Genomic DNA, 47,880 nt, shown 5'->3' with positions numbered 1-47,880 from the left:
TGGGCGCCGCCTCCTCCGGTGCTGGGCAAACGCGCCCAGCGCAAGGCCGACAGGGAGGACGAGAAGGCACGGGCGCGTGCCGCCGCCACCCCCGCACGGACGCTCCGGGAAGGGAATCCCCGGCGCCGCGGCGTCCTGTGGGTGATAATCCTCGTGGTGGCTGCCCTCCTGGCGACAGGCGCCGGCTGGTTTTTCGGGATGGGCCCCGGCGCAGCCGCGTCCATCCCTCCCGTCGCCAACAAGACCGTAGCGCAGGCGCAGCAGCTGCTCAGCGACGCCGGCTTCCGGTCCACCACCAGGGACGTGTTCGACGACGACGTGCCTTCCGGCCTGGTGGTGGGCAGCGAGCCCGCCGAGGGCGCGGAGATCCGCAAGTTCCAGCCCGTGGCCCTCTATGTTTCCAAGGGGCCCCAGCTTTTTCCGCTGCCCGTTCTGGCCGGCGGCACCCTTGAGGAAGCCAAGAACCGCCTCAACGCGGCGGACATGGCACTGGGGCCCGTGACGGAGCAGTTCGACGAGCAGGCACCCGCGGGCACGGTCTTGTCGCAGGACCCTGCTGCAGGGACGGATGTCCGCCGCGGTACGCCTGTCAGCCTGGTGGTTTCCAAGGGGCCCGAGCCTATCCCGGTGCCGCTGGTGGTGGGCCAGGACCAGGACGACGCCGTTGATGCCATCACGGCAGCCGGTCTCCGGGCAGATGTGGCCGGCGAGGAAGTCTTCAGCCGGGACATTCCCAAGGGCGCTGTGGTCAGCCAGGCGCCGGCGGAGGGAACGCTTACCCGCGGCGGAACCGTGACCCTGACCATCTCCAAGGGCCCCCGGATGGTGGAAGTCCCCAGTTACATCGGCAAGCAGGCCAAAGAAGCCGAACAGGCACTGCGCCAGCTCGGCTTCGACGTGAAGGTGAACAATATCCTCGGCGGCTTCTTCGGAACCGTCAGGGATCAGGACCCGGTCAACAAAGAGGTTCCGGAGGGATCGGTCATCACCCTGACGGTGGTGTAGCCGGACCTGCCGGCCACACCACTATCGGGTCATGAGTGTGCGGCGCCTAGTGCTTTGCCAGGGCGCCGGCTACCAGGAAGGCCATCTCGAGGGACTGCATGTGGTTCAGGCGCGGGTCGCAGACCGACTCGTAACGGTCCAGGAATGCGTCCTGGTCCACGGGATCGGCGCCGCCGAGGCACTCTGCGACGTCGTCGCCGGTCATTTCCACGTGCAGGCCGCCGGGAACGGTCCCCAGCGCGTGGTGCACCTCGAAGAAGCCGCGCACTTCGTCAATGACGTCGTCGAAATTGCGGGTCTTGTAGCCGTTGGGGGACGTGACGGTGTTCCCGTGCATGGGGTCCGTGACCCACAGCACCTGCGCGCCGGACGCGGTGACCTTTTCGACGACGGCGGGCAGCTTCTCGCGGATGTTGCCGGCACCCATGCGGGTGATGAACGTCAGCCGGCCGGGCTCGCGCTCCGGATCCAGCTTGTCGATCAGGCGAAGGGCGTCATCGCCGGTGGTGGACGGGCCCAGCTTCACGCCGATGGGGTTCCGCACCCGTGAGAGGAAGTCAACGTGCGCGTGGTCCAGTTCGCGGGTCCGCTCGCCGATCCAGAGGAAGTGGGCGGAGGTGTCGTACGGGTATCCGGTGCGTGAATCGATCCGGGTCAGCGCCCGCTCATAGTCCAGCAGCAACGCTTCGTGGCTGGCAAAGAATTCGACGCGCTTCAGTGCTTCGAAGTCGGCGCCGCAGGAGGCCATGAACTGGATGGCGCGGTCGATGTCGCGGGCCAGGGACTCGTAGCGTGCGTGGGCCGGGTTCTCGGTGAAGCCCTTGTTCCACTGGTGCACCGAACGCAGGTCCGCAAACCCTCCCTGCGTGAAGGCGCGGATCAGGTTCAGCGTGGAAGCGGACGTGTGGTAGGCGCGGAGCATCCGGGAGGCATCATGGCCCCGGGACTGTGGAGTGAACTCGTAACCGTTCACGATGTCGCCCCGGTAGGCGGGCAGGGTGATGCCGGCGCGGGTTTCGTCATTGGACGAACGGGGCTTGGCGAACTGCCCGGCCATGCGGCCCATCTTGATGACGGGCATGGCGGCACCGTACGTCAGCACCACGGCCATCTGGAGGATGGTCTTGACCCGGGCGCTGATCTTGTCTGCCGTGGCAGCCTCGAAGGTCTCGGCGCAGTCACCGCCCTGCAGCAGGAAGGCCTTGCCCTGGGCAGCAGCGGCCAGCCGCTCGCGCAGGACATCCACTTCGCCCGCGAAAACCAGCGGGGGAAGGACGGAGAGTTCCTTCACCGAGGCGTCGAACACGTCACGGTCCTGCCAGCTGGGCTGCTGGGAAATGGGGAGGTCCCGCCAGTTATCAAGTCCGGGATAGTCGGCTGCTCCGCTCTGGGCGGTGCTGGACAGCGAAAAGGCGGGTTTTGCAGATAGCTCAGTCACCATCTAAGACTAGCGGTCGCGCAGCTCCCCGGGACACCGCACTGTCACGCTTAGGGCCCGCCGCGTCACAACCCGCTCAGCCCGCGGCAGCACCGCCGTCGTCCGCTTTTCGCGTGTCATCCGAAGGACCGCCCTTGCCGGCGCCTGGAGAGGCCTCACTTACACTGCCGGATTCAGGTGCGGGCGAGGCCAGGGGCTCGGCGGCAGCTGCCGGCTCGACCACCTTGCCGGCCAGCCGCAGCTTGACAACCGCGGCGTACTCGTCCACGTATTCCTGCCCGGAGAGACGCATCAGTTCGAACATGATCTGATCGGTGACTTTCCGCTGGATGTCGCGGTCCTCGGCTTGGTCCCGGTAGTGCCTGAAGTCCAGCGGCTCCCCGAAGATCATGCCGATCCTGCGGATGTTCGGCAGCCGCTTTCCAATGGGCTGGACCTTGTCCGTACCGATCATGGCGACAGGGATCACCGGGACCCCGGCCTGCAGCGCAAGCCTGGCTACGCCAACCTTGCCCCTGTAGAGCCTGGAATCCGGGCTCCGCGTGCCCTCAGGGTAGATGCCCAGCAGTCCGCCATGCGTGAGGACCTCCATGCCGGCAGTCAGTGACGCCGCGGAGGCAGCTCCCCCGGACCGGTCCATGGGCAGCTGGTTGGTCAGGCGGAAAAACAGGGCAGTCAGCCTGCCCTTGATTCCAGTGCCGGTGAAGTACTCCGATTTGGCCAGGAAAACCACCGGACGGCGGACCATCAGCGGCATAAAGATTGAATCGGAAAAGGAGAGGTGGTTGGACGCAATAATCGCCGGGCCTTCAGCCGGAATATTGTCCAGTCCCTTGACCCAGGGGCGGAAAAGGAGCTTCAACACAGGACCGAGGAAGATCCGCTTCATGACCCAATAGAACACGTGAGAAACCTCTCCGGAAGGCGGCCTGCAGGCCCCGCGTCGGGCCTGGCCAGCAGTTCAATGCAACCCTACTCTAGTGAGATTTGTCCGGAACAGTGACACGATGGAGGCATGAGCGAAAGCAGCATCCCGTCCCCTCCTGCCGCTTTCAGCTATCCCGGGCACGGGCCCAATGCGCGGATCGGCATCGCCATCTGCCATGGCTTTACGGGAAGCCCCCTCAGTGTCCTGCCGTGGGCCGAGCACCTCGCTTCACAGGGTTACGCCGTGACCGTCCCCCTGTTACCGGGCCATGGGACGGACTGGCGCCACCTGGCCAGGACGCGGTGGACCGACTGGTACCGCAGCTTCGAGGCCGCCTACCTGGAGCTCGCGCGGAACACCGAAACGTGCTTTGTGGCCGGGCTCTCCATGGGCGGGGCCATTGCGCTGCTGACGGCCTCCCGGCACACCGTTGCCGGGGTGTCCGTGGTCAACCCGGGCCTGAGCTTCTACGACCGGCGGGTCCGGGTGATCGGAGTGCTGAAGTACTTCCAGCGGACAACCCTCCCCATAGAGGAGGAACAGGCGACGGCGGCAGCCACGAATGACGGGGATTACTCACGTACTCCCCTGGCAGCGGTGCACGAGCTGAAGAAGCTCTTTGGTGCAGCGGCCCGCGGCCTGCCCAAGGTCACGGCGCCGGTCCAGGTCTTCAAGTCCCGCACCGATGCCGTGGTACCGCCGACGTCCCTGGCGCTGCTCCGGAAAGGCCTCGGCAGCCACCTCACTGAGGTGGTGGACCTCCACAGCAGCGGGCATGTGGCTACGCTGGACGTGGACGCACCGGAGATCTTTGCGAAATCCAGTGCTTTCTTCCACGCCCTCGCCCGCCAGAACACCGCATTGGAGACTCCATGACCTCCAGCCTGGACCACAGCCCCTTCAGCGCCGGCTGCACCGGCGAGGGTCCCCGCATCGGCGTGGTCCTCTCCCACGGGTTTACCGGCAGCCCGCACGGGCTGCGTGCCTGGGCCCAGGCCCTGGCCGGCGCCGGCTTCGCCGTGCGCATGCCCCTGCTGCCCGGTCACGGCACCAGGTGGCAGGAACTCGCCCGCACGCGGTGGCAGCAGTGGCACGGCGCGCTGGACGACGCGTACCTGGAGCTGGACGCCAGCTGCGATTACGTCTTTTCGGCAGGATTGAGCATGGGTGGAGCGCTTGCCCTGCGGATCGCTGCCACCCGCCCTGTGGCCGGGGTGGTCCTTGTCAACCCGGGGCTGGTCATTGACGATCCGCGCGCGCCCCTCGCCGGCATCCTGAAGCTGGTCATGAAAAGTACGCCGGCCATCGGAAACGACATCCTTAAAGAGGGCATGGACGAGGGCGCCTATTCGCGAACCCCGGTAGCTGCCGCGCATGAGCTCAACAAGCTGTTCAAGGACACCATCAGGATCCTGCCCAGGGTCACCGCTCCGGTCCGGGTCTACCGGTCCACCGTTGACCACGTGGTATCTGACTCCAGCATCCATGCCCTCCGCCGCGGACTGACCCACGCTCCCCTGGATCTGGTTCGTCTTGAAAACAGCTACCACGTGGCCACCCTGGACAACGACGCCGACCAGATTTTCCAGGGCTCCGTGGACTTCATCCGGGCAGTGGTTTCCGGCGGAAACCCGGAACGGCCAGCCGCAAATGCAGCATCGAACCTGGAGGCCACGCCCCATGAACAGGCCTGACCCCGGACCCCAGGACCAGGGCGCGAACCCGGACGACGCCGTCTGGCTGGACCTCGTGGCCCGCCTTGAATCCGGCGCCCCACATGCAGGCCCGGGCAGCGCCACCGGCACCGGAACCGACATGGATCCCGCTGCGGATGCGGCGCCGCGCCAGGATGCTGCAGCACCGGGCGGAAGGCCGCCTGCGTTCCGCGACTTCGACCCGCTGGGCCTTGCGGGCGCAGTCCCCGCGGAGTTGTCCGCAGCGGAACGTCAGGCCTCAGCGGAAACCCCTGGCCCCGGCGTCGAGGCAGGCTTCCCTTCCGGCCCGCGCGACTACGATGTGGACCCGGATGACGGTGAATTCGTCCCGGAGGAACCGCCCAGCCTGGCCGGGACAGATCCGTTGACCATGCTTGCGTGGCTCGCCGCCGTGGGGGGTCCGGTGGCGCTGCTGCTGTCCGTGATGTTCTGGCGCTCCGCCCCGCTCCTGGCCATCGTGGCTATTGTGGCTGCGTTCGTCCTGGGAACCGTCTACCTGATCATGAAGCTTCCACAGGAAAAAGACGAGAACGACGACGGCGCACGGGTTTAGCGCGGCCGGCTTCCCCGGCTGCGCTCCCCCTAATCAACCGCCGGAGGAGCGCGCCGCGTGCCGTCAGCGGCGCGCCCGGCTGCTGACGCGGGACAGGTCCGCGGCCCCGATGAGTCCGGCATTCGGCCCGAGGGCAGCCAGCTGGATGCCGGCGGCCGGCCGGAAACCCCGCCCCGTCAGGTTGCGGGCGAAGGCCTTCCGGGCAGGCTCCACCAGCAGGTCGCCTGCTGAACACAGGCCGCCGCCGATGACGAAAAGCCCCGGATCCAGGGCCGCTGCCAGATTGGCCAGCCCCAGACCCAGCCACTCCCCTACTTCCTCAAGCAGCTCGCGGCACGCCGGGTCACCGGCAAGTGCCAGCTCCGTGACGATCGCACCCGTGATTGCTTCGGTCCGTCCGCCGACGGCCGCGAGCAGGTCCTGCGCCACCGGAGAGTTTGCGCGCGCAAGGATCCGGGCTTCGCGCCCCAATGCGTTTCCAGAGGCATACTGTTCCCAGCAGCCGCGGTTTCCGCATTCGCACCGGTGACCGCCCGGCATGATGATCTGGTGGCCGAACTCGCCTGCCACGCCGAACCGTCCGCGTTCCACCCTGCCGTCCATCACCATGGCACCGCCAATGCCGGTACCCAAGGTGATGCAGACCAGCCGGTCTTCCCCCTGCCCCGCCCCAAAGCGCCATTCCGCCCACGCAGCGGCATCGGCGTCGTTGGTCAGGAGCACGGGCCTGCGGAGGAGCTGCTGCAGGTTTGCCCGGAGCGGTTCATTGCGCCAGGCCAGGTGGGGGCTGAAAAGCACCGTGCCGCCGTCGAGGTCCATCCACCCGGCGGCGCCGATGCCCACGGACCAGATCCGGTGCCCCCTGCCCAGTTCTTCCACCAACTCCACGATGACCTGCTCCACGGCCCGGGGGTCGCTGCCGGGGGTCGCGCGGCGCGCTTCGCGGAGGATGCGTCCGTCGGCATCCACGACGCCGGCCGCCACCTTTGTCCCGCCGATGTCGATTCCAATGGCGAGGCCCTTGCGGCCGAGGCGAAGATGCTCACGGAAGCCCCCGCCGTCGTGCCGTGTCCCGGCCCGGCGCGAGGTGGGCCGCGCCCTCCAGGGGGCAGTTCTGCTCAAGGGCCCGGGCTGTTTGCCGGGGGGCGGTGCGTACATAGTTCCCCATTCTAGGTGGGCATATTCCACGGCCGTGCGCGGACAGGCGGAGCAGCTGCCGACATGTCCGCAGGGCAGCGTTGACGGCAAAGTTACCGGCCAGTAACTTTAGATACTGCATGGTCACGCATGGGCGTACTAGTCTTTAGGCATACCCCTGCGCGGGACCTCGGATATCAAAGGAGCTATAGTGCGCGAATTCAGTGTTCCGCCTCTTGTTGTTGTCCCACCGGAGACCAACATCACCGACCTAGTGCTGCGGCAGGCAGCTAAGGCCAGCAACCCGGCACTCTTTTCGCGGCTTGATGCCTCCGGAGCCTGGCAGGACATTTCCGCCACTGATTTCCTGGCAGACGTCCGGGCGCTTGCAAAAGGACTGATAGCCAGCGGCGTGGGAGCGGGCGACCGCGTGGGCATCATGTCCCGCACCCGGTACGAATGGTCCCTGGTGGACTTTGCCATCTGGTTCGCCGGAGCCGTCTCCGTCCCCATCTACGAAACGTCCTCGCCTTCCCAGGTTGCGTGGAACCTCGGTGACTCCGGCGCTGTGGCCGCCTTCGGCGAGGCAGCCCACCATGAGGACACCATCCGCCAGGCCGTGACGGCGGAAGCACTCACCGCACTCCAGCATGTCTGGCAGCTGGAAGGAAACGGTCTCGATGCCCTCCGCGAAGCCGGCCGCGGCGTCAGCGACGACGACCTTGAGGCCCGCAGGAAGACCGCCGGACTGCGCGACACCGCCACCATCATCTACACGTCCGGCACCACAGGCAGGCCCAAGGGCTGCGAACTCACGCATGGCAACTTCGTCGAGCTGTCGGACAACGCGCTGGCCATCATTGGCGAAATCGTCCATGAAAACGCGAAGACCATCATGTTCCTCCCCCTGGCACACGTCTTCGCCCGCTTCATCTCCGTCCTTGCGATGGCTGCCGGCACCACGGTGGCCCATACCCCGGACATCAAGAACCTCCTGGCAGACCTCCAGAGCTACGAGCCCACGTTCATCCTCGCGGTGCCGCGCGTCTTCGAGAAGGTCTACAACTCCGCCCTGACCAAGGCGGAGGACGGCGGAAAGGGAGCGATCTTCCACAAGGCGGCCGACACTGCAATCGCGTACTCCAAGGCTCGGCAGGACGGCCGTATCGGCCTGGGCCTGAAGCTCCGCCACGCCTTGTTCGACAAGCTCGTCTACGGGAAGCTGCGGGCGGCCATGGGCGGGCACGTGGCCCACGCCGTCTCCGGCGGCGGTCCCCTGGGCGAACGCCTGGGCCACTTCTTCCAGGGCATCGGGCTGCAGGTGCTCGAGGGATACGGCCTGACCGAAACCACCGCCCCCATTTCCGTGAACACGCCATCACTGATCAAGATCGGCTCCGTCGGGAAGCCCCTGCCCGGCAACTCGGTCAAGATCGCCGAGGACGGGGAAATCCTTGCCAAGGGTGTCTGTGTTATGCGGGGCTACTACCAGCGGCCGGACCTCACCGACGAAACGTTCGACGACGGGTGGCTGCGCACCGGAGACATCGGCCGCCTGGATGAGGACGGCTTTGTCTGGATCACAGGGCGCAAGAAGGAAATCATTGTCACCGCCGGCGGGAAGAACGTCATTCCCGCCCTGCTGGAAGACCAGATCCGGGCGGATGCGCTCGTCTCGCAGGTGCTGGTGGTGGGTGACAACCGGCCGTTCATCGGTGCGCTGGTCACCTTGGACCAGGAAGCCCTCCCCGGCTGGCTGCAGCGCCACAACCTCCCCGCGGACACCTCCCTTGCGGAGGCCGCCAACAACCCCGTGGTCAAGGCCGCCGTCCAGGACCTGATCACGGCGGCCAACACTTCTGTCTCGCAGGCCGAAGCGATCAAGTCGTTCCGCATCGTGCCCGCCGACTTCACCGAGGCATCCGGCCACCTGACACCTTCCATGAAGGTCAAGCGGGCCCAGGTGATGAAGGACTTCGAAACGGTCATCGAGGAAATGTACGCCGCACCGCGTTCGTAGCAGGCACCGCTAAGAGGCAGGGCCCGGTCCGGCAGCGTGCGTAAAAGGGGCCCCGCGCCCCCGCTCGCCGCGAAGCGGCCTCAGCGGGGCGGGGGGAATAGCACGCAGAGGATCAGGCCCTGCCTCAACCGCAGGCCCCGCCAGCAACACGTAAGGGTCCTCCCATCTGGGAGGACCCTTACGTGTCTAAGCTGCCTGCTACTGCTCGACCACCAGCAGGAGGTCTCCGCCTTCCACCTGCTCGACGGCGGAGACGGCGAGGCGGGAAACCTTGCCGGCCACCGGCGTCGTGATGGATGCCTCCATCTTCATGGCCTCGATGGTGGCCACCGTGTCGCCTGCCTTGACCTCATCGCCCTGCTTGACCGTCAGGGTGACGGCCCCGGCGAAGGGTGCCGCAACGTGGCCGGGCTGGCCCGGGTCCGCCTTCTCGGCGGCCTTCACGTTGCTCACGACGGACCGGTCCCGCACCACGACGGGCCGGGACTGGCCGTTGAGGGTGCACATGACGGTGCGCATGCCCTTCTCGTCCGGCTCCGACACGGCTTCCAGTGAGGCGATCAGCCGTACGCCCTTCTCCAGCTGGATTTCGTGCTCCGCGCCGCGCTGCAGGCCGTAAAGGTAGTCGCGCGTGTCCAGCACGGACAGGTTGCCGTAGGTCTCCACGCTCTTGAGGTAGTCCTTGGTGGGACCGTCGAAGAGCAGCCGGTTGAGCGTGTGCTGCCGGGTCTTCGAGTCGGACTTCAAGGCAGCACTGTCATCGGCGCTGAGTTCAACGTCCCGGACCTTCACGCTGCGGCCCTGCAGGGCCTTGGTGCGGAACGGCTCCGGCCATCCGCCCGGAGGATCGCCGAGCTCGCCGGACAGGAAACCGATGACCGAATCGGGAATGTCATAGTTCTGCGGGTTCTCGTTGAAGTCGGCCGGATCCGCGTTCAGGCCCACCAGGTGCAGGGCAAGGTCACCGACAACCTTCGACGACGGCGTGACCTTGACCAGGCGGCCAAGGATACGGTCGGCGGCGGTGTACATGTCCTCAATGGCCTCGAACCGTTCGCCCAGGCCCAGAGCCATGGCCTGCTGGCGGAGGTTGGACAGCTGACCACCCGGAATCTCGTGCTGGTACACGCGGCCGGTGGGGCCCGGCAGGCCGGATTCGAAGGGCGCGTAGACCCGGCGGACCGCTTCCCAGTACGGCTCGAGGGAGCTCACCGCGGCCAGGCTCAGGCCGGTGTCGCGGGGTGTGTGGGCCAGTGCCGCAACCAGTGCCGAGGCCGACGGCTGGCTGGTGGTTCCGGCCAGCGATGCCGAGGCGACGTCCACGGCGTCCACACCGGCGTCCACGGCAGCAAGGAGGGTGGCCAGCTGGCCGCCCGCGGTGTCGTGGGTGTGCAGGTGGACCGGCAGGTCGAACCGTTCCCGGAGGGCCGCGACGAGCTTAGCGGCCGCGGCGGGACGGAGCAGGCCTGCCATGTCCTTGATCGCCAGGATGTGGGCTCCTGCATCCACAATCTTCTGTGCCAGCTCCAGGTAGTAGTCCAGCGTGTAGAGCTTTTCTTCCGGGTCCAGCATGTCCGCCGTGTAGCACAGGGCCACTTCGGCGACGGCGGTGCCGGTTGCCCGGACTGCCCGGATGGCAGGAGCCATCTGGCTGACATCATTCAGGGCGTCGAAGATCCGGAAGATGTCGATGCCGGTTGCCGCGGCCTCGTTGACGAAGGCCTCGGTGACCTCCTCGGGGTAGGGCGTGTAGCCCACGGTGTTGCGGCCGCGGAGGAGCATCTGCAGGCACACTTTCGGGAGCGCCTGGCGAAGGGCGGCGAGCCGGTCCCAGGGATCTTCGCCCAGGAACCTGAGCGCCACGTCGTAGGTGGCGCCGCCCCAGGCCTCAACGGACAGCAGCTCCGGCAGCAGTGCCGTGACCGCGGGGCCGGCCGCCACCAGGTCGCGGGTGCGCACCCGGGTGGCCAGCAGCGACTGGTGTGCGTCACGGAAGGTGGTGTCCGTGACGGCGACCGGGTTCTGTTCGCGCAGCGCCTTGGCAAAACCCTCGGGTCCCAGTTCAAGCAGCTTCTGGCGGGAGCCGGGTGCAGCCTGCTTGTCCTTGACCGACGGCAGTTTGCTGGCCGGGTTGGAGTGGACAGTCAGTTCGCCGTTGGGCTTGTTGACGGTTACTTCGGCCAGCCAGGTGAGGAGCTTGGTGCCGCGGTCGGCGGAGACGCGGGCCTTGAGCAGCTGCGGGCGCTCGTCAATGAAGGAGGTGGCGACGTCGCCTGCGATGAAATCGGCGTCGTCAAGCACTGCTTGCAGGAACGAGATGTTCGTAGAGACGCCGCGGATGCGGAACTCCGCCAGCGCACGGCGGGCACGGGCGACGGCGGACGGGTAGTCCCTGCCCCGGCAGGTCAGCTTCACCAGCATGGAATCGAAGTGCGGGCTGATCTCGGCACCCGAGTACACCGTGCCGCCGTCGAGCCGTACTCCTGCACCGCCTGCGGAGCGGTAACCGGTGATCTTTCCGACGTCGGGACGGAAGCCGTTTGCGGGGTCCTCCGTGGTGATGCGGCTCTGCAGCGCCGCGCCCTTGAGGTGCACCGTCTCCTGCGAGAGGCCCAGGTCCGCCAGCGTCTCGCCGGAGGCGATGCGCATCTGTGCCTGGACCAGGTCGACGTCGGTCACTTCCTCCGTGACCGTGTGCTCCACCTGGATGCGGGGGTTCATTTCGATGAAGACGTGCTGGCCGGCGCGCTCACCGACGGTGTCCACCAGGAACTCCACGGTGCCGGCGTTGACGTAGTTCAGTGCCTTGGCGAACTTGACGGCATCCCGGTAGAGCGCCTGGCGGATGCCTTCGTCCAGGTTGGGGGCCGGCGCGATTTCGATGACCTTCTGGTGGCGGCGCTGGATGGAGCAGTCGCGCTCGAAGAGGTGCATAACGTTCCCCTCGGCATCGGCCAGGATCTGCACCTCGATGTGGCGCGGGCGGAGGACGGCCTGCTCCAGGAACATGGTGGGATCGCCGAACGCCGCATCGGCCTCGCGCATTGCGGACTGCAGGGCCTCCGGGAGGGCTTCCCGGGTATCCACCCTGCGCATGCCGCGGCCACCGCCGCCGGCGACGGCCTTGGCGAAGATGGGGAATCCGATGTCGTCGGCAGCCGCAATGAGTTCGTCCAGGTCCTTGGACGGCGCGCTGGACTTCAGGACCGGCACGCCGGCGTCGCGGGCAGCCTTCAGCGCTGCCACCTTGTTGCCCGCCAGTTCCAGGACCTCTGCGGGCGGCCCAACGAACGTGATGCCGGCAGCCTTGGCTGCCCTGGCGAGGTCCGGGTTCTCGGAAAGGAAGCCGTAGCCCGGGTAGATTGCGTCCGCTCCGGATTCCTTGGCTACGCGCACTACTTCGTCAACATCCAGGTATGCCCGGACGGGGTGGCCCTCTTCGCCAATCAGGTAGGCCTCGTCCGCTTTTTGGCGGTGGATCGAGTTCCTGTCCTCATGGGGGAATACGGCAACGGTCTTGGCGCCCAGCTCGTAGCCGGCGCGGAAGGCCCTGATCGCGATTTCGCCGCGGTTGGCCACCAGAACTTTGGAAAACATACTTCTCCTGCATCATTGCGGGTGGATCGGTGAGTGGTCACAGTGTCTAGGACCTACAAGGACAAACACAAATCTTTGTGGCCACCATCACAGATTTCCCCGTCATGTCCCGAACCCTTTTGCCGCCGCGGGCGGAAACCGCCCCCGCAGCACAGTCGGTGCCATGCCGACGCCCAATAAAGCAGGATTCGCCGACGCATCAACATATGATGAGTAGGGCGGCAGGACCGTCCGGCTTCGGCACTGCCGGAGCAAACATTACCCCCAACACGGCATCCGGCGTTAGGTTTTGGTCTCTCAAGTGCAAGTAGTCAGCATCAGCAGCCTCAAGGGTGGAGTCGGCAAGACTTCCGTCACCACAGGATTGGCGTCTGCGGCGCTGGCCGCAGGCATCAACACGCTGGTGGTGGACCTTGATCCCCATGCAGATGCCACTACTGCGTTGGGCGTACAGCCCGGCGACCAGCTGGATATCGGCCGCATGCTCAAGAGCCCCCGCCGTGCCAACCTGGCCGAAAACGTGGTCCGCAGCAGCTGGACGGCGCGCGCCCAGGCCAACGGCTCCGGCCCGGCAGTACTCGACGTCGCCGTCGGATCCGCCTACACGGGCATCTACGACCGTCCGGACCTGCGCCGCCGGGACCTCCGCAGGCTGTCCTCGGTGCTGGCCACCGGCGGCGATTACCAGCTTGTCCTGGTGGACTGCCCGCCGTCCCTCAACGGCCTGACCCGGATGGCGTGGACTGCCAGCGACAAGGTGGCGCTGGTAGCCGAGCCCGGCCTGTTCTCGGTGGCGGGTACCGAGCGGACCATGCGGGCCATCCAGCTTTTCCGGCAGGAGTTCGCCCCCAACCTCTCCCCCGCAGGCATCGTGGCAAACCGGGTGCGGTCAGGGTCCTCCGAACACACCTACCGGCTCGCTGAAATGGAATCCATGTTCGGCGACCTCCTCCTGACCCCCCGGATCCCCGAGCAGGCCAACTGGCAGCAGATCCAGGGCGCCGCCCACCCCGTGCACCATTGGCCCGGCGACTCCGCAAAGTCTGCCGCGGCACTCTTCGATGACCTGCTGGCAAACGTGATGGCGGTGGGAAGCGGCCTGCGAAGCCGCGCCCGGTAGGGCACCGAGCCGCCAAATCCTGTTAAACGGATAAGGGGCCGTCCTCCAAACGGAGGACGGCCCCTTATCTGTTAAGCCTCAGCTGATTTTGCGTGCTGCGCGGCGCTTGCTCAGTTCGTCGTCCGGAAAGGACTGCTCGGCGGCGTGCTCACTGGGAAGTGATGCCAGGCTGCCTTCCACTTCACGCCACACCCGGCCCACGGCGATCCCGAAGACGCCCTGCCCGCCCTGCACAAGATCGATGACTTCATCGGCGGAGGTGCACTCGTAGACGCTCGCGCCGTCGCTCATCAGCGTGATCTGGGCAAGGTCCTCGACGCCGCGTTCCCGCAGGTGCTCCACGGCGCTGCGGATCTGCTGCAGGGAAACCCCCGTGTCCAGGAGGCGCTTGACCACTTTGAGGACAAGGATGTCGCGGAAGCCGTAGAGGCGCTGGGATCCTGACCCGGCAGCACCGCGGACCGCAGGCTCCACCAGGCCGGTGCGGGCCCAATAGTCGAGCTGGCGGTAGGTGATCCCGGCAGCCTTGCACGCCGTGGGGCCCCGGTAACCGGCGTCCTCGTCCAGTACAGGAAGGTCCTCGGTAAACAGGAGGCCCTGGGCACCGCTCGCGGGCACAGCAACACCAGCCGTGGGCTGCTTCAGCCCGCCTGCTTCGCCTTTGGGACTCACCTGGATCCTCCTTGTCATGCGCTCCCGGGTAACTACTGCAGCAGCGGTGCATGAAGACCATGCATGTAATTTTCGCGGGGCGCACTTTCCAGTGTGACTTGCGAGGCTGCCGTAAGCAATGGGAACTTGATACTTCGACGTTAGGCCCGGCGGCCTGCAAGGTCAAAGACCCTGAGGGGTTTCACGAGGCGTGTCGAAAGATTCATCCTCAACTTTAACCTTAACGTGACCTTAGCCGTCGAAATCCTCGGGTTCCACATCGTCCAGGAACTCGCGGAACCGGCGCAGTTCACGCTCTTCGTCAACGGTGGGGCCGGGCTCGGTGTCCTCGCCCTCGTCGTGCTCTGTGATGCGCACGCCGGCCTCATCCATGACCGAGTCGGCGCACCAGATCCGGCACTTCGCGCGCAGGGCCACTGCAAGCGCGTCCGAGGCCCGCGAGCTCACCGTGGTGCCATTCTCGAACTGGAGCTGGCCGTAGAAGATGTTGTCCTCCACTGCCACGATGTTGACGCTGACCACCGAATGCCCCAGCGCTTCCACCACGTCCACCAGGAGATCATGGGTCATGGGACGGGGCGGAACGACGCCCTGCTGGGCCAGGGCGATGGCGCTGGCTTCGGGAGTACCGATCCAGATGGGAACGTGCCGCTCACCGTGCATCTCCCGAAGCAGGACCAGCGGCTGGTTGGAAGGCAGTTCGATGCGAACGCCTACAATCTCGACTTCAATCATCAGATGTCCATGCGTGAGATATGGTCCTGCACCAGAGCCCGGTGCAGGGTGAGGCAGAGGTCGCTGATTTCGCGGGCGGCCTCGGCCGCGCGCGCCTGGGACGCGGCGTCCTTGCGTGACGCCAGCGGCGCCACGGCGCGTTCCACCAGGCCGAACTCCCGCTCGGCAGCCGCCTGGAAGGGGCGCAGGTGGCGGGGTTCAAGGCCGTGGCTTTCCAGCTGGACACAGGCCCGGGCCACCTGGAGGGCGTGCTCGTCGAATTGCCCGTTGGTGTGGCTGATCAGGCCGAAGCTCAGGAGGGACTGCAGCAGCGGCACGCTGGCGCCGGACTCAGTGCGGAGCTGTTCCTCGGTGAGCTTGCGCCCCCGGCTCTGCAGTTCCGCCGCCAGTTCGTCGGAGACGATACGGGGGGAAACAACGACGCCGGGCGGCAGGTTCTCCGGGCGTTCGCCCCTGTCGATCGCGTCAAGGTAGTCCTTGATGACTTTCAGGGGAAGGTACTGGTCCCGCTGCAGGGCCAGCACGAAGCGCAGCCGCTCGACGTCGCCATCGGAGTACTGCCGGTACCCGGCAGGCGTCCTGCGGGGGTTGATCAGCCCCTTTTCCTCCAGGAACCTGATTTTGGAAGCAGTCATGCCGGGGAAGTCCTCGCTGAGCTGCGCGAGGACTTCCCCGATGTTGAGGACCTGGGGTCCCCGGCGTTCCGGTTGTGCCATTGCCACAGGCAGAGGTCCCCGGTTCAGCCGCGGCCTGCAGCGGTGGCAGGGCTCAGGTAGAAGGTGAGGCGGAACTTGCCGATCTGGACTTCGCTGCCGGACTTGAGCTCCACGCTGTCCACGCGGTCGTGGTTGACGTAGGTGCCGTTCAGGCTGTTCTTGTCCACCACTTCGAAGCTGCGTGCCGTGCGGCGGAACTCGACGTGGCGGCGGGAGACTGTGACATCGTCCAGGAAGATATCGGCGTCGGGGTGCCGGCCTGCCGTGGTGACATCGGAGTCGAGCAGGAACCGTGCACCGGCATTGGGGCCGCTGTGGGCGACCAGCAGCGCCGATCCAGCCGGCAGCGCCTCCACGGAGCTGCGCTCCTCGGACGAGAGCTTGGGTGCGATCGTGGGCTCATCCCTCACCGGAGTGAGGTGGATGGAGGTGGTCTCCGACTCCCTGGCCGCACCCGAGCCGTATTCCCCGTCGGCAGGGTTCTGTGTGTGGCCAGCCATGGACTCCTCCTCTTTCCGCTGCGGCCGTCAGGCCTGCAACCAACATATGTCCTCCGGGCCTGCCGCGCAGGTCCGGAACCGGCAGCCGATCCGGCCGCTGACGTGCGAAGACATTCTGGCTTCGCCCCGGGCCGGACCGGAAATTCCGGTTAGCTTTAGCCTACCTGCTGTTCGTACTCCGATGCACTGAGCAACGAGTCGACGGCGTCAGCTTCAGCAAGCTTGATCTCGATCAGCCAGCCGTCCCCGTAGGGATCGGTGTTGATCAGGGCGGAATCGGTGTCCAGGGACTCGTTCCGGCCCACAACTTCGCCGCTGACGGGAGCGTAGATGTCGCTGACGCTCTTGGTGGACTCCACCTCGCCTACAACTTCGTTTGCCGTAATCTTGGTGCCGACTTCCGGCATCTGGGCATAGACAACATCCCCGAGTGCGTCCTGGGCAAAGTCGGTGATGCCTACCCGGACCACGCCGTCGGCATTGGGGGCGGTGACCCACTCGTGCTCGGCGGTGTAGGACAGATCTTCGGGAATGTTGCTCATCAGGGGCCTTTCATCGGGTCGAACACCACTGTCAACGCGGCCCGGGAAACGGGCTGCGTTGAAAGTATAGGCACAACTGCCGGGGCGTTCGCCGGGGTTTCTGACAAGATGGGACGCATGAGCGCACGCACGGTCAGCGGCCACGCCAGGAACGGCGGGTGACGGATGCCTGAGCTCCCCGAGGTTTCCGGCCTGGCAGGCTACCTGGACGACCATCTGCAGGGAACCGTTGTTTCCAAAGTGCAGATCGTGTCCTTCGCCGTACTCAAGACAGCCGATCCTCCCTTCAGTGCCCTCGAAGGCAGGACCGTTACCGGTGTACGGCGCTTCGGAAAGTTCATCAGCATTGACACCGGCGGTATTTCCTTCGTCTTCCACTTGGCCAGGGCGGGCTGGGTCCGTTTCACGGACTCCCCCACCGACGCCCAGCTGAAAATGGGGAAGGGGCACATCGCCGCCCGCCTTGCCTTCACCGGCCCCGGGGGCCCGCGCGGGTTCGACCTCACCGAGGCAGGCACCAAGAAGAGCCTGGCGGTTTATGTGGTCCGGGATCCCCAGGAGGTGCCGGGCATCGCCACCCTGGGCCCGGACCCGTTCAATGAGGCGTTCGACGCCGACATGCTGGCTGGGATCCTTGGCTCCAGTTCCCAGCAGATCAAGGGGCTCCTGCGCAGCCAGGGCGTGATAGCCGGCATCGGCAACGCCTACAGCGACGAAATCCTGCATGCCGCCCGTATCTCGCCGTTCGCCACCGCCAAATCCCTGGACCGGGCAACAGTCCAGGTGCTGTACGACGCCATCCATGACGTCCTGGGCACTGCGCTGGCGGAGGCCAGCGGCAAGCCGCCAAAGGATCTCAAGGACGTGAAACGGAGCCACATGCGCGTCCATGCCAGGGCGGGCCAGCCCTGCCCCGTGTGCGGAGACACGGTCCGCGAGGTTTCCTTTGCCGACACCTCCCTGCAGTACTGCCCCACCTGCCAGACAAAGGGAAAGATCCTGGCTGACCGCAGGACCTCGAAGTTCCTCAAGTAGGAAGACTCAAGGTCTCGGCACGGACTCTGTGCGGGGCGGTTCAGCGCCGGTTAAACAGCAGGGGCCGCTTCCGGATTCCTCCGGAGGCGGCCCCTGCTGTTTCTTTGGTCGGGCTGACAGGATTTGAACCTGCGACCCCTTGACCCCCAGTCAAGTGCGCTACCAAGCTGCGCTACAGCCCGCTGGTTCTGCCGTTCTCCGCTGTGCTTGATCCCTGAATCTCTCCAAGAATTTCCACCAGCAGTCCGGCCGAACCACCTAGAAGAGCTTACACGATCCCGGAGCGTGCCAGTGACACTTTCCCGGATTCAGCCCTATGGTGTGTCGGAGACAACACCGGAGCTAGCGCTTCTTGCCGCGCTTTTCCCGCACGCGCATGCTGACCTCGATTGGCGTGCCCTCGAAGCCAAACGTTTCCCGCAGCCGGCGGGTGATGAAGCGCCGGTATCCGGGGTCCAGGAAACCGGTGGTGAACAGGACGAACTTCGGCGGACGGCTGGATGCCTGCGTGCCGAAGAGGATGCGCGGCTGCTTTCCGCCGCGGACGGGGTGCGGGTGGGCGGCAACAAGCTCGCCAAGGAACGCGTTGAGGCGGCCGGTGGCAATGCGCTTGTCCCAGTTCTCCAACGCCAGGTCCAGGGCAGGAACCAGGCGGTCCTTGTGCCACCCGGTTTTGGCCGAGATGTTAACGCGGGGTGCCCATTCCACGTGGGCCAGGTCCTGCTCAATTTCACGCTCGAGGTAGCGCCGGCGTTCGTCGTCGAGCAGGTCCCACTTGTTGAAGGCCAGCACCAGGGCGCGGCCCGACTCAATGGCAAGCTGCAGGATCCGGACGTCCTGCTCGCTGAGGACCTCGTCCACGGCAAGGAGCACGACGGCGACCTCCGCCTTTTCGAGCGCGGCCTGCGTACGGAGGGAGGCATAGTAGTCCGCACCTTGCGCCATGTGCTGGCGGCGGCGGATGCCTGCCGTGTCCACGAAGCGCCAGGTGCGGCCGCCGAGTTCGATGAACTCATCCACCGGATCGCGGGTGGTGCCGGCGGTGTTGTCCACCACCACCCGTTCAGTCCCGGCCAGTTTGTTCAGCAGGGAGGACTTGCCCACGTTGGGGCGGCCGATCAGGGCGATGCGGCGGGGCCCGCCGGAGCGTTCCAGGCCCTCGATGGTGGAGAATTCCGGAAGCACGTCCATCACGTGGTCCAGCAGGTCCGCCACGCCGCGGCCGTGCAGCGCCGAGACCGGGTAGGGCTCGCCAAAGCCCAGGCCCCACAGTGTGGCGGAGTCCGCCTCCTGGGCAAAGTCGTCCACCTTGTTGGCCACCATGATGACCGGCTTCTTGCTACGGCGCAGCATCTTCATGACGCCCTCGTCGGTGGCGGTTGCGCCTACTGCGGAGTCCACCACGAAGAGCACTGCGTCCGCGAGCTCAACGGCCATCTCGGCCTGCTCGGCCACGCGGGCATGGATGCCGCGGGCGTCGTGTTCCCAGCCGCCGGTGTCCACCAGGGTGAAGTTGCGACCGTTCCAGTTGGCGGAATACATGACACGGTCGCGGGTGACTCCAGGGGTGTCCTCCACCACGGCTTCGCGGCGCCCAAGGATACGGTTCACCAGCGTGGACTTACCCACGTTGGGCCGGCCGATGATTGCCAGGACGGGATCGAGTTTGACGGGGCCGTCGAAGTCCTCGTCGCCGTATTCGCCGCTCAGCAGTGCCGCGTCTTCCTCGTCGAGGTCGTAGTCCTCCAGGCCCGCCCGGAGGGACGCCGCGCGGAGCTCTGCCTCGTCGTCGTCAATGGCAGCCAGCCGTTCGGCCACCTGGTCCGTGCCCGTGGGCGTGTATTCGTCTTCGCCGGCGCCGAAGTGGCCGGGAGTTTGAGTCGTATCGCTCATTGCACTGTCCTTAGTGGTCATCTGCCGGCGTCCCGGCTACTGCTGTTAAGTCTTGGCGGGCATCTGCGAAAGGCAGTGGCTGCCCGCTGAGTTGAATGGAGTCCTGGACGTGCCCTGCCAGCGCGGCGCGGATTTCCAGCGCCGCCCTGTCCATTGAAACACGCCCGCTTTCCCCTGCCCGGCGGGCAAGGGTGAGGGCATTTCCGAAGCTGACGTGGAAGCGCCTGCCCGGCCGGGGTACGGAATCGAGGTGCTCCGCTCCCCTGCGGGTGCCCAGGATGGCCACGGGGACCACCGGGGCACCGGAGTTCAGCGCCAGCCAGGCGACGCCGCCGTTGATGTCCGCCGCCGCCCCGCTCCCCCTGGTTCCTTCGGGGAGGATGCCAACACACCGGCCGGCGTCGAGCACTTCCTTGCACCGCTGCAGCGCGGTCCGGTCGCCGCGCCTGTCCACCGGCAGCTGGCCCGAAGCTGTCAGGACCTGGCCGAGGAAGCCCTTGAACATCTCCTGCTTGACCAGGATGTGCATGGGGCGTGGTGAGGCGCCGAACATGACCGGCCCGTCCAGGAAGCTGATGTGGTTGCCCGCAAAGATCACGGGTCCGCCGGTAGGCACATTTTCCTTGCCGGTGACGGTTGTCCGGTACACCACGTGGTCGAGGATCCAGCCCACCGGCCTGCTCCACGCCATGGTCAGGCCCGAGGGAACACCCGGCCGGGAGGTGGTGGCGGCGCGTTCAGTCACGGTTGAGGACCTTTGTGACGATCACCAGGGCAGCGGCCACGGTCTGGTCGAAGTCGAGGTCCGACGAATCCAGCGTCACTACACCGGAGGCGGCTTTGGTGAAGTTCACCACGGAGGAGTCCTTTGCATCACGGTGGGTCACCTGGGCCGCCAACTGCTCGGCGTTCTGGGTGCCGCCCAGCTGGATTCCACGCCGGCGCAGCCGCGCTTCCTCGCTGGCAGTCAGCAGCATCCGGACTTCCGCCCCGGGCGCGACGACGGTAGTGATGTCCCTGCCCTCCACCACCATGCGGCGGTGGTGCTTTTCGATCAGTTCCCGCTGCCGGCGGATCAGCTCAGTCCGGGCCCCCAGGGTGGTGGCTACGGCGCTGACGGCGGAGGAAATGGCCGGCTCGCGGATGGCGTCGGTCACGTCAACACCGTCCACCCGAACGTACTCCTCCAGCGGGCTGGTGCTCAGTTCCAGGACCAGGTCGCGTGCGGCCTGTTCCACTGCTGCGGCGTCGTCAAGGTCGATGCCCTCGTTGACGCAGAACCATGTGAGGGCTCGGTACATCGCGCCGGTGTCCAGGTACGCCAGCCTGAGCCTGCGGGCCACTTCCTTGCTGACGCTGGACTTGCCGGAGCCGGACGGGCCGTCAATGGCCACCACCAGCGGCCGGCCGATGCGCAGCGCAGGCATGGTATCGAGAAGTTCCTGTGTCATTACTGGAGTACCCGCCATCCGCGGTCGTTGAGTGCTTCGATCAGGTGGTCATGCTTGTTCGGCAACACGGAGATTTCCACCATACCTACGTTTTGCCCGGACGAGTGGTCCAGGCGGAGGTCCTCGAGGTTGACGCCGATCTCGCCGATTTCCGTGAGGAGCCGGGCGATCTGTCCGGGCTTGTCGTCCACCAGGACGGTCAGCCAGGAATACGCCTGCGGCGGCCCGCCGTGCTTGCCCGGAATACGTGCCTGGCCGGCGTTGCCTTCACTCATGAGCTGCGCGAGGTCCAGGCGTGCGCCCGGAGCCGTGGGATCCTCGAGCGTTCCGATCAGGCGGTTGAGGTCATCCCGGACGCCGTAGAGGATTTCCACGACTTTCGCAGCGTTGCCGCCGAGGATCTGGACCCACAGGGACGGGTCACTCGCCGCTATCCGCGTGACGTCCCGCAGCCCGTTGCCGGCCAGGGACAGAGCATGCAGCGGCGTACCCTGGAGCCGGCTCGCCAGCAGCGAGGACATTACCTGGGGCAAGTGGGACACCAGGGCAACAGCTTCATCGTGCTCCTCGGCCGTGAACTGGGATACAACTGCGCCCAGGTCCGAGGCCAGGGAACGGGCCGTCTGGAGGGCGGCGCCAGAGGTTTCCCCTGAGGGGCACACCACCCACGGCATCGAAGTGAACAGCTCGCCCCGGGCAGCCACCGGGCCTGACTTTTCCCGCCCGGCCATGGGGTGGGTGCCGACGTACCGGGACAGGTCGACGCCGCGGCGCCGCAGGCTGTCCAGGATGCCCGCCTTGACGCTGGCAATATCCACCACAACAGAGCCGGGAAAATCCGAAAGGGCTTTTTCCACGACGTCGGCCGTCACGTCCGGCGGCGCAGCAATCACCACCAGCTGCGGAACATCGCTGCCCAGTTCCGGCAGCGGCCGGCCCGCACCGATGTCCACGGCCACCGCCTGGTTCGTGGGCGAGGGGTCGGACAGGAACACCGGAACGCCCCGTCCGCGCAGGCCCAGTCCAATGCTGGCGCCAAGCAGTCCGGTCCCGAGGACCACCACCGGACCATCCAGGTGCCCGCGGCCCTGGCTATGGAAGGCGGACATGCCTCAGAGCCCTACGGATGCCAGCAGATGCCCGACTTCCTGCTTGCCGAGGTTGCGGATGCTGCCCTGGCGCTGGTCACCCAGGCCGATGGGGCCCACCTTGACGCGGACCAGCCGCAGGACCGGGAAGCCGACGGCGTCGAACAGGCGGCGGACAATACGGTTCTTTCCCGAGTGCAGCACCACTTCGATCAACACGTGACCGGGGGTTGAGTCAACGAGCCGGAAGGAATCCACTGACGCAAAACCGTCCTCCAGTTCCACGCCTTCCTTGAGCTGCGCGCCGATACCCTGGGGGAAGGGACCGCGGACCTGCACCAGGTACGTCTTGGGCACTTCATAGGAGGGATGCGTCAGGCGGTTGGCCAGCTCGCCGTCGTTTGTCAGCAGGAGCAGCCCCTCGGTGGCGACGTCGAGGCGCCCCACATGGAACATCCGTTCGCCGGTGTTCTTGTTGCTCTTGAGGAAGTCGCTGATGCACGGACGGCCTTCGGGGTCCTCCATGGTGGAGACAACGCCCTTCGGCTTGTTGAAGACCATGTAGACGAGGTTCTCATCCAGCTGGATGCGCAGGCCATCCACGTGGATGACGGAGGTCTTGGGATCAACCCGGACACCGAGCTCGGTGACGACCTGTCCGTCCACTTCCACCCGGCCCTCGGCAATCATCTCCTCGCAGACGCGGCGGGAGGCTACGCCGGCCGAGGCCATGACCTTCTGCAGGCGGACGCCGTCGGCGTCGTGCAGTTCCGACTGGGGAACGTCGCCGCGCGGGCCCTTCTTCCGTGACGGCCTGCGCACTGGCCCCAGGTTCTGGCCGAAGCGTTCGCTTCCGAACGCACGGGAGGCTGCGGCACCGGGTGCGCCGGTGCGCGGCTTCGGCTTGAGGGCGCCTGGGGTGCCCGGCGCCTTCTTGGCTCCGGGCTTACGCGCTGCAGGCTTCCGCGAGGAAGGCCTGGCGGCCTTCGGATCTGCGGCGCCGCGGCCCTGCTGGGGGCCGTCCGACGCCAGATCCGGATCGATGAAGCGTTCCTCGCGCGGCTTGGGTGCGCGCTGCGGGCGGTCGCTGCCGAACCCGCCGCCCCGCTTCGGGGCTCCGCCGCGGAACCCGCCCGCTGACTTGCCACCCTGGGAGGTGTTGTGCTGTGTTGTCTTTCGTTCCGAACCGTTGCGTCCCGAACCGTTACGTGGTGAACCCTGGCGTCCCGCCTGTGTCATGACCCGTCCTTCAATTGTTTGGCCGGAAAGGTGTCCAGAGACAACCCTAACCAGCCGTGCAGAAATAATCTGCCCTGATAAATGTCCTTGCCCAGGCAGCTCGAAACTGCCTAGATCCCTTCAGCGTCGTAGTACTCCGCGATGCCGTCCAGGCCCGGAAGATGGGGAGACAACTGCGGCAGCTCGGCCACAGAACCGATGCCCATCCGTTCCAGGAAATACGATGTGGTCCGGTACAGCATGGCCCCGGATTCCGGATCCGTTCCCGAATCCTCGATCAACCCGCGCTGGGCGAGGGTCCGCACCACAGAGTCAACATTGACGCCTCGAATTGCGGAAACCCTGGCCCTGGAGACGGGCTGCCGGTACGCGATGACCGCGAGCGTTTCCAGGGCTGCCTGGGTAAGCCTGGCTGTCTGGCCCTCCAGCACATACTTGCCCACTATGTCGGCGAAGTCCGTGCGGGAGTAGATCCGCCAGCCACCGGCGATGTTCCGCAATTCAAAACCCCGGGGGCTGGAGCCGAAACCAACGTGGCTGGCTTGATCCATATCCGGGGCTTTAACAGTATAGCCGCTATACTCGCGCTGCAGTTCGGCCAGCAGCGCGCTGACCTTGTCCACGGTCAGGCCAAGGCCGGCTGCCAGCTCCTCCTCTGTGGCCGGCTGGTCGATGACCATCAGCACAGCCTCAACGGCAGCCTTGGCCCCGCCCGGGAGGTTTTCGAGGTCCTCCTCCCCCGGTTGCGTGTCTTCCGTGGCTTCCTTGGTCACAGCTGCTCCTCGAACTCTTCACTTAGGTTGTCTGCGGACCACTGCCGGCTGCCGGCGGTCCAGTGGACGGCAAGGTCCGCCAGCGGCGACACCTGGTCGAAGGACACCGCTTTGTCCCGGAACAGCTCCAGCAGCGCCAGGAACCGCGCAACCACCACAAGGGTGGACTCGGCGTCGGCGATGATGGCCCGGAACGTGAGCGGCGATTCCCGCTGGAGCCGCAGCCCAACGATTTCCGCCTGCTCCTTGACGCTGACATTGCCGCCATGGAGATGGGCCAGCCCCACTTCGGTGGGCTTCGGCGCCTTGGGCCGCAACGCAGTTTCCGCCAGCGCGGCAAACTGTTCCGGGGTGTGCTTCCACACGAGTTCCGGGAGCATGGCCGCGAAATGCTCCTCCAGGGCAACCTGCCGGGGAAAGCGCATGGCTTCCTGGTGCAGTGTGTCACCCAGGAGACCGGCCACATGCTTGAAGGCCTTGTACTGCAGGAGCCTGGCGAAGAGCAGGTCCCGGGCCTCGAGCAGTGCCATGTCCTCGTCGTCTTCCACGTCACCGGCGGGAAGGAGCCTGGCAGCTTTGATGTCCAGGAGCGTCGCGGCAATCACCAGGAACTCGCTGGCTTCATCCAGCGCCCACTCCCCGCCCAGTTTCTGCAGGTTGCGGATGTACTTGATGAATTCGTCTGTCACCGTGGCGAGGGCCACCTCGGTGATGTCCAGCTGGTGCTTGGCGATCAGTCCCAGCAGGAGGTCGAAGGGACCCGTGAAGTTGGCCAGCCGCACCTCGAAGCCGGGCTTGGATTCGGCCACGTCCTGGCTAGGGTGCGCCGCCGCGCGAAATCAGTTCTTTGGCCAGGCGCCGGTAGGCGTCCGCACCGATGTGGTTGCCGGCGTAGCTGGTGATCGGCTCCGCCGCCACCGTGGCGTCGGCGAACTTAATGGAACGCTTGATGACGGTCTCGAACACCTTGTCCCCGAAGGCTTCCACCAGCCGGGTGATGACTTCACGGCTGTGGAGGGTCCGGGCGTCGTACATTGTGGCGAGCACCCCGTCCACCTGCAGGCGCGGGTTGAGGCGGTCCTGCACCTTGTCGATGGTTTCCACCAGCAGGGCCACCGCACGAAGGGCGAAGAACTCGCAGATCAGCGGGATGATGACGCCGTGTGCCGCGGTGAGGGCGTTGACCGTCAGCAGGCCCAGGGAGGGCTGGCAGTCGATGAGGACGACGTCGTAATCGTCCTCCACCTTCTTCAGGGCCCGGTCCAGGACCTGCTCGCGTGCAACCTCGTTGACGAGCTGGACTTCGGCCGCTGAGAGGTCGATGTTGGCCGGCAGCAGGTCGACGTTCTCGACGCCGGTCTGGTGGATGGCGTCACGGATATTGACCTTGCGGTCCATCAGGACGTTGTAGACCGTAAGGTCCAGCTCGTGGGGGTTCACGCCGAGCCCTGCCGACAGCGCACCCTGGGGATCGAAATCGACCAGGAGCACCCGGCGGCCATACTCCGCCAGCGCTGCCGCGAGGTTGATGGTGGAGGTGGTCTTGCCGACGCCGCCTTTTTGGTTCACCATGGCGATCACACGCGCCGGACCGTGGGAGGACAGCGGTGCCGGTTCCGGGAACTCCCGGTATGGGCGTCCCGTGGGGCCCATCACCGCGTTGTCCAGGTCAAATTCCGTGCCCTCCAGAGTTGCCGAACCCTGTTCGCTGCTCACGTATCTATCCACACTTTCGATGACGGTGATTTCCTGCCGCTGGTTGCCAGCGCCGTTCCTTCTTCTTCCCAAGGTTACAGCGGCCGACACGGTATTCGGCGGAACTTGACTTTCCGCCCATGTTGAGCCTTGACCCTCTAGCTGAGGTCGAAGGTTGGTTTTGCAGGGGCCACGCAGCAGCCCCCGCGGCCAGTGCTGCGGGGGCTGCTGCGTGAAAACTGTTTGTGCGTGGCGGGCGCCTGGCGTGGTGCCTAAACGCCAGCCGGAACGCGCCGCTCCTCGGTTTCCGTGGCTGCCGGCGCCGCGTGGCCGGCGTGGCTGGCAATCATGGTCTGCTCGTCGAAGGGCAGTTCGCCGGAGAGTACCTGGTCAACCTGGCCCCGTTCGATCTCCTTCATCCAGGTGCCGATCAGGACGGTGGCTACGGCGTTGCCGGTGAAGTTGGTCAGGGCGCGTGCCTCGGACATGAACCTGTCGATTCCAACGATCATGCCCACGCCGCCCAGCAGTTCCGGCTTGTGTGCCTGCAGGCCTGCAGCAAGGGTGGCCAGGCCGGCGCCGGTGACACCGGCGGCACCCTTGGAAGCGATGATCATGAAGATCAGCAGCGAAACCTGGGCTCCCAGATCCAGCGGGGTTCCCATGGCGTTGGCCACGAAGAGGGAAGCCATGGTCAGGTAGATGGCGGTGCCGTCCAGGTTGAAGGAGTAGCCCGTGGGAACGGTAACGCCAACCACCGGCTTGGAGACGCCGAGGTGCTCCATCTTTGCGATCAGGCGGGGCAGGGCAGCTTCGGAAGAGGACGTGGAGAAGATCAGCAGGTATTCACGGCCCAGGTACTTCATGAGCTTGAAGATGTTGACTCCGGACACAACCTTCAGCAGACCGCCCAGGATGATGACGATGAACAGTGCGCAGGTGATGTAGAAGGCGGCCATCAGGGTGAACATGCTGACGATGGCCTGGACGCCGGTGGCTCCGACAACGGCGGCGATGGCACCGAAGGCGCCCACGGGAGCCAGCCACATGATCATGATGAGGATGCGGAAGACGACGGCCTGGCCGTGGCCGATGGCCTTGAGTACCGGCGCACCCTGCGGGCCCATCTTCTGCAGGGCGAAACCTACAAGGAGCGCGGCAAAGAGCGTCGGAAGGACCGGAATGTCGCCCGGGATGATCCCCAGGAGGAAGGCTACGGTGCTGTCGACTTCTGCCTTCTTGGAAGGATCGTATGGCGCCAGCTTCAGGCCCTCGCCCGGGTGGATCAGGTTGCCAACAACCAGGCCGATGGCGAGCGCGAAGGTAGACATGAGCACGAAGTATCCCAGTGCCAGGCCACCGACCTTGCCCACTGTGGCGGCCTTTGCGATGGAGCCGATGCCCAGGACGATGGTGCAGAAGATGATGGGCGCAATCATCATCTTGATCAGCTTGATGAACCCGTCACCCAGCGGCTTCATGGACTTGCCGACCTCGGGGAACATCAGGCCCACGACGGCGCCGAGGATGACGGCGGCGATGACCGCAATGTAGAGGTAATGCGATTTGTCGATGCCCTTGCGCCGCGTCTTCACGGTGTCAAGCGACTCTCCTCGTTGAGAAGCCATGATGTGTCTCCTTATATGGATAATCTGATAGACGCTGCGGCGCATTCTCTGGGCTCTGCGCGTCCTCCGGTGTGATATCCATCATTGGGTACGCCGTGATCCAGCTCACCGTTGCGTTCATATTGGTCGCGGCACACATGCTTTCTAAGGATGGCGTCCGGAAACGGCGTCGGGAGGTACACGTGATCCACCCCTGGAGTATCGCCCGCAGGCTCTTCGTGGCAAACCTGCTGATTGTGGTGGTGTTTATCGCCGTCGTCGGTTCGGCCACGTTTGTTGATGCCCGTGACCGCACCTACGACGAGGCCGGCCACCGGATGGCCGGAATAGCCGCTGCCATTGCTGCCAGCCCGCTGGTGCTGGCGGCGGCCTCCAGCCCGGACCCGACCGCGTCGCTGCAGCCCTATGCCAGGGACGTTATGGCGGAGGCCGACGTCGACTTCGTCACCATCATGGCCACCGACCGCACCCGGTGGACGCATCCCCGGGTCGAGGAGATCGGCCGGCCGTATATCGGCTCCATCGACGCTGCACTGCAGGGCGGGCAGCTCACCGAAGTGACGGCGGGGACGCTGGGCCCGTCGGTGCGGACCATTGTTCCGGTCAAGGACCAGGCGGGCGAGGTGAAGGCGCTGGTGGCGGTGGGCGTTACGGTCCGCACGGTGGACGTCGCCTTCGCCGGACGCCTGCCGGCCCTGCTGTTGATTGGCCTTGCCCTGCTGGTGGGAGGTTCGCTGGCGTCCTGGTTCCTTGGCCGGTACCTTCGCCGGGTGACCCGGGGGTGGGGTCCTGAGCAGCTCTCGCAGCTGTTCGCCTACTACGAATCCGTCCTGCACTCGGTGCGCGAAGGCCTGATCCTGATTGATACGAAGGGCCGCGTGGTGATGTACAACGACCAGGCGGCGGAACTGCTGGGCCTCGAAGGTGCCGGGAGCAAGGACCCCACCCGGCCGCCGTCGCTGGCGGAACTGCCGCTCGAGGAGGAGCTCCGGGACCTCTTCGAGTCCGGCCGGCCGGCCAATGACGAGATCATCCTTACCGGTTCCCGGGTGCTGGTGGTCAACCAGGGACCGGCCAGGGCGCCGGGCTCCCCGGGAACCCGGGGCAGGGCACCCGTGTACGGTACTGTGGCAACCCTGCGGGACCGTACCGAAATTGAAGCACTGGGCACCGAACTGGAAACCATGCGGACCCTTTCCGGCGCCCTGCGCGCCCAGACCCATGAACACGCCAACCGGCTCCACACCATGGTCTCGCTTCTGGAGCTGGGCCGGACGCAGGAAGCCCTGGATTTCGCCACCCGGGACCTGGAGCTGAGCCAGCAACTGACGGATGACATGGTCAGCTCCGTTGATGAACCTGTCCTGGGTGCACTCGTCATGGGCAAGGTGGCGGAAGCCCACGAACGCGGGGTCCAGCTTGATGTTGCCACGCTGGGTTCCGGTACGGTGGCGGGAGTGGCTGTGCAGGACCTGGTGACAATCCTGGGAAACCTCCTGGATAACGCCATCGACGCGGCAGCGGACGCTCCCCCGCCCCGGCGCGTGGAGCTGACGGTGGAGTCGGATGAGGAGGGGCTGGACATCGCCGTCCACGATTCCGGCGCCGCCCTGGACGCGCAGGCCGCGGACAACATCTTCCGCCACGGCTTCAGCACCAAGCCTTCCGGGCCCGGCGGCCGGGGCATCGGGCTGGCCCTGGTCCGGCAGGCAGTGCAGCGGCTGGGCGGTACCCTGACCATTAACGGACGGCGCGGAGCGAAATTCGAAGTATTCCTTCCCGCAGCAGAGTCCCCCCAAAAGGAGCACACACCGTGAGCAACATCCGGGTCCTCGTCGTTGAGGACGAGGCCATCGCATCGGCGGCACACGCAGCCTATATCGGGCGGCTGCCGGGCTTTGAGCTGGCCGGAAGCGCGCCCGACGGCCAGTCCGCCCTTCGGCTGCTCGGTGAGCTCTCGGCGGCGGGCAACCCGGTGGAGCTGGTCCTCCTGGACATGAACCTGCCGGACCTCCACGGCCTGGACATCGCCCGGCGGATGCGGGCGGCGGGCATCCTGGCGGACATCATTGCCATCACCGCCGTCCGGGAGCTGGCCATCGTGCGGAGCGCCGTAGCCATCGGGGTGGTGCAGTACCTGATCAAGCCGTTTACGTTCGCCACGTTCGCGGACAAGCTGGAAAGCTACCGGCAGTTCCGGCAGCAGCTCGCAGGCCCGCACGCCGGCTCCGGAAAGGCCGGAGCATCCCAAAGCGAAGTGGACCAGGCCTTCGCAAGCCTGCGGGCGCCGTCAGAGCTGCCTCTACCCAAAGGCCTCTCCGCTTCCACGCTGGGCTCGGTGCAGGAGTTCGTCAGGCAACAAAGTGACGCCGTATCCGCCGCGGAAGTCATGGACGCCCTCGGCATGTCCCGCGTCACCGCCCGCCGCTACCTCGAGTACCTGGCGGACGCCGGCACGGTCTCCAGGACTGCCCGCTACGGAACACCGGGCCGGCCGGAAAACGAATACCGCTGGAGCGGGCGCTGACCCAGCTGCTGACTCCAGCCGCTGGTAGCCTCCGCTGCTAGTTTCCGCTGCCGCCGCGACGGAGGCTCCCGATCAGCTGGTCAATCACCCCGGCGTCCTCGATCGTGGACGGCACCGTATACTCCTCGCCGTCGGCAATCTGCCGCATGGTCTTGCGGAGGATCTTCCCGGAGCGGGTCTTGGGCAGGGCATCCACAACCGTCACGTGCTTGAAGTCCGCAACAGCGCCGATGTCCCGCCGGACCATCGCCACCAGGTCCCTGGCCAGGATCTCCCCGGACACCTCGACCCCGGACTTGAGCACAACGTAGCCGCTGGGCCGCTGGCCCTTCAGGGAGTCGGCCAGGCCGATCACCGCGCACTCGGCGACGGCCGGATGCTGCCCGATGACCTGTTCCATGGCGCCCGTTGACAGCCGGTGCCCGGCAACATTGATGATGTCATCGGTCCGCCCCATCACGAACACATAGCCGTCCGCATCCCGGTAGCCGGAGTCGCCGGTGGCGTAGCACCCCTCAAAAGCCTGCAGGTAGGAGGAGATATACCGTTCGTCGTCGCCCCAGAGCGTGGCCAGGGTCCCGGGCGGCAGCGGCAACCCGAGCACGATGTTCCCTTCCGCGCCGGGGGCCACTTCCACGCCCAGGCCGTCCACGATGCTGAGCCTGAATCCCGGCATGGGCACGCTGGGCGAACCTGCCTTGATGGGCAGTTCTTCCAGTCCGCGGGGATTGGCGCAGATGGCCCAGCCCGTCTCCGTCTGCCACCAGTGGTCCACCACAGGAACGCCAACCGACCGGGAGGCCCAATGGAAGGTGTCCGTGTCCAGCCGCTCCCCCGCCGTGAAGAGCGTGCGCAGGCTGGAGACGTCATAGTTCCGCAGCAGGGCTGCCTCAGGGTCGGCCTTCCGGATGGCCCGCAGCGCCGTGGGGGCGGTGAAGAGGACGTTGACTCCGTGTTCCTGGATCACGCGCCAAAACGCGCCGGCATCAGGCGTTCCAACCGGCTTGCCCTCATAGAGGACCGTGGTGGCACCGGCAAGCAGCGGGCCATAGACGATGTAGGAGTGCCCCACCACCCAGCCGACATCCGACGCGGTCCACATAACGTCCCCCGGACCGGCGCCGTAGATGTTGTCCATGGTCCAGGCGAGCGCGACGGCGTGGCCTCCGTTGTCCCGCACCACGCCTTTGGGCGTCCCGGTGGTGCCTGAGGTGTAGAGGATGTACAGCGGGTCCGTGGCCGCGACGTCCACGGGTGCGGCAGGTTCCGCAGCGGCCATTTCCGAGTCCCAGTCCTGCCAGCCATGGTCTGCCGCCGTGGCTGCGAAGCCCTCCCGGGCCCGGACGATCACGGGGAGGTCCGGCACTCCCGCCAGCTGGAGGGCTTCCTCGACGGCGGGGAGGTATTCAATCCGGCGGGTGGGCTCGATCCCCCCGGAGGCGGTGACCACCACGGCGGGAGCGGCGTCGCGGATGCGTGCCGCGAGTTCTTTCGGGGCAAACCCGCCGAAGACCACCGAATGGACGGCTCCGAGGCGCGCTGTTGCCAGCATGGCGATGGCGGCCTCGGGAATCATCGGCATGTAGATCACGACGCGGTCCCCCTTGCCCACCCCGCGGTTGCGGAGGGCGCCGGCAAAGCGTGCCACCAGCCGGGTGAGTTCCGTGTAGGTGAAGCGCTGGCGGGTGCCGAGCATGGCGGAATCGTAGATCAGCGCGTCCTGGTCCCCCCGGCCGGCTTCCACGTGGCGGTCCAGGGCGTTGTAGGAGGTGTTGAGGACCCCGTCCGGAAACCAGGTGTAAAGCGGAGCCCGGCTTGCGTCCAGCGCGTGCCGGGGCGGGACCGACCAGGACACCCTTGCGGCTGCCTTGAGCCAAAACTCCCCGGGTTTCCCAAGGCTTGCTTCATACGTTTCCCGATAGCTGCTGGTGACCATGAAAGTGCTTCCCATCCACGACGTTGTGTAGCGGCCATGGTAGCCGGGAGTCCGACGGTGAAACAAGGGCCTTGTATACATAAATGCGGCAAATCCGGCATTGAACAGCTCTTGGTTGGCATAATGAGGCCTTCTGTATACACTGAGGGGGTCCATTACCGAAGGAGGCATCGATGCGCGCCAGTGACAGGGCCTACGCCGCCCTACGCGACGACATCACCGAATGGCGCCTCCTTCCGGGCACGGTGCTTGCTGAAGTGGAACAGTCCGAACGCCTTGGCGTCTCACGCACTCCACTGCGGGAGGCGCTGAGCCGGCTTACCGCCGAAGGGCTGACGACGACGGCCGGCAGCCGCGGCGTCGTCGTCACCGACGTTTCGCTCGATGACATCGACGAACTCTTCGAGCTCCGCGAAACCCTCGAAAGCAAAGCCGCAGCGCTGGCAGCCGAACGCGCTGATCCCGGCGTTTTCCTCCAGCTCCACAAGGAGCTCCTCGAAGCCCCGGCCCTCATTGACGGCAGCGACCCCGGCCGGCACGCCTACTACGATCTTGCCGGGCGCCTCGACGCCGCCATCGATGCCGCCGTCTCCAATTCCTACCTGGCGCAGGCCATGCGCGGCCTGCGGGTGCACCTGGTGCGCGTGCGGCGCCTGGCAGCCGACGATGCGCAGCGGCTCACGGCCGCAGCAGCAGAGCACGCAGCCATCGCCGAAGCGATCGCCGCCCGCAACCCCAGGCTCGCCGAAGCCGCCACCATCCTCCACCTGCACCGAAGCCTTTCGCACGTCAAGAACACGCACACACCCCACCACAAGGAGCACCATGGTTAAGGAACACCACGTCCGGGTTTACAGGAGCGAGGAAAACCTGCCCCGCGAGGAACAGCTCGCCTACAAGATCGCCAAGGTTGCCACCGACCCCGTCGCGGTAACGCCCGAGGTGGCCGACATGGTGATCAACCGGGTCATCGACAACGCCTCGGTGGCCATAGCCTCCTTGAACCGCGGGCCGATTGTGGCTGCCCGGGCCCAGGCCCTGGCCCACGGCCCCAGCACCGGCGGCCAGGGCGCCAAAGTCTTCGGTATCGGCGAGCGCGTATCACCGGAATGGGCCGCCTGGGCCAACGGGGTTGCCGTGCGGGAACTGGATTACCACGACACCTTCCTGGCCGCTGACTACTCACATCCCGGCGACAACATCCCGCCGGTCCTGGCCGTTGCCCAGCACACCGGTTCCAGCGGACAGGACCTCATCCGCGGCATCACCACCGGGTACGAAATCCAGGTGAACCTGGTCAAGGCAATCTGCCTGCACAAGCACAAGATCGACCATGTGGCGCACCTTGGCCCGTCGGCAGCCGCCGGCATCGGCACCCTGCTGGGGCTGGACGTCGAGACCATCTTCCAGTCCGTCGGCCAGGCCCTGCACACCACCACAGCAACCAGGCAGTCCCGCAAGGGCGAGATCTCCACCTGGAAGGCTCACGCCCCGGCGTTCGCCGGAAAGATGGCCGTCGAGGCCGCAGACCGTGCCATGCGCGGGCAGACCTCCCCTGTGCCCATCTACGAAGGTGAAGACGGGGTCATCGCCTGGATGCTGGACGGCCCGGATGCCTCCTACATGGTGCCGCTGCCGGAGGCCGGGGAAGCAAAGCGCGCCATCCTGGACACCTACACTAAGGAACACTCTGCCGAGTACCAGGCTCAGGCCTGGATCGACCTGGCCCGGAAACTGAACCGCGAACACCCCGAAGCCACGGACCCCGCCAACGTAAAGTCCGTGCTCATCAAGACGAGCCACCACACGCACTATGTCATTGGCTCCGGCGCCAACGATCCCCAGAAGTACTCACCCACCGCATCAAGGGAAACGCTGGACCACTCCATTCCCTACATCTTCACGGTGGCCCTGCAGGACGGCGCCTGGCACCACGTGGACTCCTACTCCCCCGAACGCGCCGGACGGCCGGACACGGTGGACCTGTGGCAGAAGGTCAGCACCGAGGAAGACCCCGAGTGGACCCGCCGCTACCACTCCCTGGACATTGCCGAGAAGGCCTTCGGCGGCTCCGTGGAGATCGCCCTGGCGAACGGCACGGTCATCAAGGACAGCATCGCGGTTGCCGACGCCCACCCCCTCGGCGCCAGGCCCTTTGGCCGCGAGCAGTACATTAACAAGTTCCGCACCCTCGCCGCCGGGCTCGTGGAGGAAGCCGAGATTGAAAGGTTCCTCGCCGCCGTCGAACGCCTGCCGGAACTCGCCGCCGGTGAGTTGGACCAGCTGAACATCACCGCCGCCCCCGGCGTTATCGACTTCGCCGCCGCACCCAAGGGACTGTTCTGATGCTGTATTCCAGGACCACACCGGAGCAGAAACGGATCCGGTTCCGGGAGCTCCTGGCCTCCGGAACCATCCAGCAGTTCCCCGGCGCGTTCAACCCCCTCTCCGCCCGGCTGATCGAGGAAAAGGGCTTCGCCGGGGTTTACATCTCCGGTGCAGTGCTGGCCAACGACCTCGGGCTGCCGGACATCGGACTGACCACCCTTACGGAAGTGGCCACCCGCGCGGGCCAGATCGCCCGCATGACGGACCTTCCCGCCATCGTGGATGCGGACACCGGCTTCGGCGAACCCATGAACGTTGCCCGCACCGTGCAGGAACTTGAGAACGCCGGCCTCGCCGGACTGCACATCGAGGACCAGTTCAACCCCAAGCGCTGCGGCCACCTCGACGGCAAGAACGTCGTGGACCTGGACACCGCCACCAAACGCATCCGCGCTGCCGCGGACGCCCGCCGTGACCCCAACTTCCTGATCATGGCCCGCACCGACATCCGTGCCACGGATGGACTGGCGGCGGCACAGGACCGGGCGAAAGCACTCGTGGACGCCGGCGCCGACGCGATTTTCCCCGAAGCAATGGCCACCCTGGACGAGTTCCAGGCCATCCGCGATGCCGTGGACGTGCCCATCCTGGCCAACATGACGGAGTTCGGAAAGAGCGACCTCTTCTCGGTGGACCAGCTGGCAGCCGTGGGCGTGAACATGGTGATTTATCCGGTCACCCTGCTCCGTAGTGCCATGGGCGCTGCTGAGCGTACGCTGGACTCGATCAAGGCTGAGGGAACGCAGGAGGCGCAGGTTGGCAGCATGCTGACCCGTGCGCGGCTGTACGAACTCGTGGACTACGAGGCCTACAACCGTTTTGACACCGGGGTCTTCAATTTCCAGGTCCCCGGAAAGCACTAAAGGACCACCGCCGGCCGCGGCCGGCATCCGAAAGGCGACAGGAACAAGGGAGTTTCAGCATGGCTGAACAGGACATTAAAAAAGGTCTCGCCGGCGTCGTAGTGGACTACACGTCCGTCTCGAAGGTCAACCCGGACACCAACTCGCTGCTGTACCGCGGCTACCCGGTCCAGGAGCTCGCGGCACGGTGCAGCTTTGAGGAAGTCGCGTATCTGCTCTGGAACGGGGAGCTGCCCACCGCGGACCAGCTGTCCGAATTCACTGCGCGGGAACGCGCCGGGCGGGCCCTGGACCCGGTGGTCAAGCAGGTAATCGATGCCCTGCCCACCAGCGCCCACCCGATGGATGTCTGCCGGACGGCAGCCTCCGTCATGGGTGCCAGGCATCCGTTGGCGGAGGACTCATCGCGGGAAGCCAACATGGCAAAGGCCGTGGACCTGTTCGCAGCGATGCCGGCCGTGGTGGCCTATGACCAGCGGCGCAGGCACGGGCAAACCGCCATTGCGCCCCGTGACGACCTGGGCTACTCGGCCAACTTCCTGTGGATGGCCTTCGGTGAGGAACAGGTGCCGGAAGTGGTGGAGGCCTTCAACGTTTCCATGATCCTTTACGCCGAACACAGTTTTAACGCCTCGACCTTCACGGCGCGGGTCATCACCTCCACTCTTTCGGACCTGCATTCAGCGGTCACGGGAGCCATCGGGGCCCTGAAAGGCCCGCTGCATGGAGGTGCGAACGAGGCCGTTATGCATACCTTCGATGAGATCGGCATCCGGCCGGAGGAATCGCTGGAAGAAGCGGCAGCGCGCGCCAAGGCCTGGATGGAGGACGCCCTGGCCAACAAAAAGAAGGTGATGGGGTTCGGACACCGGGTGTACAAGCACGGCGACTCCCGGGTGCCCACCATGAAGGCGGCCCTGGACAAGATGATTGCGCACTATGGCAGGCCGGAACTCCTGGGCTTGTACCAGGGACTCGAGACTGCCATGGACGAGGCCAAGGCCATCAAGCCCAACCTCGACTACCCGGCAGGGCCCACCTACCACCTGATGGGCTTCGACACCGAGACGTTCACTCCCCTGTTCGTCGCCAGCCGGATCACGGGCTGGACAGCGCACATCATGGAGCAGTTGGACTCGAACTCGCTGATCCGTCCGCTGAGCGAATACGTTGGCCCGGAGGAACGGCACCTGCCTTAGGGCTGCTGCCGGATAAGGCACCACGGCCTGAAGGCGCGACGGCGGCCAGGTCACTTTGAGGGGCCGGGCCGCCGTCGTTTTCCCGAAGTTTCAGAAAAGCAGGCTTTCGGAGGAGGCGACGGCCTCGTTGTCGTTGTCCATGGTCACAACGATGTTGACCTTCCCGCCTTCCAGCACCACCGGCAGCCAGTGGTCGGCATCCTGCCACATCCGCTCCACAGGCAGGGTGGCGGTATCAAACCAGGCGGGGGCGATCTCAACGCTTTCCGTGGGCTCGCCGTCCCAGCGCAGCGCTGTGAACAGCCGCGTGCGCATGTCCCACTCCGGCTTGGCAGGGAACACGAACCGGATGACCCCAGCGTCCCGAAGGTCCTCATGGCGGAGCCCGACGTCAGCTTCCTCCCGCACCTCGCGGATCGCGGCCTCCGCGTCGCTCTCGCCCGGTTCCACGTGGCCGCCGATGCCAACGATCTTTCCGCGCCCAAAGCCCGTCTTCTTCAGACCCAGCAGCACCTGGGGCACGCCGTCAACCTCGCGGAGCAGGAAACACAGGGCAACCGCGGCAGCCATGCTCAGCCCAGCGCCCGGGGATGCGCGGCGGCGTAGATCTCCCGCAGGGTATCGGCCGTGACCAGGGTGTACACCTGCGTGGTGGTCACCGAGGCGTGGCCCAGCAACTCCTGGACCACACGGACGTCCGCTCCGCCTTCGAGCAGGTGGGTGGCAAAGGAGTGCCGGAGGGTGTGGGGGGAAACGTCCTTGGTGATGTTCGCCTTTTCGGCCGCCGCCTTCAGGATGGTCCAGGCGCTCTGCCGGCTGATCCGGCCGCCGCGGGCGTTCAGGAACAGCGCCGGCGTGCCTTTTCCCTTGGCTGCCAGCAGGGGCCGGCCCCGCACCAAATACGCTTCCAGGGCCCTGGCACCGTAGGAGCCAAGGGGCACCAGCCGTTCTTTGGAACCCTTGCCGAAGAGCCGCACGATGGCCGGGCCGGACGCCTCAGCATCCAATGAGATGTCGTCAACGTCCAGGCCCACGGCTTCACTGATCCTCGCTCCGGTGGAGTACAGGAATTCCAGGAGGGCCCGGTCGCGCAGCCCCGTAGCCGTGTCCGTACCAGCCGCCTCGAGGATCCGCGTGACTTCGTCCACGCTGATGGCCTTCGGCAGCCGTTTGCCGGGCATGGGCGGGTGGACTTCGCTGGCGGGGTCCGTGGGCGTGAAGCCTTCCAAAGCCCAGAACTTGTGGAGTCCGCGGACGGCCACCACGGTCCTGGCGGCGGACCTGACGCCCAGCGTGGAACCGCCGTCGGACCCGTCAGCCAGCGCCCGGACGTATCCCGTGACGTGGTGGCGGGTAATATCCTCCGGCCGCGTGCAGCCGCCCGCGGAGAGGTACCGGGCATACCGGGTGAGATCCCGCCGGTAGGCGGAGAGGGTGTTGGCCGCCAGGCCGCGCTCCACTCCCATGTGCTGCAGGTAGTCGGTGATGCCGCGGTCGATGGGCGTGGGCGGGGTGGGCGGGGCGGCGGCATCCTTGACCGGCTCTGCCCGGGCTGCCTCGGCGACAGCCGGGGTTGCGTTGGCGACAGCCGGCCCTGCGGCGGCCAGTTCTGTGGAGGGGAGAGGCACCATCAGCGCTGGCTGGGGTGCGCAGGCCAGGGTGCGTCCGCGGGACGGAGCCCCTCAAATCCGCTGGCGCGTGCGGCAGCGGCGGCCAGGATTCCGACGACGGCGGACGGGTTGTGGAGCCGGCCGGCCAGGACGGAGTCCACGGCGTCGTCCAGGCTGATCCAGTGGAATTCGATCTCGGCTTCCTCATCCGTCCGTTCGTGGCGTTCGTGATGGGGTATGTCTGCGAGGTCCCGGGCCAGGTAGATCCTGATGGCCTCGCTGGAGGAGCCCGGGGAATTGAAAAAGTCCGCCAGGACATTCCAGGTACCCGCAGCGAGGTCCGCTTCCTCGGCCAGTTCGCGGGCGGCCCCCACCACGAAGTCCTCACCCTCAACGTCCAGCAGGCCGGCGGGAATCTCCCAGAGATCCATGCCCACCGGATGGCGGTACTGCCTGAGAAGGAGGATCTCGCCGGCAGCGTTCATGGGCAGGACGGCCACCGCACCGGGATGGTCGATGTAGTCGCGGGTGAGTGCCTCGCCGGTCTCCTGCAGCTGGAAGCTGTCGCTGACCACGTCCCAGATCCGGCCTTCGTAGACCTTCTCCGTAGACAAAAGACGGCGCGGGCTCGGTGCATCCGAAACCTGCTTCGCAGCAGGGGTGGCTTCAGGTGTACCGGGCATCGCGCCGTCCTTTTTCTGTTGGAACTACTTAGCGGCTACCGTACCGGACTGCAGGGCGTCGGCAGCGCCGGCATCCGCGGTGGCGGCCGTGTCGGGGCCCTCCTGGTGCTTCAGGGCTGCCTTGACCAGGCCGGCGAACAGCGGGTGCGGCCGGGTGGGGCGTGAGCTCAGCTCAGGGTGCGCCTGGGTGGCCACATAGTACGGGTGGACGTCCGCAGGCAGTTCGACGAATTCAACGAGCTTGCCGTCCGGGGACGTGCCGGAGAAGACCAGGCCTTCGGCTGCGATCTGGTCGCGGTACTTGTTGTTGACCTCATAGCGGTGGCGGTGGCGTTCGCTGACGGTGGTCTTGCCGTACGTTTCAGCGATGACGGATCCGGCGTCGAGCTTTGCTTCGTAGAGGCCCAGGCGCATGGTGCCGCCGAGGTCGCCGCCGCCTTCGACGAACTCCAGCTGCTCTTCCATGGTGGCAATGACGGGGTACTTCGAGTCGGGCTCGAACTCGCTGGACGAAGCGCCTTCGAGGCCCACCACGTTGCGGGCGTATTCGATGACCATGCACTGCAGGCCCAGGCAGAGTCCCAGGACCGGCAGTTTGGTTTCGCGGGCGAACTTCAGGGCGCCGAGCTTGCCTTCAAGCCCGCGGATGCCGAAGCCGCCGGGAACGCAGATGGCGTCGACGCCGTCGAGCGCCTTGATGGCGCCTTCGAGGGTTTCGCATTCGTCAGACGGGACCCAGCGGATTTTGACCTTGGTGTCGTTGGCGAAGCCGCCGGCGCGCAGGGCCTCTGTCACGGACAGGTAGGCGTCGGGCAGGTCAATGTACTTGCCCACCAGCGCGATCTCAACCTCGTGCTTGGGGTTGTGTACGGCTTCGAGCAGCTTGTCCCAGCTGGTCCAGTCCACGTCCTTGAAGGGCAGGTCCAGGGCACGCACGATGTACGAGTCCAGGCCCTGCGTGTGGAGGGTCTTGGGGATGTCGTAGATGCTGGGGGCATCGGCGGCGTTCACCACGGCATCGATGTCGACGTCGCACATCCGGCCGATCTTTTCCCGCATGGCTTCGGGCACTTCGCGGTCCGAGCGGATAACGATAGCCTCGGGCTGGATACCGATGGACCGCAGGGCTGCGACGGAGTGCTGGGTGGGCTTGGTCTTCAGCTCCTGGGACGGCCCGATGTACGGGACGAGGGAGACGTGGAGGAAAAACACGTTGGTGCGGCCAATGTCCTGGCGCACCTGGCGGGCCGATTCGAGGAACGGCTGGGATTCGATGTCGCCCACGGTGCCGCCGATTTCGGTGATGATGACGTCCGGGGCGTTCTTGCCCTCGGCCGGCAGGCGCATGCGGCGCTTGATCTCATCGGTGATGTGCGGGATGACCTGGACGGTGTCGCCGAGGTACTCGCCGCGGCGCTCCTTGGCGATGACTGTTGAGTACACCTGTCCCGTGGTCACGTTCGCTGAACCTTCCAGGTTTTCGTCCAGGAAGCGCTCGTAGTGTCCGATGTCCAGGTCCGTCTCGGCACCGTCGTCGGTGACGAAGACCTCGCCGTGCTGGAAGGGGTTCATGGTGCCCGGATCCACGTTCAGGTACGGATCGAGCTTCTGCATAGTCACAGACAGGCCGCGTGCGCGCAGCAGGTGACCGAGGCTTGATGCCGTCAGTCCCTTACCGAGCGAGGACGCCACACCACCGGTTACGAAGATGTGTTTGGTCGTCTTGGATGAGCCCGGGAACCGGGAATTTACACGGGAATTTGATCGCTGCACCACGGAATTCGAGCCTATCATCATTTGAGCCTTCCACGGATCGCCGGCAGTGTTCCCCAAACGTCCAAGTTTGCCCGTGTGCCGGCCGCCGTTCAAGGGGCAGCCTGCACACAAAGCCCGGCCGGAACCCGCCCGGGCCCGCTTTCAGGCCCGCTGGGGCAGCAGTTTCGCGTCGTCCAGCAGCTCCCGGGCGTGGGCCTGCGCCGACTCTGAATCCTCCTGTCCGGCCAGCATGCGGGCCAGTTCGCGGACCCTTTCGGGACCGTCGAGGAGGCGGACATCACTGGACGTGAACCCGGTGGCCGTTCCGCCGTCGGCTCCCCGGACGGAGGTCTTGGTGACGGTGATGTGCTGGTCCGCGAAGGCGGCTACCTGCGGCAGGTGGGTGACTACCAGCACCTGGACGTGGCGGGCCAGCATGGCGAGCCTGCGGCCGATTTCGACGGCGGCACGGCCACCCACGCCGGCGTCCACCTCGTCGAAGACGAACGTCGGGACCGGGTCCACGGCTGCCAGCACCACCTCGATGGCGAGCATGACGCGGGACAGTTCACCGCCGGAGGCGCCTTTGCCGAGGGGCCGGGCGGGGGCTCCGGAGTGCGGCTGCAGCAGGAAGCTAATTTCGTCCGCGCCGTGCGGCCCCAGCTGGCCACCGGGCTCGAGATTGATGACCAAAGTGGCATCAGCCATGGCCAGCGCCTTCAACTCCGCGCTGACCCGGGCTGACAGGTCCTTCGCGGCCTTGGCCCTGATCTTGCTGATGGCCGCAGCCTGCTTCGTCAGGTCGGCCTCCGCCTGGACCACTTCGGCGTCCAGCTTTTCGATCCGGGTGGAATCGTCCTGCAGTTCATCGAAGCGCACGCGGGCGTTCTCCGCCCAGACCAACACCTCGTCGATGGTGGGAGCGTATTTGCGGACCAGTTTGGCCAGCACGGCCCGGCGGTCCTCGATCTCCGCGAGCCGTTCGGGTCCTTCCGTATCCAGCCCGGCCTGGTAGCTGGCCAGCTCGGTGGCGATGTCGTTCAGCAAGAAGCCCACTTCGGCCAGGCGCGCGGCGGCAGACCCCAGCTCGGCATCATGCTCGGCCACATGCTCCAGCGTCCGCTTGGCAGCGTCAACCAGGGTGGTGGCGTCCCCCTCTTCACCGAAGTCCTCGGCGATGAGCGCCTGGTGGGCTGTGCTCGCGGCGATGCGAAGCTCCTCGACGTTGGCCAGCTTCACCGCTTCGGCTTTGAGGACTTCGTCCTCCCCCGGCTGCGGATCAACCTCATCGATTTCGGCGAGGGCGCTCTGCAGGGATTCGGCCTCACGCAGCCTGTCACGCGCAGCGCTGCGGAGGCTGTCCAGCTCGGCCTGGCTGGACTTCCAGTGATTGTATAGGGCCTGGTAGGCGGCCAGCGGACCGGCCAGCGATTCACCGGCGAACTTGTCCAGGGCGCCCCGCTGGGCGGCCGCTCCCTTGAGCCGGATCTGGTCCGACTGGCCGTGGACCACCACCAGGGTCTCGCCGATTTCGGCCAGGACGCCTACCGGCGCGGCCCTGCCGCCCAGGAAGGCACGGCTGCGGCCGTCGGAGCCAAGGCGACGGGCAAGGATCAGCTCCGCGCCGCCGTCGACCTCTTCCGTATCCGCCCCTGCCTCCACTGCCCTGGCAATCGCGGGATGGCCGGCGTCGAGCTTCAGCACTGCCTCGGCCGTGGCGCTCTTCGCGCCGCTCCTGACGGCTCCGGCATCCGAGCGCGCGCCCAGGAGCAGGCCGACGGCGGTGACCACCATGGTCTTGCCGGCGCCGGTCTCGCCGGTCACCACGCTCAGGCCCGGCCCGAGCGGCAGCGTTGCGTCGGTGATAACGCCAAGATCGCGGATTCTCAGTTCTTCAAGCATGGCTTCACTTTGCGGTGGTGGGATCGTTGTCATCGCCCGGCTGGTCCGACTGGGGCACCTGGAGCGGAGGCATGGGCCGCGGTGTCCGGACGATGGGTATGGGGCCGGTGTGGATGGCGTCCGCCTTGGGTACCGGTCCCCGCCAGCCGTGGATCGGCAGCTCGAACTTGCGGACCAGACGGGCCGAAAACGGCGTCTGGTGGGTGCGGGCCAGCCGCACGGGGGTGGCGGATTTTGTGACTTCCACCCGGGCGCCCGGCGGCAAATCCACGGAGCGCCTGCCATCACACCACAGGACGCCTTGGGCATCCGTCCGACCGAGGACCTCCACGGCCAGCCTGGAACGGGGCGAGACCACCAGCGGCTTGGCGAAGAGCGCGTGGGCACTGATGGGAACGATGACCAGTGCCTCCACCTCGGGCCAGACCACGGGACCGCCGGCCGAAAAGCCGTACGCCGTGGAGCCGGTGGGGGTGGCCAGGACGATGCCGTCGCAGCCAAAGGACGTGAGGGGACGCTCGTCCACTTCGGTCACAACCTCGAGCATGCGTTCGCGGTTGGCTTTCTCGATGGCGGCTTCGTTCAGCGCCCAGGTGTGCCAGATCTTCTGGCCGCGGACCCATACCTGGACATCGATGGTCATCCGCTCTTCCACAGTGTACTCGCGGCTGGCGATCCATTCGACGGTCTGGGCGAGGTCCGCCCGCTCGCTTTCGGCCAGGAAGCCCACATGGCCAAGGTTGACGCCCAGCAGCGGCACGTCCACTTCCCGGACCAGTTCAGCGGCGCGCAGGATGGTGCCGTCGCCGCCCAGGACCATCACCAGTTCAACGTCTGGAAGCTGGACATGGTCGTGGAGGACCTCCACGGGCTGGGCCAGGTGTCCGAAGAACCGTTCCATGTCTGCAAGTTCGGATTCCTGCATGACCGGCACGATCCCCGAGGCGTGCAGGAGGGCGCACGCCTCCCAGGCGGCCTTCAGCGAGTCCTCGCGGCCGGTATGGGCGAGGACCAGTACACGCCTGCTCATCAGGTTCCGCTCTCTAGTGGTTCGGCCAGATTCGTCCGAGCAAGGCAGCAGCCGCTGCCTCCCGCTCTTCGATCTTAGGCAAGTCTTGGCTGATCCTGCGTTTTATCCACAGGAAGTATTCAACGTTTCCGTCCTGGCCCGGCAGCGGACTGACCGCCAGGCCACACAAGTCCAGCCCGGCGTCGAGCGCTGCCCTGGCCACTTTTTCCACCGCGAGGCGGCGTTCCCGCTCGGAAGTGACCACTCCTGTCCGTCCCAGCCTGTCCTTGCCGATCTCGAACTGCGGCTTCACCATCAGCACCAGGTCCCCGCCGGGTTTGGTGCACAGTGCCAGCGGCTGGACCACCAGGGTGAGGGAGATGAAGGACAGGTCTGCCACGGTGAGTTCCGCGGTGCCCCCGATATCGGCGGGCGACATGTACCGGACGTTCAATCCCTCGTGGACGTCCACGCGGGGATCTTCCCGCAGCCGCTGCACCAGCTGGCCGTGCCCGACGTCGACCGCCACCACGTGTGCGGCACCGCGCCGCAGCAGGACGTCGGTGAAGCCGCCGGTGGAGGCACCGGCGTCGAGGCACCTTTTGCCGTCCGGTGTGATGCCGGGAAAAGCGTCAAGCGCGCCCGCAAGTTTGTGTCCGGCCCGGCTGACGTAGGTGTCCCGCTCGTCATGGTCGACGTCCAGGGGCCTGTCCTCGTCCACCTGGAGGGACGCCTTGGCCAGGACCTGTCCTGCTGAGGTGACTTTGCCTTCGGCAATCAAGGCGGCTGCGTGTGTCCGGGACCTTGCAAGCCCGCGGGCCACCAAAGCCTGGTCGAGGCGTACAGGCATCAGGCGGCACCGTCCGTCGGATCAACACTCATGGGCGCGCTGTTGCCGGGAACGCTGTTAAGCGCGGCCAGCAGTTCGTCGTGGAGTTCGTTGTAGACGTTTTCATGGTCGGACACCGGGACCTGCGGCAGTGCCTCCAGCCGGCCCAGCGCCTGTGCCACCACGGGATCCGCCACTCCCGCATCGCTGATGCCGGGCCAGTCCGGGGATGGCTGGGCTGCTGCATATTCCGGTTCGGTCAGCTCAGTCATTCCACCAGTCTAGTGATCCAGCCACACCAGCTCGGGCGCCTGGGGGGTGGAGGCGTCCGGCGTCGCCGCCCACCATGCTGCGCACGCGGCGCGCCAGGAGTCCAGGCTGTCTTGGCTGCCAATAATGCCCACCGCACCGTTGGCCACACGCGCCGTGGCCGCGCCACAGGCATACGTGCCGTCGTGGTGCGTCATTTCCGGATACGGCCGGTGCAGGTCCGCCAGGTTGCTGATGATGTAGTCCGGGCGTTCCGCGGCGCGGGCGGCCAGAATGGTCTGGAGGGTGTCGACGCCGGTCAGTACCGCCACGGTGGCGAAGCCGGCGTTGTTTCCGCCGAGGATATCGGTGTCCAGCCGGTCCCCCACCACCAGCGGGCGTTCTGCCCCGAGACGCTTGGCTGCGGAGTGGAAGAGCGGTGCCTCGGGTTTGCCGGCCACGCGGGGTGTCTGCCCTGTTGCGGCTGCCACGGCCGAGACCAGCGTTCCGTTTCCGGGCGCGATGCCGCGGGCCTGCGGTATGGACATGTCCGTGTTCGTGGCCACCCACAGGGCTCCGGCGTTGACCACGTACGTGGCTTCGGCCAGGTCTTTCCACCCGATCTCGGGGTTGAAGCCCTGGACCACCGCCACCGGGCCCTCGTCCTGGCTGTACACGGGCACCAGCCCAACGAGTTCGATCTCGGCGGCGAGGGCGGGGCTGCCCGTGATGAGGATCCGGGAGCCGGGTGCCAGCAGGGACGCGAGCAGATCCGCGGCGGCCTGTGAGGAGCTCACCACCTGGTTGTCTTCGGCGGGCGCCCCGAGCTCGCGGAGGTGGGCGGCAACCTGGCCCGGGGAGCGCGACGCGTTGTTGGTCACGTATCCCAGGCCTACGCCAATGCCGGCGAGCTGCTTCAGCGATTCAACGGCACCCGGAATGGCGTGCGGACCGGCGTAAACCACTCCGTCCAGGTCCGCCAGGAGTGCATCGAACAGGGAGATCAGGGGAACGTCGGTCATTCGTCAGTCTTCCCGGCGGTCCTGCTGGTCCTGATACTCCGCAGAGGAGTCGTGTTCGTCGGCAGCGCCGCTTTCCGGGGCTTCAGGGGACTCCAGCTCGTCCCGTTCCACCGAATCCTCGTCCGACTCGGCGTCGTCGGAAACGAAGTAGTCCGCTTCCTGGTCATCGATGCTGGCGTCCTGCGGGTCTGCAGCGTGGGCGGGCGCGGCTGCGGCGCCGGCGTTGGGTGCGGCTTTGGGGGCAGCGTCGGATGCCTGTGATGCGCGGTCGAGCAGGCGGCGGCGCTCAGCTTCCTCCTTTGCCTCCTCCTCCTCGTCCCAGCCGAGGTCAATGATGTCGGGCTCTTCGTCTACGCCCTGGCCCAGCGCGTTTTCGGCAACCACGGCCTGCTTCCGCCACTTCTCGGCTTCAGCGTCGCGGTCCACGCCGGCGAGGGCGTCGGCGTACGCACGGAACAGCCGGGGGCTGTAGGAGAACGCCCGGTTGATGTCCAGCTGAGGGATCTCGAGTTCGGCTACCGCCGCGTCCAGCTGCCCCAGGTCGGTCCTGGCACCTGCTGCCACAATGGCGAGTTCCGCCTTGCCGGGCGCATCCAGGTCCTGGGCTTCCTCGGACCTGGCCACGTCAAGAGCGCGGTCAGGGCGTCCCAGTCCACGCTCGCAGTCAGCCATGACCGGAAGGTGGACGTTGGAACCGCTGATGCGGCGGTAGGTGCGGAATTCGCGGAGGGCTTCGCCGTAATGGCCTGCGGCGTAGGCGGTCAGGCCTACGGCTTCGCGGACGGCGGCCAGCCTGCCGCCGCGGCGGCTTGCAGCGAGGGCGTGCTGGAAGGCGAGCTCCGGTTCTTCATCGATGAGCCGGCCGGCCATCACAAGGTGGCGGGCAACCCATTCCGCGCTCTTTGCTTCGAGCGTTTTGATCTGGTGCTGGGTGGCACGGTCGAGTTCCTTGCCGGTGACGTCCTCATCGATCTGCGGAGACCTCTCCCGGTCAGGACGGTTCGCGCTGCGGAGGTCGCGGACGTTGGGTTCGCGGACAGGGCGGTCTTCCGGGCGGTCCCGGCCAAAGGTACGGGGACCTGCATCTCCCCGGCTGGGGCCACGATCGAAACTGCGCGGTGCGCGATCCTGGCGGTCGCCGCGGCCGGGACGGTCGCTGCGGTCACCGAACGGCTTCCGGTTCTCTCCCCCGCCGAAGCCGCGGCGGTCTCCCTCGCCGTCACGGCGCGGACGATCACCGAAGGGCTTCTGGTCACGATCGCCATACGGCTTGCGGTCACGATCGCCGTATGGCTTGCGGTCATGGTCACCGAACGGCTTACGCTCCCCGCCGCCGCTGAAGGGCTTGCGGTCACGGTCGCCAAACGGCTTACGCTCCCCTCCACCGAAACCACGACGATCACCCTCACCGTCACGACGCGGACGATCACCAAAAGGCTTCTGGTCACGATCGCCATACGGCTTGCGGTCACGGTCACCAAACGGCTTACGCTCCCCGCCGCCGCTGAAACCACGACGATCACCCTCACCGTCACGACGCGGACGATCGCCAAAGGGCTTCTGGTCACGATCGCCATACGGCTTGCGGTCACGGTCGCCAAACGGCTTACGCTCCCCTCCACCGAAACCACGACGGTCACCCTCACCGTCACGACGCGGACGATCACCAAAAGGCTTCCGATCCCGGTCACCGAAAGGCTTACGCTCACCGCCGCCGGAGGGACGTCCGGAGGACTCGCCGCCATCGCGGTTGCCGCGGGCGCGGAAGCCCCTGGGATCCCCGCCTGAATTGTTGTTGCCGCGGAATCCGCCGCGGTCATTTCCGCCGCGGTTGCCGCCGTTGTGCTCAGCCATGTGGATTCCTCCTGTTATGAGCCGACCACTGGCGCAACTGCAGCCGCTCGTATCCGTGTTTCGTTTCCTACGCAACCCGAAATCAAGCGCTTCGAAGTCCGTACATCTTCATCAATTCTAGAGGAGCCGCCCCGCAGAGCAGCACGGGTGAAGCCCAGGACGCCGCATCGTGGGAATATTCACACGCTCTCTCACTTGTTGCGGGGTTTGTCGGGATGCTCTCTCACTTGTTGCGGGGGGTGGGGGGGGTATTGCTGGGGGAAGTGGGTGAGGATCGTCCGGGAAGCGGCATCTACTGAGAGAGGGTGCCCCGGGTGCCTGCATGAGGTGGGTGAGGGTCCGTCCGGTGCCTGCATCAAGTGCGAGAGGGTCCGTTCCGGGCCTGCACAAGGTGGAAGGGGATGCCGGGAAGGGGTGCATTAGGTGCGAGAGGGTTTGGGTGTGTGTTAAATGTGGGAGGCCCCAACCATTAGTGGTTGGGGCCTCGACCTTTTTTAGTGTGTGTCCGGCGGTGACCTACTCTCCCACACCCTCCCGGGTGCAGTACCATCGGCGCTGTGGGTCTTAGCTTCCG

General features: G+C 66.3%; 43 protein-coding genes and 1 tRNA gene. 14 read left to right on the top strand and 30 right to left on the bottom strand.

Annotation, left to right across the window (positions count from 1 at the left end):
- The coding region (locus ACKAE7_RS09710) for a PASTA domain-containing protein (RefSeq protein WP_408979037.1) at positions 1-1,005 on the top strand (1,005 nt) is incomplete at its 5' end.
- 46 nt (positions 1,006-1,051) lie between these two features.
- Here ACKAE7_RS09710 and ACKAE7_RS09705 read toward each other — a convergent pair.
- Entirely contained in the window at positions 1,052-2,446 is a 1,395-nt protein-coding gene (locus ACKAE7_RS09705; protein ID WP_408979036.1) for a class II 3-deoxy-7-phosphoheptulonate synthase, read from the bottom strand.
- Positions 2,447-2,519: 73 nt separating this feature from the next.
- Positions 2,520-3,347 (bottom strand): 1-acyl-sn-glycerol-3-phosphate acyltransferase, encoded by an 828-nt coding sequence (locus ACKAE7_RS09700; protein ID WP_190613968.1) that lies wholly within the window; start codon positions 3,345-3,347, stop codon positions 2,520-2,522.
- Positions 3,348-3,458: 111 nt separating this feature from the next.
- Here ACKAE7_RS09700 and ACKAE7_RS09695 point away from each other — a divergent pair, with 111 nt between their 5' ends.
- The 3 genes from ACKAE7_RS09695 to ACKAE7_RS09685 are packed head-to-tail and all read left to right on the top strand — an operon-like array spanning position 3,459 to position 5,639.
- Positions 3,459-4,247, top strand: a complete 789-nt coding sequence (locus ACKAE7_RS09695; RefSeq protein ID WP_188813279.1) for a carboxylesterase — start codon at positions 3,459-3,461, stop codon at positions 4,245-4,247.
- A complete protein-coding gene (locus tag ACKAE7_RS09690; RefSeq protein ID WP_408979035.1) occupies positions 4,244-5,065 on the top strand; it encodes an alpha/beta hydrolase in 822 nt (273 codons plus the stop codon). Before ACKAE7_RS09695 ends, ACKAE7_RS09690 begins: the two co-directional genes overlap by 4 nt.
- On the top strand, positions 5,052-5,639 hold the full coding sequence (locus ACKAE7_RS09685; protein ID WP_408979034.1) for a hypothetical protein: 588 nt from the start codon (positions 5,052-5,054) through the stop codon (positions 5,637-5,639). The genes ACKAE7_RS09690 and ACKAE7_RS09685 overlap by 14 nt, the downstream gene beginning before the upstream one ends.
- Positions 5,640-5,702: 63 nt before the next feature.
- Here ACKAE7_RS09685 and ACKAE7_RS09680 read toward each other — a convergent pair whose 3' ends face one another.
- Positions 5,703-6,797, bottom strand: a complete 1,095-nt coding sequence (locus ACKAE7_RS09680; protein WP_104188737.1) for an ROK family glucokinase — start codon at positions 6,795-6,797, stop codon at positions 5,703-5,705.
- A gap of 190 nt (positions 6,798-6,987) precedes the next feature.
- Between ACKAE7_RS09680 and ACKAE7_RS09675 the strand changes: the two genes are divergently transcribed.
- Positions 6,988-8,796, top strand: a complete 1,809-nt coding sequence (locus ACKAE7_RS09675; RefSeq protein WP_408979033.1) for an AMP-dependent synthetase/ligase — start codon at positions 6,988-6,990, stop codon at positions 8,794-8,796.
- A gap of 198 nt (positions 8,797-8,994) precedes the next feature.
- Here ACKAE7_RS09675 and ACKAE7_RS09670 read toward each other — a convergent pair whose 3' ends face one another.
- Positions 8,995-12,393, bottom strand: a complete 3,399-nt coding sequence (locus tag ACKAE7_RS09670) for a pyruvate carboxylase (protein ID WP_408979032.1) — start codon at positions 12,391-12,393, stop codon at positions 8,995-8,997.
- A 301-nt stretch (positions 12,394-12,694) separates the two neighbouring features.
- On the opposite strand from ACKAE7_RS09670, the gene ACKAE7_RS09665 reads away from it, so the two are divergent.
- Positions 12,695-13,513, top strand: a complete 819-nt coding sequence (locus tag ACKAE7_RS09665) for a ParA family protein (protein ID WP_408979031.1) — start codon at positions 12,695-12,697, stop codon at positions 13,511-13,513.
- A gap of 78 nt (positions 13,514-13,591) precedes the next feature.
- On the opposite strand, the gene ACKAE7_RS09660 is transcribed toward ACKAE7_RS09665, so the two are convergent.
- The 5 genes from ACKAE7_RS09660 to gcvH all read right to left on the bottom strand — a co-directional run bounded on the left by ACKAE7_RS09660 (position 13,592) and on the right by gcvH (position 16,678).
- Positions 13,592-14,185 (bottom strand): MerR family transcriptional regulator, encoded by a 594-nt coding sequence (locus tag ACKAE7_RS09660; RefSeq protein WP_066275050.1) that lies wholly within the window; start codon positions 14,183-14,185, stop codon positions 13,592-13,594.
- 231 nt (positions 14,186-14,416) lie between these two features.
- The gene (locus ACKAE7_RS09655) at positions 14,417-14,920 is read right to left on the bottom strand and encodes a bifunctional nuclease family protein (RefSeq protein ID WP_009358600.1); all 504 of its coding nucleotides are present in this window, start codon (positions 14,918-14,920) and stop codon (positions 14,417-14,419) included.
- Positions 14,920-15,636 carry a MerR family transcriptional regulator gene (locus ACKAE7_RS09650; RefSeq protein WP_188813289.1) on the bottom strand — a complete coding sequence of 239 codons (717 nt, stop codon included), beginning with the start codon at positions 15,634-15,636 and terminating at the stop codon, positions 14,920-14,922. Before ACKAE7_RS09650 ends, ACKAE7_RS09655 begins: the two co-directional genes overlap by 1 nt.
- 23 nt (positions 15,637-15,659) lie before the next feature.
- Positions 15,660-16,136 carry an FHA domain-containing protein gene (locus tag ACKAE7_RS09645; protein ID WP_188813291.1) on the bottom strand — a complete coding sequence of 159 codons (477 nt, stop codon included), beginning with the start codon at positions 16,134-16,136 and terminating at the stop codon, positions 15,660-15,662.
- A 155-nt stretch (positions 16,137-16,291) separates the two neighbouring features.
- On the bottom strand, positions 16,292-16,678 hold the full coding sequence (gene gcvH, locus ACKAE7_RS09640; protein ID WP_104188752.1) for a glycine cleavage system protein GcvH: 387 nt from the start codon (positions 16,676-16,678) through the stop codon (positions 16,292-16,294).
- A gap of 165 nt (positions 16,679-16,843) precedes the next feature.
- Here gcvH and ACKAE7_RS09635 point away from each other — a divergent pair, with 165 nt between their 5' ends.
- Positions 16,844-17,713, top strand: a complete 870-nt coding sequence (locus ACKAE7_RS09635; RefSeq protein WP_191036130.1) for an Fpg/Nei family DNA glycosylase — start codon at positions 16,844-16,846, stop codon at positions 17,711-17,713.
- A gap of 105 nt (positions 17,714-17,818) precedes the next feature.
- Here ACKAE7_RS09635 and ACKAE7_RS09630 read toward each other — a convergent pair.
- From ACKAE7_RS09630 to ACKAE7_RS09585, 10 genes are all read right to left on the bottom strand, one after another.
- Positions 17,819-17,895, bottom strand: a tRNA-Pro gene (locus ACKAE7_RS09630).
- Between the two features lie 160 nt (positions 17,896-18,055).
- A complete protein-coding gene (der, locus tag ACKAE7_RS09625; protein WP_104188756.1) occupies positions 18,056-19,606 on the bottom strand; it encodes a ribosome biogenesis GTPase Der in 1,551 nt (516 codons plus the stop codon).
- A 10-nt stretch (positions 19,607-19,616) separates the two neighbouring features.
- Positions 19,617-20,297, bottom strand: a complete 681-nt coding sequence (locus tag ACKAE7_RS09620; RefSeq protein WP_190614013.1) for a lysophospholipid acyltransferase family protein — start codon at positions 20,295-20,297, stop codon at positions 19,617-19,619.
- A 46-nt stretch (positions 20,298-20,343) separates the two neighbouring features.
- Complete coding sequence (cmk, locus tag ACKAE7_RS09615) at positions 20,344-21,057, bottom strand: (d)CMP kinase (RefSeq protein ID WP_188813295.1); 714 nt, start codon at positions 21,055-21,057, stop codon at positions 20,344-20,346.
- Positions 21,057-22,166, bottom strand: a complete 1,110-nt coding sequence (locus ACKAE7_RS09610) for a prephenate dehydrogenase (protein ID WP_188813297.1) — start codon at positions 22,164-22,166, stop codon at positions 21,057-21,059. The genes cmk and ACKAE7_RS09610 overlap by 1 nt, the downstream gene beginning before the upstream one ends.
- A 3-nt stretch (positions 22,167-22,169) precedes the next feature.
- On the bottom strand, positions 22,170-23,384 hold the full coding sequence (locus ACKAE7_RS09605; protein WP_408979030.1) for a pseudouridine synthase: 1,215 nt from the start codon (positions 23,382-23,384) through the stop codon (positions 22,170-22,172).
- 110 nt (positions 23,385-23,494) lie between these two features.
- Positions 23,495-24,157, bottom strand: a complete 663-nt coding sequence (locus ACKAE7_RS09600) for an SMC-Scp complex subunit ScpB (RefSeq protein ID WP_188813300.1) — start codon at positions 24,155-24,157, stop codon at positions 23,495-23,497.
- Positions 24,154-24,966: a segregation and condensation protein A gene (locus ACKAE7_RS09595; protein WP_408979029.1), complete on the bottom strand. Its 813-nt coding sequence runs from the start codon at positions 24,964-24,966 to the stop codon at positions 24,154-24,156. Before ACKAE7_RS09595 ends, ACKAE7_RS09600 begins: the two co-directional genes overlap by 4 nt.
- 7 nt (positions 24,967-24,973) lie before the next feature.
- Entirely contained in the window at positions 24,974-25,873 is a 900-nt protein-coding gene (locus ACKAE7_RS09590) for a ParA family protein (protein WP_104188770.1), read from the bottom strand.
- A 251-nt stretch (positions 25,874-26,124) separates the two neighbouring features.
- Entirely contained in the window at positions 26,125-27,480 is a 1,356-nt protein-coding gene (locus tag ACKAE7_RS09585) for a cation:dicarboxylate symporter family transporter (protein ID WP_188813304.1), read from the bottom strand.
- A 182-nt stretch (positions 27,481-27,662) separates the two neighbouring features.
- Between ACKAE7_RS09585 and ACKAE7_RS09580 the strand changes: the two genes are divergently transcribed.
- Both ACKAE7_RS09580 and ACKAE7_RS09575 read left to right on the top strand, forming a co-directional pair.
- Positions 27,663-29,297 (top strand): ATP-binding protein, encoded by a 1,635-nt coding sequence (locus tag ACKAE7_RS09580; RefSeq protein ID WP_191036125.1) that lies wholly within the window; start codon positions 27,663-27,665, stop codon positions 29,295-29,297.
- Positions 29,294-30,007 carry a response regulator gene (locus tag ACKAE7_RS09575; protein WP_408979028.1) on the top strand — a complete coding sequence of 238 codons (714 nt, stop codon included), beginning with the start codon at positions 29,294-29,296 and terminating at the stop codon, positions 30,005-30,007. The genes ACKAE7_RS09580 and ACKAE7_RS09575 overlap by 4 nt, the downstream gene beginning before the upstream one ends.
- Positions 30,008-30,044: 37 nt before the next feature.
- On the opposite strand, the gene ACKAE7_RS09570 is transcribed toward ACKAE7_RS09575, so the two are convergent.
- Positions 30,045-31,943 carry an AMP-binding protein gene (locus ACKAE7_RS09570; RefSeq protein WP_408979038.1) on the bottom strand — a complete coding sequence of 633 codons (1,899 nt, stop codon included), beginning with the start codon at positions 31,941-31,943 and terminating at the stop codon, positions 30,045-30,047.
- Positions 31,944-32,116: 173 nt separating this feature from the next.
- Here ACKAE7_RS09570 and ACKAE7_RS09565 point away from each other — a divergent pair, with 173 nt between their 5' ends.
- From ACKAE7_RS09565 to ACKAE7_RS09550, 4 genes are read left to right on the top strand one after another with little or no spacing between them, the layout of a single operon-like run.
- Positions 32,117-32,776, top strand: a complete 660-nt coding sequence (locus ACKAE7_RS09565; protein ID WP_188813310.1) for a GntR family transcriptional regulator — start codon at positions 32,117-32,119, stop codon at positions 32,774-32,776.
- Positions 32,769-34,289, top strand: a complete 1,521-nt coding sequence (locus ACKAE7_RS09560) for an MmgE/PrpD family protein (protein WP_408979027.1) — start codon at positions 32,769-32,771, stop codon at positions 34,287-34,289. Before ACKAE7_RS09565 ends, ACKAE7_RS09560 begins: the two co-directional genes overlap by 8 nt.
- Complete coding sequence (prpB, locus tag ACKAE7_RS09555) at positions 34,289-35,194, top strand: methylisocitrate lyase (protein WP_188813314.1); 906 nt, start codon at positions 34,289-34,291, stop codon at positions 35,192-35,194. Before ACKAE7_RS09560 ends, prpB begins: the two co-directional genes overlap by 1 nt.
- A 59-nt stretch (positions 35,195-35,253) precedes the next feature.
- Positions 35,254-36,393: a bifunctional 2-methylcitrate synthase/citrate synthase gene (locus ACKAE7_RS09550; protein ID WP_190613940.1), complete on the top strand. Its 1,140-nt coding sequence runs from the start codon at positions 35,254-35,256 to the stop codon at positions 36,391-36,393.
- Between the two features lie 90 nt (positions 36,394-36,483).
- On the opposite strand, the gene ACKAE7_RS09545 is transcribed toward ACKAE7_RS09550, so the two are convergent.
- From ACKAE7_RS09545 to ACKAE7_RS09500, 10 genes are all read right to left on the bottom strand, one after another.
- The gene (locus tag ACKAE7_RS09545; RefSeq protein WP_408979026.1) at positions 36,484-36,963 is read right to left on the bottom strand and encodes an 8-oxo-dGTP diphosphatase; all 480 of its coding nucleotides are present in this window, start codon (positions 36,961-36,963) and stop codon (positions 36,484-36,486) included.
- A 2-nt stretch (positions 36,964-36,965) separates the two neighbouring features.
- Positions 36,966-38,024 carry a site-specific tyrosine recombinase XerD gene (gene xerD, locus ACKAE7_RS09540; protein WP_408979025.1) on the bottom strand — a complete coding sequence of 353 codons (1,059 nt, stop codon included), beginning with the start codon at positions 38,022-38,024 and terminating at the stop codon, positions 36,966-36,968.
- Positions 38,024-38,686, bottom strand: coding sequence for an NUDIX domain-containing protein (locus ACKAE7_RS09535; RefSeq protein WP_408979024.1), 663 nt, complete (start codon positions 38,684-38,686; stop codon positions 38,024-38,026). The genes xerD and ACKAE7_RS09535 overlap by 1 nt, the downstream gene beginning before the upstream one ends.
- Positions 38,687-38,710: 24 nt before the next feature.
- Positions 38,711-40,480 (bottom strand): CTP synthase, encoded by a 1,770-nt coding sequence (locus ACKAE7_RS09530; protein ID WP_104188822.1) that lies wholly within the window; start codon positions 40,478-40,480, stop codon positions 38,711-38,713.
- A gap of 123 nt (positions 40,481-40,603) precedes the next feature.
- A complete protein-coding gene (recN, locus tag ACKAE7_RS09525) occupies positions 40,604-42,343 on the bottom strand; it encodes a DNA repair protein RecN (RefSeq protein WP_188813326.1) in 1,740 nt (579 codons plus the stop codon).
- 4 nt (positions 42,344-42,347) lie between these two features.
- Positions 42,348-43,373, bottom strand: a complete 1,026-nt coding sequence (locus tag ACKAE7_RS09520) for an NAD kinase (RefSeq protein ID WP_188813328.1) — start codon at positions 43,371-43,373, stop codon at positions 42,348-42,350.
- Between the two features lie 13 nt (positions 43,374-43,386).
- Positions 43,387-44,202 carry a TlyA family RNA methyltransferase gene (locus tag ACKAE7_RS09515; RefSeq protein WP_408979023.1) on the bottom strand — a complete coding sequence of 272 codons (816 nt, stop codon included), beginning with the start codon at positions 44,200-44,202 and terminating at the stop codon, positions 43,387-43,389.
- Positions 44,202-44,453 (bottom strand): hypothetical protein, encoded by a 252-nt coding sequence (locus ACKAE7_RS09510; protein ID WP_188813332.1) that lies wholly within the window; start codon positions 44,451-44,453, stop codon positions 44,202-44,204. The genes ACKAE7_RS09515 and ACKAE7_RS09510 overlap by 1 nt, the downstream gene beginning before the upstream one ends.
- A 9-nt stretch (positions 44,454-44,462) precedes the next feature.
- A complete protein-coding gene (locus ACKAE7_RS09505) occupies positions 44,463-45,452 on the bottom strand; it encodes an HAD-IIA family hydrolase (RefSeq protein WP_408979022.1) in 990 nt (329 codons plus the stop codon).
- A 3-nt stretch (positions 45,453-45,455) separates the two neighbouring features.
- Positions 45,456-46,322 carry a hypothetical protein gene (locus ACKAE7_RS09500; protein WP_408979021.1) on the bottom strand — a complete coding sequence of 289 codons (867 nt, stop codon included), beginning with the start codon at positions 46,320-46,322 and terminating at the stop codon, positions 45,456-45,458.
- On the opposite strand from ACKAE7_RS09500, the gene ACKAE7_RS09495 reads away from it, so the two are divergent.
- Positions 46,275-47,240: a hypothetical protein gene (locus tag ACKAE7_RS09495; protein ID WP_408979020.1), complete on the top strand. Its 966-nt coding sequence runs from the start codon at positions 46,275-46,277 to the stop codon at positions 47,238-47,240. The two genes, ACKAE7_RS09500 and ACKAE7_RS09495, sit on opposite strands and share 48 nt — an antisense overlap.
- The last annotated feature ends 640 nt before the right edge of the window (positions 47,241-47,880 follow it).

It is taken from the genome of Pseudarthrobacter sp. NKDBFgelt, assembly GCF_046097905.1.
Classification (GTDB): domain Bacteria; phylum Actinomycetota; class Actinomycetes; order Actinomycetales; family Micrococcaceae; genus Arthrobacter; species Arthrobacter polychromogenes.
This window is presented reverse-complemented; position numbering and strand designations above follow the sequence as displayed.

Excerpts from the sequence above, each read along its gene's own strand:
- ACKAE7_RS09705 (WP_408979036.1), bottom strand. The coding sequence starts at position 2,446 with ATGGTGACTGAGCTATCTGCAAAACCCGCCTTTTCGCTGTCCAGCACC.
- ACKAE7_RS09695 (WP_188813279.1), top strand. The coding sequence starts at position 3,459 with ATGAGCGAAAGCAGCATCCCGTCCCCTCCTGCCGCTTTCAGCTATCCC.
- ACKAE7_RS09690 (WP_408979035.1), top strand. The coding sequence starts at position 4,244 with ATGACCTCCAGCCTGGACCACAGCCCCTTCAGCGCCGGCTGCACCGGC.
- ACKAE7_RS09685 (WP_408979034.1), top strand. The coding sequence starts at position 5,052 with ATGAACAGGCCTGACCCCGGACCCCAGGACCAGGGCGCGAACCCGGAC.
- ACKAE7_RS09680 (WP_104188737.1), bottom strand. The coding sequence starts at position 6,797 with ATGTACGCACCGCCCCCCGGCAAACAGCCCGGGCCCTTGAGCAGAACT.
- ACKAE7_RS09670 (WP_408979032.1), bottom strand. The coding sequence starts at position 12,393 with ATGTTTTCCAAAGTTCTGGTGGCCAACCGCGGCGAAATCGCGATCAGG.
- ACKAE7_RS09655 (WP_009358600.1), bottom strand. The coding sequence starts at position 14,920 with ATGATTGAAGTCGAGATTGTAGGCGTTCGCATCGAACTGCCTTCCAAC.
- ACKAE7_RS09650 (WP_188813289.1), bottom strand. The coding sequence starts at position 15,636 with ATGGCACAACCGGAACGCCGGGGACCCCAGGTCCTCAACATCGGGGAA.
- ACKAE7_RS09645 (WP_188813291.1), bottom strand. The coding sequence starts at position 16,136 with ATGGCTGGCCACACACAGAACCCTGCCGACGGGGAATACGGCTCGGGT.
- gcvH (WP_104188752.1), bottom strand. The coding sequence starts at position 16,678 with ATGAGCAACATTCCCGAAGATCTGTCCTACACCGCCGAGCACGAGTGG.
- ACKAE7_RS09635 (WP_191036130.1), top strand. The coding sequence starts at position 16,844 with ATGCCTGAGCTCCCCGAGGTTTCCGGCCTGGCAGGCTACCTGGACGAC.
- der (WP_104188756.1), bottom strand. The coding sequence starts at position 19,606 with ATGAGCGATACGACTCAAACTCCCGGCCACTTCGGCGCCGGCGAAGAC.
- ACKAE7_RS09620 (WP_190614013.1), bottom strand. The coding sequence starts at position 20,297 with ATGGCGTGGAGCAGGCCGGTGGGCTGGATCCTCGACCACGTGGTGTAC.
- cmk (WP_188813295.1), bottom strand. The coding sequence starts at position 21,057 with ATGACACAGGAACTTCTCGATACCATGCCTGCGCTGCGCATCGGCCGG.
- ACKAE7_RS09610 (WP_188813297.1), bottom strand. The coding sequence starts at position 22,166 with ATGTCCGCCTTCCATAGCCAGGGCCGCGGGCACCTGGATGGTCCGGTG.
- ACKAE7_RS09605 (WP_408979030.1), bottom strand. The coding sequence starts at position 23,384 with ATGACACAGGCGGGACGCCAGGGTTCACCACGTAACGGTTCGGGACGC.
- ACKAE7_RS09585 (WP_188813304.1), bottom strand. The coding sequence starts at position 27,480 with ATGGCTTCTCAACGAGGAGAGTCGCTTGACACCGTGAAGACGCGGCGC.
- ACKAE7_RS09570 (WP_408979038.1), bottom strand. The coding sequence starts at position 31,943 with ATGGTCACCAGCAGCTATCGGGAAACGTATGAAGCAAGCCTTGGGAAA.
- ACKAE7_RS09565 (WP_188813310.1), top strand. The coding sequence starts at position 32,117 with ATGCGCGCCAGTGACAGGGCCTACGCCGCCCTACGCGACGACATCACC.
- ACKAE7_RS09560 (WP_408979027.1), top strand. The coding sequence starts at position 32,769 with ATGGTTAAGGAACACCACGTCCGGGTTTACAGGAGCGAGGAAAACCTG.
- prpB (WP_188813314.1), top strand. The coding sequence starts at position 34,289 with ATGCTGTATTCCAGGACCACACCGGAGCAGAAACGGATCCGGTTCCGG.
- ACKAE7_RS09550 (WP_190613940.1), top strand. The coding sequence starts at position 35,254 with ATGGCTGAACAGGACATTAAAAAAGGTCTCGCCGGCGTCGTAGTGGAC.
- ACKAE7_RS09545 (WP_408979026.1), bottom strand. The coding sequence starts at position 36,963 with ATGGCTGCCGCGGTTGCCCTGTGTTTCCTGCTCCGCGAGGTTGACGGC.
- xerD (WP_408979025.1), bottom strand. The coding sequence starts at position 38,024 with ATGGTGCCTCTCCCCTCCACAGAACTGGCCGCCGCAGGGCCGGCTGTC.
- ACKAE7_RS09535 (WP_408979024.1), bottom strand. The coding sequence starts at position 38,686 with ATGCCCGGTACACCTGAAGCCACCCCTGCTGCGAAGCAGGTTTCGGAT.
- ACKAE7_RS09530 (WP_104188822.1), bottom strand. The coding sequence starts at position 40,480 with ATGATAGGCTCGAATTCCGTGGTGCAGCGATCAAATTCCCGTGTAAAT.
- recN (WP_188813326.1), bottom strand. The coding sequence starts at position 42,343 with ATGCTTGAAGAACTGAGAATCCGCGATCTTGGCGTTATCACCGACGCA.
- ACKAE7_RS09520 (WP_188813328.1), bottom strand. The coding sequence starts at position 43,373 with ATGAGCAGGCGTGTACTGGTCCTCGCCCATACCGGCCGCGAGGACTCG.
- ACKAE7_RS09515 (WP_408979023.1), bottom strand. The coding sequence starts at position 44,202 with ATGCCTGTACGCCTCGACCAGGCTTTGGTGGCCCGCGGGCTTGCAAGG.
- ACKAE7_RS09510 (WP_188813332.1), bottom strand. The coding sequence starts at position 44,453 with ATGACTGAGCTGACCGAACCGGAATATGCAGCAGCCCAGCCATCCCCG.
- ACKAE7_RS09505 (WP_408979022.1), bottom strand. The coding sequence starts at position 45,452 with ATGACCGACGTTCCCCTGATCTCCCTGTTCGATGCACTCCTGGCGGAC.
- ACKAE7_RS09500 (WP_408979021.1), bottom strand. The coding sequence starts at position 46,322 with ATGGCCGGCCGGCTCATCGATGAAGAACCGGAGCTCGCCTTCCAGCAC.